The following is a 55,490-nucleotide window of genomic DNA, read 5'->3' on the forward strand; positions in this document are numbered from 1 at the left end:
GCGCCCCCGGTCCCCGGGGCGCGGCCCTCTTGCTTAAACTGCTCAATTTTTCGTGCTCACGGTGCTCATTTCCCAGTGATCACTCGGACCACTTCTTAGTGAACATCAACATTTTCCGAGATTGTCCTTGCATCGGCGGGGGAGTTCCCGTATAGTACTTCTTCACACGGGGGCGTAGCTCAGCTGGGAGAGCGCTTGACTGGCAGTCAAGAGGTCAGGGGTTCGATCCCCCTCGTCTCCACCCGAGCATTGAATGAGGCTCCAACGCAAGTTGGGGCCTTTTTCATATCAATCGTCCTGCAGTTTATCTTTACTTAGTGGCTGTTGAAGTAAATCCATCCTAAATTGCAAATATGAATGAAATTAACGCCCTACGCCATTGCAGGCCAAAATAAGGCGTCAACGCAATGTAAAAAGGCCAGGCGTGTTGCCCGGCCTCGAAATACTCTGGTGGGCCCTCCGGGATTCGAACCCAGAACCCAGGGATTATGAGTCCCCTGCGCTAACCGTTGCGCCAAGAGCCCTTATGTACTGTGATAATAATTTCAACAATGGAAATTCATTTCCCATCGGGTTAAATCACGATTTGAAATACTACCATGCACAAGCATGTCGCACAACGCACGATCAAGCCATGTTTTTAACACCCGGTATTCCCTGACAATCAAGATGCATCACAAGAAATATCACTGGATGGGAATTGTTCAAGCCATTATCCCAAGACTGCAAATAGAGCTAACCATCGGCGAACTGGTGCCATTTCAAAACCATGCCGGATTACGGGGCTGGACCCGGACCGGCCGTCCATACCCTGCATCTCACGAAATTCGCAAGTCGTCTACCTGCGGTTTTGATTTTACCGATTGCGGCATGCCCGAGGGTTCCCGGCCTGGCCCCGTAAACCGGCATGGTTTTGAGATCGCCGGGTGGGCGGGAGCGCGATTGGTCCCGATAATGGGCCTGGTGCCGGCCGGATGGCCGTTGGGCGGACGGCGGCCCGCGCCGCGGAAGCGAAAAAACGGCGGTCGGCGGGACTCGAGATGTCCCAAGGGCGCCGGAGAGGGGGGCGGCGGCAACGCCGCCGCCCGCGGGGCGCGCCCCCGCGGGCCGGATCGGGCATCGCGGGCCCCTCGCTCCCGAGCCCGTCCCGCATCCCCGGCCCCGCCGCCGAAAGTTTTTCCGAGATTGTCCTTGCATCGGCGGGGGAGTTCCCGTATAGTACTTCTTCGCACGGGGGCGTAGCTCAGCTGGGAGAGCGCTTGACTGGCAGTCAAGAGGTCAGGGGTTCGATCCCCCTCGTCTCCACCCGAGCATTGAATGAGGCTCCAACGCAAGTTGGGGCCTTTTTTCATATAGGCACACAAGGTCAAAGGCGGCACCATGATCCTCCAGGTCGACAAGATCGAAAAAAGCTTCGGCGCGCGCGTCCTCTTTAGCGGCGCGTCCTTTCAGATCAACCCCGGCGAACGCTTTGCGCTCGTGGGACCCAACGGCGCCGGCAAAACCACCATGCTCAAAATCATCATGGGTATCGACAGCCCCGACGCCGGCCAGGTCCAGTACTCCAAGGACTGTCAGGTGGGCTACCTCGAGCAGGAAACCAACCTGGAGCACAAGGACACGACCATCCTCGCCGAGGTCATGGCCGCCGCCAAGGAAATCCGCCGCATGGGCGAGCGCGCCAACGAGCTGCAGGCCCAGATCACCGAGCTCTCTGAGCAGGGCAAGGACATCGACGCGCTCCTTAACGAGTACGGCCAGGTCCAGGACCGCTTTGAGCATCTGGGCGGCTACGAGCTCGAAAGCAATGCCCGTAAGATCCTGTCCGGTCTGGGCTTTAAGGTCACCGACTTTGACCGCCCGTGTTCCGAGTTCTCGGGCGGCTGGCAGATGCGCATCGCGCTGGCCAAGCTCTTCCTGCGTCATCCCGACCTGCTGCTTCTGGACGAGCCCACCAACCACCTGGACCTCGAAAGCGTCCAGTGGTTGCGCGGCTTTATCGCCAACTACGACGGCGCCGTGCTCATCGTCAGCCACGACCGCGCCTTTATGGACGCCTGCGTCGACCACGTCGCCGCGCTCGAGAACCGCCGCGTGACCACCTACACCGGCAATTACAGCAGCTACCTCAAGCAGCGCGAGGACAACCTGGAGCAGATGCGCGCCAAGCGTGCCGCCCAGGAGCGCGACATCGCCCACATGCAGGTTTTCGTCGACAAGTTCCGCTACAAGCCCACCAAGGCCGCCCAGGCGCAGGAGCGCATCCGCAAGATCGAGCAGATCAAAAAGGAGCTCGTCATCCTGCCCGAAGGCCACAAGCACATCGACTTTAAGTTCCCCGACCCGCCGCGCTCCGGCGACATGGTCGTGGGCCTGGAGGGCGTGTCCAAGTCCTACGGCAACAAGCACATCTATAGCGATATCGATCTCAAACTCTATCGCGGCGAGCATGTGGCGCTCGTCGGCCCCAACGGCGCCGGCAAGTCCACCCTCATGAAGATCATCGCCGGCCTGGAGCCGCCCACTACCGGCACGCGCGACCTGGGTACCAACGTGGGCGTGGCCTATTACGCCCAGCACGCGCTCGAAGGCATGACCGAGTCCAACACCGTCCTGCAAGAAATCGACACCGTTACGCCCAAGTGGACCGTGCCGCAGCAGCGCAGCCTGCTGGGCGCCTTCCTGTTTAGTGACAACGATTCCATCGAAAAGCAGGTCCGCGTTCTTTCCGGCGGCGAAAAGGCGCGTCTGGCCCTGGCTAAGATGCTCGTGGCCCCCGAGGCACTTCTGTGCCTGGACGAGCCCACCAACCACTTGGACATCGACTCGGTAGACATGCTCGAGAACGCCCTGCAAAACTTCCCCGGCACCATCGTGCTGATCAGCCACGACGAGCACTTGGTGCGAGCCGTAGCCAACCGCGTCATCGACATCCGCGATGGCAAGGTCACGGTCTATGACGGCGACTACGACTACTACCTCTACAAGCGCGAGGACCTCGCGGCCCGCGCCGCCGAGGCGGCAGGGGAGAGCACGCCTTCCGCGACCAAGCCCACCAAAGCCAGCGCCGCCCAGGCCGATACCCCCGCTGCGGCGCCTAAGCCGGCCGAGGGCAAAAAGACCAAGGAGCAAAAGCGCGCCGAGGCCCAGGCCCGCGCCGCGCTCAACAAAAAGCTCAAGGGTGTGCGCAACCAGCTCAAGAAGATCGAGGCAGAGCTGGACAAGAAGCGCGCCCGCTATGACGAGCTTATGGAATTGATGGCGAGCGAAGAGCTTTATGCCGATCAGGATAAGTTCAACGCCGCGCTGGGGGAATATAACGGGCTTAAGCAAGAGCTGCCCAAGCTCGAGGACGAATGGCTCGAGCTTTCCACCCAAATCGAAGAGGAGACCGCGCGTGAACTCTCGTAAGGCCGCTGCCGTGGCGATGAGCATCATCGCCATCGCGTGCCGCATCTGCGGCATCTTTATGAGCGCGATGACTGTGCTGCTGTGCTTTAGCGGCCTTACCGCCAAGCTGCAGATTGTGGGCTTTGTCGTCGAGCTTTCGCGCGCGCTGCCGAGCGCTATCGCGGGCTATGGCGTCATCACATCGCCCTTTGGCGGTGTGTTCCGCCTGGATTACGCCATCGTGGCCGTCATCCTGTTTGTGGCCGACTACCTGCTCACGCGCGCCTCGCGCCGCGTCCGCTAGGGGAGCGCCATGTCCAGTAGCTACCTCATGAACCTGCTCGCGAGCGCCGTCGCCGTCATCGTGGGCATCGTGATCCACGAGAGCGCACACGCCGCCGCGGCCTGGGCACTCGGCGACAAAACGGCCCGTTCGCGCGGCCGCGTCTCGCTCAACCCGCTCAACCATATCGACCCGTTTGGCACTATCATCCTGCCGCTGCTCATGCTCGCCGCCGGTGGCCCGGTGTTCGCCTTCGCCAAGCCCGTTCCCGTCTACCTCAACAACCTCAAGCACCCCAAGCGCGACGAGGTCTTGGTGAGCGCGGCCGGTCCCGCATCGAACATCGCACTGGCGTGCCTTGTGGCCGCCCTCATGCACGCAGCATATGGCAACCTCTACACCAGCATGTCCTTTGCCGTAGCGTCCCAAATCATGAACTTCGGCGCCACCTTTATCGTGGTCAACCTGTCGCTTGCGTTCTTTAACCTCATCCCGATTCCGCCGCTTGACGGCTCGTCTATCATCGTGCCGTTTCTCAAAGGCAAGGCACTCGCCAACTACTACCAACTTCAGCAATACGCCATGCCGATTCTTATCATCGTGCTGTATCTGCTGCCCATGTGGACCGGCATCGATGTAATCGGCCGGTATTTCGACGTTACCGTGTATCCGCTCGCTGGGCAGCTGCTTAACTTCGCAATCGCCGGTATCTAGGGTAAACTTACAGGTCGACCGTGCAAAACGGTCGCAACATGCACCCAAACCGCGCCGCGAAGGCGCCGTCAAAGGAGGTCGAAGATGTCGTATCGCGTGTCGACGCAGGTCTACAGCGGACCGTTCGACCTGCTGCTGCAGCTGGTAACCCGCCAAAAAGTTGATATCGGCGCCATCTCTATCAGCGAGGTGGCCGAGCAGTACCTTGCCGAGGTCGAGCGTATTGAGGCGCTGGACCTGGACGTGGCGAGTGACTTTTTACTGGTCGCGGCAACCCTTTTGGACATCAAGGCCGCCTCGCTGGTGCCCCAGGAGGCTCCGCACAAAGCCGACGACGATGACGAGATTGACGAAGACTTCGAAGAGCTCAGCGCACTCGACGGCGACGCCCTGCGCGAGGTCCTGATCCAGCGCCTGATCGCCTACAAGCAGTTTAAGGGTGCGGCGGCGGCTCTTGGCGCGCGCATGCAGGCCGAAAGCCGCATGCATCCGCGTGTGGCCGGCCCCGACCCCGAGTTTTTGGGCCTTATGCCCGACTACCTGGCCGGCATCACGCTGCGCGGCCTCGCCGTCATCTGCGCCGACCTGGACGGCAAGCGCCAGACCTTCCTGCTGGAGGCCGAGCACGTGGCGCCGCATCGCGTGCCGCTCGACTTGACGGTGGCCTCGGTCGACCGCTTCACCATGGCGCACCAAACTTGCACCTTCCGCGAGCTGTTGGACGGCGACGCCACCACCGAGCAGCTCGTCGTCACCTTCCTGGCCATGCTCGAACTCGCCAAGCGAGGCTCGCTCACCCTGAGCCAGGACGAGATCTTTGGAACCATCCGTATCAACCGCGTCGAGGGCGCCGAGGCCTACGTGCCCGGCGAGGGCCCCGAGCTCACCGAATAGGAGCGGCAACCATGTCAACCCTTTCCACGCTAGAGGCAAACAGCCTCAAAGGCGCCTTGGAGGCGCTCCTGCTGGTTTCGAGCGATCCGGTGAGCGCGCCCGCGCTGGCAGATGCGCTGGATATCGCCCCGGGCGAGTGCGCGTCGCTTTTGGCCGAGCTCAAAGTTGAGTACGAGGAGGCCAACCGCGGCTTTCAGCTGCGTGAGGTCGCCGGCGGCTGGCGCCTGTTTACGCACCCCGCCTACCACGACGTGGTCGAAGCTTATGTGCTGAGCTGGGATACGCAAAAGCTGTCGCAGGCGGCGCTCGAGACCCTGGCCGTCATCGCCTACCACCAGCCCGTCACGCGCGAGGTGGTCAAGGGCATCCGCGGCGTCAACTCCGACGGCGTCATCGCGTCGCTCGTTGACAAGGGTCTGGTGCGCGAGCTCGGTCGCGACCCCCAGCGCGGTCAGGCCATCATTTACGGCACGACCAACGCCTTTTTGGAGAAGTTCGGTCTGCGCTCCACCCGCGACCTGCCCGATCTGGAGCAGTTTGCCCCCGACGAGCAGTCGCGTCAATTTATCCGCGAGCGCCTGAGCGGCCGCAGCATTCAGTCTACGCTCGAGGAGCAGGTCGAGGACCTAGACGAAGAGCGCGAGCTGCTGGATACCGATGTTGAGGATGTCGAGGCAGCCTGCGGCGAGGAAACACTTGCCACCGACGACGCTGCGGAGGATACGCATGACGAGGACTAGCGAAGCAGGGGAGACGCGCGCAGCCGGCGCCACGGGCGCACCCGCGACCGACGCCCAGCCCGTCTACCCGCACACCATGCGCCTGCAGCGCTTTTTGGCGCGCGCGGGCGTGGCGAGCCGCCGCGGCTCGGAGGACCTGATGACCGCCGGCCGCGTGACCGTCAACGGCCAGGTCGCGACCGAACTGGGCACCAAGGTCGATGTGGACCGCGACCATATCGAGCTTGACGGCATGCCCGTCAAGCTCAACCAGGGCGCCGTGTACCTGATGCTCTACAAGCCAACCGGCTATCTCACCACCATGAGCGATCCACAGAAGCGCCCCTGCGTGGCCGACCTGGTCCCGCGCGACCGCTTTCCGGGCCTCTTCCCGGTGGGTCGCCTGGACCGCGACACCACGGGCCTTTTGCTCTTTACCACCGACGGCGACCTGTCGCAGGACCTGCTGCACCCCAGCAAGCACGTCTACAAGACCTACCAGGCGCTCGTGGACGGCCACCTGACCGATCGCGACTTGGAACCGCTGCGCCGCGGCATCGAGCTCGACGACGGCCTGTGCCAGCCGGCGATCTGCCGCGTCATTACCGCGCGCGAGGCCGAGGCCGTGGCTCCGCAGGGTGTGAAGCCCGGCACAACCGCCGTGGAGGTCATCATCCGCGAGGGGCGTAAGAACCAGGTCAAGCGCATGCTGAGCAAGATCCACCATCCGGTGATCCGCCTGCACCGCTGTAACTTTGCCGGCCTGGAGCTCAAGGACGTGGCCAAGGGCTCGTGGCGCGAACTCACCGACCGCGAGGTACAGATCCTCAAGGCCGGCGGCATCCCGCCCAAGCAGGCCGGCGCCAAGCGCGGCGCTGCGCCGGCGACCAACACCGCGGCTCGCACGCGCCATCACGGCAGCCACGGCTCCGCGCCCAAGCGCAACACCTACCGAGAGCGCTACACGGGCTAGCCAGTCCGCCAAGCCGCAGCGCCCGCGTCCCATACCAGCACGTCAACCACCGAAAGGAAGCATTGCATGATCGTCGCCATCGACGGCCCTGCCGGATCCGGCAAGTCCACCATCGCCAAGGAGATCGCTCGCCAGCTGGGCTTTAACAAGCTCGACACGGGCGCCATGTATCGCGCCGTCACCTTCGCCGCGCTCGACCGCGGCATCGACCTGGACGACGAGGCGGCCATCGATGCCCTCGCTGAGCAAATCGAGATCCGCTTTACCAACGGCACCGGCGAGGACACGCGCCTGACCATCGACGGCGCGGACGCCTCGGCTGCCATTCGCACCCCGCAGGTGGACGCCAACGTCTCCAAGGTCTCGGCCTACCCGGGCGTCCGCGCCGCCATGCTCATCCATCAGCGTCGCGCCGCCGAGGACCGCGACATCGTGGCCGAGGGTCGCGACATCGGCACCGTCGTGTTCCCCAACGCGCAGGTCAAGGTCTTTCTGACCGCCGATCCGCGCGAGCGCGCCCGTCGTCGCGTGCTGCAGCGCCACCAAAACGATGCCCAGCCGCCCACCAAAGAGCAGCTCGAGGCCGAGGTCGACGAGACCCTCGACGCCCTCAAGCAGCGCGACAAACTCGACAGCAGCCGCGAGGTCGCGCCGCTCGTGCCCGCCGAGGACGCCGTGCACGTCGACTCCACCGCACATACCATCGACGAGGTCGTCTCGATAATCGAGGACCTCATCAACCAAAGGAGGTAGCTCATGCGCCTGTTTAAGCAGACGCCCGAGGATTACTACAACGCCCCCTACGCCGAGTTCCCGGCGCTCATCCGCGGCACCGTCGCCGTGGTCATGGCAATCCTTTGGGCTTTCTCCAAGCTCATGTGGCGCTGGAAGGTCGAGGACGCCGACCTGCTGTTTGAGCGTCAGGAAGGCCGCGGCAGCGTGGTCATCTGCAACCACACCTCGATGGCCGAGCTCCTGGCTGTAGAGACGGCGCTATTCTTTGGCGGCCGCCGCATTCGCCCCATTTTTAAGTCCGAGTTTGCCAAGAGCAGGATCGTGCGCTGGGCCTTTAGCCGCGTGGGCGGCATTCCCGTCGAGCGCGGCACCGCCGACATGAAGTGCCTGCGTGCCGCCCAGCATGCGCTGCAGCGCGGCGAGGACGTCCTGATCTTCCCCGAGGGCACGCGCATCCGCTCGCGCGAGATTAAGCCCGAGGTCCATGGCGGTTTTGCGCTCATTGCCCAGATGGGCAAGGCACCCGTCAACCCGCTCGCCATCTGCGGCTGGTCCGATATCACGCCTGCGGGCAAAAAGCTCATGCGCCCAAAAAAGTGCTGGATCCGTGCCGGCAAGGCCATCTCGCTATCCGATGCCCCGGCCGAGCTCAAGCGCAAGGAGCGCCTGGCATGGTTTGAGTCCGAGGCCATGAGCCGCGTCTACGCCATGCGCGACGACCTGTGCGCCGAGCACCCCGGCAGGTTCTAGCCATGGGCGAGCACGTCATGAATACCGCCTCGGCCGCCGCTGAGGAGGTCGTCCCCACCATCGAAATCGCAGCGCATGCCGGCACCTGCTACGGCGTGCAGCGCGCGCTCGACATGGCACTGGCCGCCGCGCCGCAGGCAGGGGAGAGCGCTCAGGTCCACACCCTGGGCCCGCTCATCCATAACCCCATCGTGGTGCGCGAGCTCGCCGAGGCAGGCGTTGGTCTGGCAGACACCTTGGACGACGCCGCATCGGGCACCGTGGTCATTCGCGCCCACGGCGTGGTGCCGCAGGTCATCGAGGCTGCTCGCGAACGCGGCCTTACCGTGGTCGATGCCACCTGCCCCTATGTGAAGAAGGTCCACGTGGCGGCCGAGCGCCTGGTGCGCGAGGGCTACCGTGTGATCGTCGTGGGCGAGCCGGGCCACCCCGAGGTCGAGGGCATCCTGGGTCACGCCGGCGATGACGCGCAGGTCGTGAGTTGCGCCGCCGATGCGGACGCGCTGCCGCTCAAGGGCAAGGTGGGCCTGGTTGTGCAGACCACCCAAACCGCGCAGAACTTGGCCGAGGTAGTGGCCTCCATCACCCCGCGCGTGCAGGAGCTGCGCGTGATCAACACCATCTGCGCTGCCACGAGCGAACGCCAGCAGGCGGCCGCTGCACTTGCCAACCGCTGCGACTGCATGGTCGTCGTGGGCGGCAAAAATTCGGGCAATACGCGCCGCCTGGCGCAGATTTGTGCCGATGTCTGCGAGCACACCCATCACATCGAGGAAGCTTCCGAGCTTGAGGCCGCATGGTTTGCCAACGCGCGCCGCATCGGCATCACCGCCGGAGCCTCAACTCCGCAAGAACACATCGAACGCGCCGTTGCGCGCATCAAGGAGCTTTGTCGCTAATCATGGACCAGACCGTACCCGCATACGCCGCCGAGGTGGCCGATTACGGGCGCAGCCGCGACCCCGAGCCGGGTGAGGGCGCGCTCGTAAAGAACGTGCGTCCCGAATCGCCCGCATGGGATGTGGGTATCGAGCCGGGCATGCGCGTGCTCACGGTCAACGGCGAGCGACTCACCGACATGATCGTGTGGCTCTGGGAGGCCGACGAGGACACCGTCGACCTAGAGGTTCTCGACCCGCGCGACGGCACCGTCACCCCCGTCGAGCTCGACCGCTTTCCCGGCGAGGACTGGGGCCTTGAGTTCGACGGCCCCATCTTCGACGGCATGCGCACCTGCGTAAACGCCTGCGTGTTCTGCTTTATGACCATGCTGCCCAAGGGCGGCCGCTCCACGCTGTATATTCGCGATGACGACTACCGCCTGAGCTTTTTGCAGGGCAACTTTGTCACGCTGACCAACCTTTCCGACGAGGACGTGCAAAACGTCATCGACCGCAATATGAGTCCCATGAACGTGTCGGTCCATGCCGTAAGCCCCGACGTCCGCCGCCGCATGATGGGCCGCAACGCCCAGCGCGGCATGGACGTGCTCGAGACCATCATGGCCGCCGGCATCGAGATTCATGCGCAGATTGTGCTGTGTCCCGGCATGAACGACGGCGAGGAGCTGCAAAAGACCCTACGCTTTTGCGAGGAACACGAGCAGATCACGAGCCTGGGCATTGTGCCGCTCGGTTTTACCAAGCACCAGAGGCGCTTTAGCTGGTCATACAGCGACAACCCTGAGCTCGCGCGCGAAACCATTGCCATGATCCGTCCCTTCCAGGATCGTGCCTACAAGCGCTTTGGCCGCCACACCTTCCAGATGAGCGACGAGTTCTATCTGGACGCCGGCATCGAGCCACCCCAGGCCGATTTCTACGACGGCTACCCGCAGTATTACGACGGCATCGGTATGATTCGCTCCTATTTGGACGAGACTGACGATGTGCTTGCCGCCGATGCCGAGCGTCTGCGCCGCGTTCGCGCTGGCATCGCCGGGCGCAACCAGCGCCTCCTGTGCCTCTCCGGCACCAGCGCGCGCGACACCGTGGCGCGCTTTGTGGAGTCGCCACGGGGCCTTGCCGGCACCGTCGCCGCTATCGAAAACCGTTACTTTGGCGGCAACGTGGACGTGACAGGCCTCATCGTCGCCTGCGACATTCTGGAGCAGCTGCCGCAGGACCTCTCGGGGGTTATGCTCTTTGTGCCTAAGCTCATGTTCAACGCTGACGGCATGACGCTTGACGAGTATCATCGTGACGATTTACTCGCAAGCCTTGAAGCTCGCGGCGCCGAGGTTCATGTGGTGTCGACCATGCCGCATGAGCTGCTCGATACCCTGGAGCATATCCTTGGCATTGTGCCCGCAGGCTCTACTAATTCCGCTGACCCTACCCATTAAAGGAGTGCAGATGAAACCTATCGTCGCCGTCGTCGGGCGCCCCAACGTGGGCAAGTCCACGCTCGTTAACCGCCTGGCCCAGACCTCGGACGCCATCGTCCATGAGTCCCGCGGCGTAACGCGCGACCGCTCCTACCACACGGCCGATTGGAACGGCCGCGAGTTCACCATCGTCGACACGGGTGGCATCGAGCCGCTCAAGAGCGATGACGTCTTTGCCACGTCCATCCGTGACCAGGCCCTCGCCGCCGCCGAGGAAGCCGCCGTCATCCTGTTTGTGGTCGACGGTCGCACCGGCGTCACCGAGGAGGACGAGTCGGTCGCCCGCATGCTCAAGCGCTGCGACAAGCCGGTCTTTCTGCTGGTGAACAAGCTTGACAACCCCGATCGCGAAAACGACAGCATCTGGGAGTTTTATTCGCTCGGCATCGGCGAGCCAACGCCGCTCTCGGCCCTGCACGGCCACGGCACGGGCGACCTGCTCGACGACATCGTTGCCCTGTTGCCCGAGGAGGAGGACGAGGTCGCCGACGAGTTCCCCGACGCGCTGAACGTCGCCATCATCGGCCGCCCCAATGCCGGTAAGTCGTCGCTGTTCAACCGTATCCTGGGCGCCGACCGCTCTATCGTGTCAAACATTGCCGGCACCACGCGCGACGCCATCGACACCGTCGTGGAGCGCAACGGCAAGCACTACCGCATGGTCGACACCGCGGGTATTCGCAAGAAGAGCACCGTGTACGAGAACATCGAGTACTACTCCATGGTCCGCGGCCTGCGCGCCATCGACCGTGCTGACGTGGCACTGCTCGTCGTCGACGCCTCCGTGGGCGTTACCGAGCAGGACCAAAAGGTCATGGGCTTGGCCATCGAACGCGGCTGCGCCATCGTCGTTCTGCTCAACAAGTGGGATCTGCTCGACGACGACCGCAAGCGCGAGGCCTGCATGGAGACCGTCGACCGCCGTCTGGGCGTCATGGCTCCCTGGGCCCAGTACCTGCGCATCTCGGCCCTGACCGGCCGTGGCGTCGAGAAGATCTGGGCAATGGTCGACGCCGCCGAGAAGACGCGCTCGCAAAAGATCACCACCTCGCGCCTCAACACCTTCCTCACCGACCTGCGCGAGTTTGGCCACACCGTGGTGGACGGCAAGCGCCGCCTGCGCATGCACTACGTGACCCAGACGGGCGTCAACCCGCCGACGTTTACGTTCTTCGTCAACCACAGCGACCTGGTCAACGACACCTACCAGCGCTACGTGGAGAACCGTATGCGCTCGACCTTCGATTTTTCCGGCACGCCCATTCGACTCTTCTTTAGGAAGAAGGAGCAAAAGGATGCATAATCCGATTCTGCTGACCGCCATCTGCGCCGTGGTCTCGTTCTTTATCGGAGCGATTCCGTTTGGCCTGATCCTGGGCCGCGTGTTCAACCACACGGATATTCGCAAGGCGGGCTCCGGCAACATCGGTACCACCAACGCCCTGCGCGTAGCCGGCCCCAAGGTCGCCGCGCTCACGCTGCTGCTCGACTGCTTGAAGGGCGCCATCTGCGTCCTTATCGCGCGTCCGCTCATCGCGAGCGTGGGCTATGGCTTCCCGGCGAGCATCATGGCTCCCGGTGCCGCCGGCGACTGGATGCTCGGCGTCATTTGTCTGGCAGCGGTGTGGGGCCACATCTTCTCGCCTTACCTCAACTTCCGTGGCGGCAAGGGCATCGCCGTGGGGCTGGGCGTCATACTGGCCTGGTACTGGCCCATCGGACTTTCGCTACTGGGCATGTTTATCGTGGCCGTCGCCATCACCAAGTATGTGTCGGTGGGCTCGCTTGCAGCGGCCATCGGTCTTCCCATCGCCGCCTGCGCGGTCTTTCCGTACAGCAGCCTGGGCCTCAAGTTTTGCATGGCGATGATCGGCATCACCGTGGTGTGGGCCCATCGCGCGAACATCAAAAAGCTCATGACGGGTAAGGAATCCAAGCTCTCGTTTACCAAGCGCGTCACCGAGCCCGACGATAAGTAGGAGAGAGTCATGAATGTTGCGCTGATTGGCTCCGGCTCCTGGGGAACCGCCGTCGCCGGCCTTGCCGCCGCGCGAGCCGAGCGCGTGACCATGTGGGCCCATAGCGAGCAGACGGCCGCCGGTATTAACGGCGAGCACCGCAACCCGCGCTATCTGGTGGACTACGTGCTGCCGGAAAACGTTGTCGCCACGACGGACCTGGCCCAGGCACTCGACGGTGCCGACGCCATCATCTTTGCCGTGCCTTCGGCGCACCTGCGTGGCGTCTGCCACCAGGCGGCGCCGTTCATCGCCGCCGACACCCCCGTCTTGTGCCTCACCAAGGGCATCGAGCCCGAGTCCGGCATGCTCATGAGCGAGGTCATCGCCAGCGAGATCGGCAACGAGGCACGTGTGGCGGCGCTCTCGGGCCCCAACCATGCCGAGGAGATATGCCGCGGCGGACTTTCCGCCGCCGTCATCGCCAGCAAAGACTCGCAGGTAGGGGAGACCTTTAAGGACCTGCTCCTATCCACGGCCTTCCGCATCTATCTGTCGCAGGACATGACCGGCGTTGAGGTTTGCGGAGCCATGAAAAACGTCATCGCCATCGTGTGCGGCATCTCCGCCGGTACCGGCGCGGGCGACAACACGCTCGCCCTTATCATGACGCGCGGCCTGGCAGAAATCAGCCGACTGGTGCACGCCCGCGGCGGCCAGGCCATGACCTGTATGGGTCTTGCCGGCATGGGTGACCTTATTGCCACCTGCACCTCCGAGCATTCGCGCAACCGCACCTTCGGCTACGAGTTTGCCCACGGCGTATCGCTCGACGAGTACCAGGCGCGCACGCATATGGTGGTCGAGGGCGCCGTCGCCGCCCGCAGCGTGAGCGAGCTCGCCCGTTCGCTGGGCGTAGACATTCCGCTCACCTTTGCCGTGGAGCAAACGCTCTACAACGGTGTTACTTTGGATAGGGCGCTCGAGATCCTTACCGACCGCGTCCCCTCTCAAGAGTTCTACGGACTCACCGACTAGCGCAGAAAGGCTACTACCATGGGTTCCATCAAAATCGCTCCGTCCGTCCTTTCGGCTGACATGGCCAACCTCAAGGGCGAGCTCGACAAGATCGCCGGCGCCGACTATGTGCACTTCGACGTCATGGACGGTCACTTTACCGGCAACCTCACCTTTGGCGTCGAAATCCTCAAGGCCGTCAAGCGCTCCACCAAGGTGCCGGTCGACGCGCACCTGATGGTGTCGAACCCCGACGAGACCGTCGATTGGTATGCCGACGCCGGCGCCGATATGATCACCGTTCACTACGAGGCCTCCACGCACCTGCACCGCACGCTCACGCATCTGCAGCAGCGCGGCGTCAAGGCCGGCGTGGTGCTCAACCCCGCCACGCCCGTCTGCGTGCTCGAGAGCATCATCGAGGTCGTCGACATGGTGCTGCTCATGAGCGTGAACCCCGGCTTTGGCGGCCAGAGCTTTATCCCGGGCACGCTGCATAAGCTCCGCGAGCTCAAGGCCATGTGCGAGCGCCACGGTGTGTCTCCCATGATCGAGGTCGACGGCGGCATCTCTTCCAAAAACATCGCCGAGGTCGTCAAAGCCGGTGCCAACGTGCTCGTGGCCGGCTCCGCCGTATTTAAGTCCGAAGATCCCGCCGCCGAGGTTGCGCTGCTGCAGAAGCTGGGCAACGAGGCCGCACAGGAGGCATAAACCCTTATGACCGCAGGTCAAAACCGCATACCCGTGAATCTTGACTATGCCGCCTCGACGCCCATGCGCGCCGAGGCGCTCCTTGCGCAGCGCGAGTACGACGAAAGCGAGCTTGCAGGCGTCAACCCCAACTCGCTGCACTCGCTCGGCCGCAAGGCTGCCGCACGTCTGGAGGTTGCACGCCGCGAGATCGCCCGCAGCTTTGGCGCGCGCGTTCGCCCGTCCGAGATTGTCCTAACCAACGGCGGCACCGAGGCCAACCAGCTGGCGCTCCTCGGACTTGCCGAGGGTGCTCGTCAGCGCGATCGTAAGCGCAGCCGTGTGATCGTGTCTGCGATCGAGCATGATTCGATCCTGGACAACCTGCCGCTGCTGCGAGCCGCGGGCTTTACCGTCGACTTGGTGCAGCCCTGCCGTGCGGGCCACATCGAGCCTGCCGAGCTGAGCGACTTGTTGGGCGACGACGTCGCGCTCGTGAGCATCATGGCCGCCAACAACGAGACCGGTGTGGTACAGCCTATTCGCGAGCTTGCCGCGGCTGCGCACACCGCGGGTGCCCTGTTCCACACCGATGCCATCCAGGGCTATCTGCATATTCCGCTCGATGTGACCGAGCTGGGCGTCGATGCCATGACCGTTGCAGCACACAAGATTGGCGGCCCCGTAGCCTCCGGCGCGTTATACCTAAAAAGCCGCACGCCGCTGCGCCCCCGCATCTTTGGCGGAGGACAGGAAGCCGGACGTCGTGCCGGCACGCAGGACCTGCGCACGCAGCTGGCCTTTGCCGCTGCCGCCTCGTCTCTGGCGCCCCATGTGGCTCAGGAGCGCGAGAAGCTGCAAGCCCTTTCCGACAAGCTCTACGCCACGCTCACGGCCCATCCGCGCATTCACGCCACCATGGGCGACTACACGCAGGCCGACCGTCTGCCCGGCATGGTTTCGATCTATATTGACGGCATGGACTCCGAGGAGCTCATCATCAAGCTCGACGCCTCCGGTTTTGAGGTTTCGGCCGGATCGGCTTGCTCGAGCGGCAGCATGGACCCGAGCCACGTACTCAGCGCCATGGGCATTGGTCGCGAGCAGGCGCTGGGCGCACTGCGCATCTCCTTCGATGACCGCGTGAATCCGGCCGATCTGGACGACTTTGCCCAGACGCTGCTCACGATCGTAGGTGCCGCATGATCGTCGCCGAACTCGAGCGCGCCCTGCTGGCACGCTATCCCAAGACGGACGCCGAGCCCTGGGACCACGTAGGCTTATCCGTTGGCGACCCCGACGACGAGATCCGCGGCGTTGCCTGCGCGCTTGACGCTACCAGGGACAACGTGCAGCGCGCCTTGGAAGCCGGAGCCAACGTGTTACTCACGCATCATCCCGTCTACATCAAGGCGCCCGAGTCGTTTTGCCCGCCCAGCGCAACGCGCCCCCAAAGCAGCGCGGCGCTCTACGAGGCGGCCCGCTGCGGGGTGAGCATTATCTCGCTCCACACCAACCTGGACCGCTCGCACGAGGCGCGTGCCTGTCTATGCAAGCTGCTGAACGCCGTGCCCGATAGCTCGCTGGAGCACGTGGACGACCCCGAGGCCTGCGGCCTGGGCGCGCTTGCAACACTCAACGACCCGTGCACGCTGCGCGATCTTGCCGCCCGTGCTGCCACGGCCTTCGGAAGCGACCCACGCGTATGGGGCGATGCCGAGCGCCCGTGCCGCACCGTCGCCATTCTGGGCGGCTCCCTCGGCGACTTTGGCGAGCTTGCCATCGCCGCCGGTGCGGATGTCATCGTGACGGGCGAGGCGGGCTATCACGTGGCGCAAGATCTTGCCTTGCGCGGGCTGAGCGTGATCTTGCTCGGCCACGACCGCTCCGAGGAGCCGTTCGTGGATATCTTGATGAACTCCGCGCTTGCCGCCGGGGTCGACCCCCGTCATGCGATTAAAATACTGAACCCTTGCCAATGGTGGACTGTGACAAAAGGAGAGAACTTATGAGCGCCGGCGCTACGCTACTCAAGCTGCAACAGATCGATTTGGAGCTCGCCCGCAACAAGAGCGAACTTGCCAATATGCCGGAGCTCAAGGAGCTCGCCTCAAAGCGCAAAACCTATGTAAAGCTTAAGTCCGAAATGACCAAGCTCTATGCTCAGCGCAAGGACCTCGACATTGAGCTGGACGATCTCAACACCACCGAGATCCAGACCAACAACGCCATCGAGGCCGCCAAGAAACGCCACGTCGACGGCTCTGACTACCGCGAGATCCTGGATCTGGAAAACGAGCTCGCCACCCTGGCCAAGCGCCTGGACAAGATTGAGCACACCCGCAAGGATGTCGTTGTCGCCCACAAGGAGGCGCTCGACCGTGAGGCTCGCGCGCAGGCCATCATCGCCAAATTCGAGGAGGGCGTAAAGGCCGACACCAAGGCCGCCCGTGCCAAGGCCGCCGACCTCCAGGCCCAGATTGATGCCTCCACCAAGGAGCGCGCCGCGCTTGCCGCCACGCTGCCGACCGACGTGCTCGCCGACTACGAGCGTCTACTCAAGCAGTTCCGTGGCCTGGCCGTCGAGACCATCAAGGGCAACATCCCCACGGTCTGCCACACCGCGCTGCAGGCGTCGTCCATGAGCGACCTCAACCACGACGGTAGTGAGATTACGCACTGCCCGTACTGCCACCGCCTGCTCGTGCTCCCCAACAAGGAAGCCTAACAATGACGACGGCACCCGACAATTCAATGCAACTTGAGGGAAAAACGATCCTGCTGGGCATTACCGGCGGGATCGCCGCCTATAAGTCGTGCAATATCGTGCGCCTGCTGCAAAAGCGCGGCGCACGCGTCAAGGTCGTTATGAGCGAGCATGCCACGGAGTTTGTGGGCCCGCTCACCTTTCGCGCGCTCACGGGCGAGCCGGTCGCCGTGGGTCTGTTCGACGACCCCTCCGACCCCATCCACCATATCTCGCTGGCGCAGGAGCCCGACTTGGTGGTCGTGGCGCCCGCGACGGCCAATATCATCGCCAAGATGGCCAACGGCATCGCCGATGACCTCATCTCCACCACGCTGCTTGCCACGCCGCGTCCTATCGTGGTCGCGCCGGCCATGAACAATGGCATGTGGAAGGCGCCGGCCACGCAGGCCAACATGACCACGCTGCGCGAGCGCGGTGTCCACGTTGTGGGTCCGGGCAGCGGCTACCTTGCCTGCGGCGATGTGGACACGGGACGCATGAGCGAGCCCGAGGACATCGTCGAGGCCGTCTGCAAGCTGCTCGACCCCGCTCCTCAGGACCTTGTGGGCAAGCGCATCGTGATCACCGCCGGCCCCACGCACGAGCCGATCGACCCCGTGCGCTTCATTGGCAACCGGTCATCGGGCAAGATGGGTATCGCCCTGGCGGGGGAGGCCGCGCGCCGCGGTGCCGCCGTCACGCTCGTGCTAGGACCGACATCGCTCGACGTTCCCCGCGGTGTAGCGTGCGTGCGCGTACAAACCGCAGCGGAAATGCTCCAGGCTGCGCTGAGCGCCTTCCAGACGGCCGACGCGGCCATTTGTGCCGCCGCCGTCGCCGACTACACGCCTGCGGCCCCGGCGGACCATAAACTCAAAAAGGCCAACGAGCGCCTGGATCGAATTGAGCTCGTCGAGACCGTTGACATCCTGGCCGAGCTCTCACGCCAAAAGGGCGATCGCCGTGTGATCGGCTTTGCGGCCGAGACCGATAACGTCGTGGAGTACGCGCAGCGCAAACTCGTGCGCAAGGGTTGCGATGCCATTATCGCCAACGATGTCTCGCGCGCCGATTCGGGCTTTGGGACCGATACCAACAAGGCCTGGATAGTGAGTACAGCGGGCACGCAAGAACTTCCCGTTCTAACAAAACCCCAGCTCGCAGATACAATTTTAGACTTGCTTCAAAATTTGTAAAAAAGTTCTTGCACAAGGACAAAGTTTCGGGTTACTATACTCCCTGTTGCGAGCGAGAGCAGAGCAACAAACAAAAGCTTCGGGACGTGGCGCAGCTTGGTAGCGCACTTGACTGGGGGTCAAGGGGTCGCTGGTTCGAATCCAGTCGTCCCGACCAGAAGTTTGCAGGTCAGGCACCTAGTGCCTGACCTTTTTTGTTTTAAGCAATTGCTTAATTTTGATTAAGCAACAGGGTGCCAAAAATCTACCTGCGCGATAATCGCCTTTTGCGGCTACTTGCGCGTTTTGCATGCGCCTGAGCCGATTTATTAACGCGTTATGATTCTACATACGCGCAGCAGGTACACGCCGAGAACGGGCGGCATTTATCGCGGCGATTTACACAGATATAGCGACTGTAACGAACAAGCGTGTCGCTGTATTTATTCCATTAGTTCACTTGATCGGTGGACAAGTGGGCTGTCGCGACGAAACGCCAACCAGGATGGGCTCTATACGATGACGCCGCAGGGGTAATGGCGGGAGAGTGCGGCAGGAGCTCTGAGAGCCGCTTTATGAGCCCGTTTTTCCTCAACCCGACTACCTTCTGCCATGAACCTCAAATCGTTCGTGGAGTTGCCAAAAAAAGCCCGCACGGGGTTGCGCGGGCTTTGCACTAGACAGCTAGAAACACCAAGCGGGGCAGACGCAAGTCGTGCCCGTCGCGCTGGAGGCGTTCGATGGCTCGCCGTTGTACCCGACATAGAGGAAGTACGCAGAGTAGCTCGGATGAACCGAGCGCTCCCACCAACCGCTACCAATCAGCAAACAAGCGTTGACTGAATCACTATTCGTCACCTTGCCCCTGAATGCCTCGTACTCGGTACCCTCGGAGGAGGTCCAGGGATAGCCGGATGCCCAATGGGAGGTGGGGACGATCTCGGAGTAGCTGAGCAGGAACAGCTTGTCCGAGGTAGCCGTCACGGCGGCGTTCTTGTTCGCGTTGCCGCCCCCGACGTTGTTCGTGAGCTTCTTGACGGGTTTCACCTTGGACTTGAAATCGCCAGGCATGAGGTTCCAGATCTCGCCGGAGTTCATCTTCTGGCGCAGCTCCGACTTTTCCCATCCGCCGGCACTGGTGTCGGTCGCGTTCATACGGGACGAAATAATCGCCGAGGTGGTGAGGAACGTCAGGCCCGCCTTGCCGGAGTCGTCCGCGAGGTCGTCGTGGTTGATGCCGATGATGCGGTACTCGAGCGTCTTACCGTTAGCCAGCTGCATCGAAAACTTGGTGCCGGCATCCATAGCGGCCTTCGCCTTGGCATAGACGACCGAGGACGTGCCGTTCTTCGCGATGTCGGTGGCCGCCGCCTTTTGCTCGTCGAGCCTCCAGTCCTTCGCGTCCTTGCTCGCGACCGTCTTCATCGCCTCGCGGTAGGCCTTCTCCTCCGCGCTCATGAAGTTGTCTCCGTCAGTGCCGGAGTCGACCGTGTTCGTCACCTGGTTGAACTGGTTTCGGATGCCGCCTGCCACGCCGGGTCCCGCGAACACAATCACCAGGCCGACAACCGCGATAATCAGAACGTATTCGATGATAGATTGGCCTCGGAGGCGAGCCGTTTTACGAGCGACCCCTCCCCGAGGCAAAAATGCCGCTGCATGCATATGCGACACTCCCTTCGCTCAGGGCTTGTAGATACATCGCCGAGCGTAGGACTATTCCAAATATTTGCACCGGTCTTGCCGAAGCGGCAACGATGACGGTAGGGGAGAAAACCGAGCGTCTTGAATGCAGTCAATTGCCCTCTCAAAGCCTCGCACGGCTGCACCTTGTCGATATAGAGGCGATTGTGGGCGCCACCCTTGTACCGCCCAATGTTCGACAATCTTGCTCGAGTTTCCCGCGCCGGGTCTGGCAGCTGAACCAAAGGCATAAAGACGCATGGCTATAATTACGCTCGTATGAGAAACAACGCGATTCGAACTGTCTATCCGCCCACGAGAAAGAATCGTCCATGAGCATATTCGACAAAGGCTTCGACCCGCTGCAGGAGATGCAGAGGGCCACTAAGACTGCCGGCGAGGCGGCAATCAAGATTGCCGAGGGGGCATCTGGGATGGCGGTTGCGACAGGCGCTGCGGTCGCGGACGCGGCTACAACGGCGGGCGCGGCGGTCGCAGGGACGGTGAGCGGCGTGAAGGCCGCCCTCGACGAAAAAGAGGCCGAAAGGCTTGATGCGGAGAAGGCAGAGTACGTGCCCAAGGTGCAGGAAGCCCTGAGAGCGATTGAGGGCTCCCGAGCACAAGAGCTACTCGACTCATTCCAGGAGTCTCCGCTTTCGTTGACGGAAGCCAATGCCGCCAAGGTGAAGTCAGCCTTCCCGATACCGAGGGAACAGACCGTTGTCTGGGCCGACGCCGAGTTCGACCTCAGGCCCAGCGGCATCGCCATGACCGAAAAGGGCGTCTACATCAAGGCAGACGCCGACGCGTTCGCCGTCCCGGGGAAGGAAAAGAGACAGTCTCGCCTTTTCTACTTCGAGTGGGCGTACTTCGAACCCGGCCCCTTCGCCTCCGACGGTGAAAGCAACCTTGCGCTCACCGTCGACGAAGCGTGCCGGGGCCAGTTCGTATCCCGCTGCCGAGCGCTCCGCGGCCTCGAGGATGACCGCGCCGCCGTCATCGACAGCGGGCTTGCCACGGTGGACGATACGGCGGTCAAAGCCGCAGCAGTCACGGCGGCGGCAACCATCAACGGCAACGGGGAGGTCTTCGTTGAGCAACGGGCCGCGGTCAACAACCCTGCGGGCCACGGAGAGCTTGCCGAGGAGGCGAACAGCATCATCGACAGGCTCCAGGGCCACCAGGCCGAGATCCTAGGGAGGGACAACGCGAAGAACGGACCCGACCGGAGTGTCGACGGCGTTCTGATCCAGACCAAGTACTACAAGACGGCACGCGGTTCCCTCGAGGCATGCTTCGATCCGAGCAGCCATCAGTATCGCTACCTCACAGAAGACCGCACGCCGATGCAGCTCGAAGTCCCGAAAGATCAGTACCAGCAGGTGCTCCGCGGTTTTGAGAAGAAGATTAGCCAAGGCAAGGTCCCCGGCGTCAGCGACCCCAAGGACGCCGAGAAGATCGTCCGCAAAGGCAAGCTCACATACGACCAGGCGGTGAACCTCACCAAGCCGGGAACGATTGAATCGGTGACCTATGACGCCGCGACCGGCGCGGTCACATGCTCCTGCGCGTTCGGCCTGTCGTTTCTGGCGACGACGTTCATGGCGTACAGGGAGACCAAGGACATCACCGGTGCCGTCCAGGCTGGCATCGCCGCCGGCGTCCAGGTGTTCGGCTTGTCCTTCGCCCAGCATATGGTCGTCTCGCAGCTCTCCAGAGCGGGGCTTTCCAATGCTTTGATGGCGCCCAGCCAGGCGTTGGTCGGCAAGCTCGGATTCAAGGCGTCCGCCACAATCGTCAACGGCCTGCGCGCCCTTACGGGCAAGACCGCCATCAGCGGGGCGGCCGCCTCCAAGCAGCTCGCGAAGATGCTAAGGGGCAATGCCGTCTCGGCAGCGGTGACCCTCGCCGTGTTCTCGGTCCCCGAGACCTACAGGCTCTTCCAGGGCAAGGCGAGTGGAGCCCAGTACGCCCAGAACATGGCATGCCTCGCCACCTCGATCGCCGGGGGAATCGCCGGCGCCACTGCGGCAGGAGTCGCGGCGGCGAAGGTCGGTGCCGCGGCCGGCACGGCGGTGTCGCCCGGCGTGGGGACCGTCGTCGGCCTCGCGGGCGGCATGGTCGGCGGAACGGTCGGCACGGCGGCCGCGGGCGTAGTCGGCGGGATACTGTTCGAGGGCGACAGCGCGTCTTTTGGGCGGTACTTCAACGCCATGGTGTCGTGCATGGCGGTCGAGTACCTGCTCGACGGGCATGAGATGGACGAGCTGCTTGCTGTCCTAGACGGCGTAAAGCCGGAGGAGTTCAGGGCGCTGATGGAGGAAACGCTCCCATCGCAGTTCCAAGAGGCGAAGGTCCGGGCGTTCCTTGTTCCGATGTTCGATGAGATCGCGTCGCGCAGAGAGCGCTTCGCGCTTCCCACCAGCAGGCAGATATCCGACGCCCTTGTCAAGTTCGAGCAGACGATGCGTGTTGACGATCAATCGGCCTCCGCTGCCATGCGCACGACCTCCTCCATCGGGTAGCGGGTACTATCATCCCCTTCCAAGGCCTCGTTGTAGGCCTCGATGGCCGCCATGTCCTAAGCCTTCTCGAGCGCGGCCCTTCTCACGAACTCGGGAAAAGACATGCCCGCGGCGTTCGCATAGCCCTGAATCAAGGCCCTTTCGCCCTCATTGAACTTGATCTCGCACATCGCCATGGTCGCTCCCGTCAACGCCGTCATCGAAGTGAATCCATTATCCACCCACCGCGTACGCCCTGAACTCAAAACAACAAGCAGGATGGACGCTATACGAGGATGCCGCAGAGGTAATGGTAGGGGAGTGCGGCAGACGCTCTAAGAGCCGCTGTATGAGCCCATTTTCAACAACTCGATTGCCTGTGCCAAGAACCTCAAATCGTTCGTGCGGTTACCAAGAGCCACCTGCTGCGTGAAGGTGATCTGGTCCCGGAGCGTGTCCGCGGTCGCGCGAGCTGCGGCGAGTTCGACCTTCGCGGCCGGCAGTTTCTTGACAATCGGGATCAAGATGACAGGGGCAGCCTTATACCCGAGCTCTTAGAGCACCGAAGTCATCGCACCGACGGCGACAGGCTTCCATTCCGGGCATCCACCGGACCCCTATGCGGCGGCCTCCCGGTCGGAGTCGTCGGACTGCTTGCCGTATATGGTCGCCCGGCGCATGGCTGCCGCGCTTTTGGCGCATGCAGCGGACACCCCGAAACCGTCCGATATAGCGCACGTCCATGCCTCCTCGCCATCTGTATACGCCTGCTTCACCTCATCTTCCGCGCCGATAGCTGCCAGTATTTCCAAAATCTGTGCTGGATTCTCTTCATGGACAAGGATATCCCGGAGCGGACGGGAGTCTTCTACGGAATCCAGCACATCGAGAAGATGTTTCTGCTGAGACTTATACTTGCCGAGGTTAAACGCGATGGTGCCATACACACTCTTGCCGAACCTCGTAGAGTAGGTGTTGCCGCCAGCGTCGTCATTGATGAGCGCGCTGAGATCGCCTGCCGTCATATTTATTAAGTCCAACATGTCATTTCCTTTCGATATGGGGGTTGTTTTACCGCTTCGGTTGATGCATTGGCCGTCTTCTTGCGGCTTGAAGCGGCTCATAACTTACTATACCCAAATTTTGTCTAGACATAACAGATATAAAGTAGCCATAATAGGGAAGATATTCATGTATAGTATTAAGCGTATTTCTTGGTTGGTTATGTGGTAGCCGCCGGACGCGAGACAAAAGGAGCGACGATGAGCACACGTGAGGGGCTGGCCCAGGTCAGCATGAACGTACCCGATAAACTCTACTGTGAATATAAAAAAGTCCTGAAATCAAGAATCCCGAAGAGCAATACGACACGAGACTTTACCCATCACATGCTCGACGTCGTAAACGCCGCTCGCGCAAAGAAGGGAGAGGGGCCATACGAAGATTAGAGGCCGGTGCGGCGAAAGCCTCAAGGAAAGGAGATTGCTGACATGGATGTGATCGCCGGCAGGCTGAATGACGACGAGCTGTATACGCAGGGGTTTATCTATGACGAAGACTGGACCTAGCCCCACCACGGACGAGGAAATCGAGCTGTCCTGTGCCGCCGCCATGCTTCGGCTCGACCGTGTGGAGGTGCAGGCGGTGGTCGAGGATGCCGAGCGCGTAGGCATCTCGATTTACGCCCAGGCGCTCACGTTGTGGTTTCTCGGAGGCGCCGCCGCCGCACGCTATCCAGGACCCACCGAGAATGTGCTCCGGTTCTCGGAATGGATCCTCTCGGGCCGCGGGGCGCGGGAACATATCCGCACGCCGCGCGAGAATGAGCCCGTCGACGATTGGGGGACCCATGAAACTTCGCCTCTTCCCAAGGCCAATCAAGAAGATGACCGTCGATGTGAGCCTTGAGGCCCACATCGCCCGCTTCGGTTTCATCCCATGGGGCCTCCCGTCACTTCCCGACGATGCGGTCGTCGGGACGGTCGAGGAGGCCATGGAGACAGGGGTTCCCTGCGAAGACGAGCCACTGCCGCCCGGATGCATCCCGTGACCGCCTGCAGGAAAGGATTATTTTGGCACTGGGTTTTGGCTCTGGGTTTGCATTGTGTCGGGGGTTCACTTTTTGGGTGCCGTACAGCATGGCGACCGGCGTCATCGAGTCAGCTGGCCGGCGACGCCGGCGGTCGAATTGACTTGAGCACCAAAAAGGGATCCAGCCATCTGGCTGGATCCCTTTTTAATCATAGTCGCCATCGTAGACGAAACCCTCATCCAGGATTTCGTTCATGTAGCGGATTGCCTTCTCGACCGGCCAGTCACCCTGGGCGAGGCCCCAGATCGGCACGGACATGGTCCCGAAGTAATTCACACCCGTCTCGAGAAGGAGCTCCCGCGCTTTCTCGATGTCGGCTCGGAGGAACGCAGACGGGATGAACGCCTGATAGTAGATATCCATGTTCTCCGTGTCCACGGCGAACAGGCCCGCCCGTACCCTCACATCGTTCAACGCATTCGAGAACTCGGTGAAAGCCGCGCACGTGTCGGGTGTCACGACTCTGGGCGACGGAAACGTCGTGGCCATCACGCCGCCGTCCAGGACCCTCATCGAGATCTGCAGGGAAATCCGAGGGTCTTTAATGACGAAATGGGCCTCGTCGTCGGCGAGGACCTGAACCGGCTCGCCGTTCGGGCCGGTAGCCCAGCTCCCGTATACCCTGAGGTATCTTCTGTCGAGTCCGGCCTGATCGCGGGCGATTTTCTCCACGATATCTCGGTCCGTGGCCCTGCCTCCGACTAAGACCTCCATGATGGATACCTCCCCTGCGCCCTAGTGCCGGCCCAGCCCCGGACCCGAGTACCTGCCGGTCTCCGAGTCGTAGGTCAGCACCGCGACCTCGCCGTTCTTCATGACGTTCCCGTCGATGTAGTAATGGCTGGTCCCGTCATGCCAGATACCGCGGTAGCCCGCGATGCCCGAGACCGCCTCGGTGTTGACGTGCCCGGCGATAACGTCGAGGTCGAAGTGCTGCCCGACATACATCGGGGGCATCGACGTGAAAAATTCCCCAGGAGTTCCGGGCTTCCACCAATCGACGCCCGCCTCCTCGTAGATGCCGGCATGGACGAACACCTGCCCGAACCCAGATTCCCAGTAGTACGGGAGCCCCCCGATCCACCTGAAGACGGTCCCGTGGGCTTTCCTCATGCGCCCCACCGTGTAGCGGTACGCCTCCTCGAAGCGCTTCAGGACGAGGAGGTGCCGCACATGCTCGAACTCATCCGGCTCGAGGAAGGACCTCGCGGTCGCCAGGTTGCTGTCAGCGAGCTTCCACGCCTGCGCGAAGTCGGGGTCGTCAACATTGGACATGTACTCCAGGAGCTGCTCCTCGTGGTTTCCGCGCAGCGCGATGACGCGCCCGCCGTAGCGCTCCTGGAGCCCCATGACGGTCCTGAACACCCCGAGCGAGTCGGGGCCCCTGTCGCAGTAGTCGCCGAGGAGGACCAGCATGGAATCCTCGGATTCCATGTCGACAGTCTCCAGGGCCTTCAGGAACGGCTCAAGGCATCCATGGATATCCGACATGCAGTAAATGCGCATACATCTACCTCCTCAGGATTAGCGTCTGGTCGCGGGCGCCCGCTCGCCAAAGACAGAGTACCGCTCTGTCAAACGAAGCGCAGCCCCCAGCGTGAGCAATTTCAGTATAGACGCTCATCAGGACAGCCGAGGACACTTAGAACGCAGGAGGGTGCCACGATGTGGCCTCATCATTCGAAGCGGCACCCCGTCCCAAAACGCATGCCGTCCGGCACGACCGACAGCCGAGCCTTGCGCCCCGTTCGAGCAGTGCCAGAACCCCGTGCTGGGACCCACGCAGCCGATAGCTGGGGAATTTAGCCGCGGCCATCGAGGAGCCGACCTAGGGACGGCGCCCTCAGACCTCGAAGGATTTCCGCCGCCCCTTACAGGCCTAGATTGATTTAATGGTTGATTCAATCCGGCTGAATAAGCCGAGCGTGTGCCGGTTGACATAATGTAAGGTAAACGAGCAGATTCGGCCGCACACCGGTGCGGGGTTCGAGTGATGTGATAGAAAGTAATACACGCATTGCATCTAGCAAGGAGGCGCATCATGGCAACCGCCACCGCAGCGCTGAGAATCCCCGAGGACCTCGCGAGCAGGTACGACCGCCTGGCGAAGTCGACGGGCCGCACGAAAACCTTCTACATGACAGAGGCCCTCGCCGCCGAGATAGACAGGCTTGAATACGAGTACGGCCTCATGAAGAAGGCCGAGGACTTCCGATCCGGCAGGCTTGAGACCGTGACGCTCGACGAGCTGGAGGAGAGCCTCGGCCTGGCGGATTGAGATCGACAGGGACGTCCAGCGGTCGATGGGGAAGCCGGACAGGCAGGCTGCGCGGAGGACCGTCGCGAAGCTGCGCGAGATCTCGCAGCTCGAAGACCCGCGGAGCATGGGCTGAGGCCTGACGGAGAACAAATCCGGCCTCAGGCGCTACCGGGTCGGGGACTACCGAATCGTCGCCGACATCGAGGACGACGTCCTCGTCATCCTCGCAGCGGATGTCGACCACCGCAGCAGGGATTACAAGCGGGGATAGGAAAGTAGCCGGCGACGGGGACGGCGGAGTAATCCGTCGTCGGGATTCGCCGATCGAAACTCCATGTCGTTGCCGCAGCGGTAAGACCCCATCCGGATTATCACCCGGATTTGCCTTCTAGTGGATATGTCAGATGACGGACACAGGAGGCAGACCGTGGGCATCAGAAGGAAGTAATTGATATGGGGCGGAGATTTTCTCCGCCCCATATCGTTCTAATGGGATTTATGCCGATTTGAGGATGTTCACGGCCTATTCGATTGCGGCTGAACGCAGGAACTCAGACTTCTTCATGCCGCTCGTGGCGGCCCGTCAGGGTTCCCGCCCAAGAGCCGGATTCATACTCTGCGCACTCGCGCTCAATGTCCTCGTTCGTGATCACGATTCCGTTTGCAAGCCTGAACTCCATCGGTGACCTCTCCCGCTCGCCGCCTCGAGCTCCTTCAGCGTCTTCTTGCTCGGCGGTGACACGCCGTCGCACCTTCCCGATGTAGGGGTTCGGAACGCTGTCGGAGAAGTCGACGTTCTCGGGAATCTTATCGGTGCTTACGTCATTTCCTATCATGGATACGCCCTATTGCTCCTCGACGAACCCGCCGTTGAGATAGTACTTGTGCAAGAGGTCGTCCCTTTCCACGGACAATTCCCTCAACGTGCCGTGGAGTTCGTCCATATAGCAATCAAGCAAACGACTGTCGTTCTCCCAGGCATCCAGGAAATCGCGGATGCACTGAGACGAGTCAGCGGGAACCTCGAAGCCCCAATCCTCGGGCTCCTTGATCTTATATCCCTTGATAGTCCTCATGGCCCTGCTCCTCTCCATGCGCCTGTCTGCGGTTACCCATACGGTACTGGAGAGCGCGGTACTCTAGTATTCTACCGTCGCGGTACGGTGATACCGGCTGAAGCGCCAAAAGAAAAGCCCGCGCGGGGTCATGCGGGCTTACCAGCTAGATGCAGATAGGGCTAGAAGCAGAAATCAGGTCTGACACTATTATTAACAGATGAATATGCGGCTTCCAGCTTTGTTTGACTCGAATGCGTAAGGCCTTTTCCCGCCCAACTATTATCAAGGGATCGCATCATACCAGAATCCCAGATCTTAGCGTACTGTTCGCCCTCGTTCTCAAGCCAGGAATAATCGCTTAGGCTCGATACGGGATCACCATAAAGTTCTCGATAGGAAGGAATAAAAACTCGGTCTTCAGTCTTCGAGACAGAAGCCGTTTTAGACATACCGTTATCGTTGTTTGTCCACTTAATTACTGGAACCAGCTTCTGCTTATAGTCTGTTGGGAACAGCTTGAACAGTTCGCCATTGTTGAGATTGCTCCTCAAAGGTGACTTATCCCATGGGCCACGAGCATCTATACGTCCATCAGCGAGTTCCTGATCGAGCTGTAGCGTCAGACCGGCCTTGCCCGAACCGTCCGCGAGGTCATCGTGGTTGATGCCGATGATTCGATAGGTCACAGTCCTGCCATCAGTGAGCTTCATCGGCCACGAAGTGTTCGCGTCCATGGCGGCCTTGGCTTTAGCGTATACGACCGAAGATGTGCCGTTCTTGGCGATGTCGGTGGCGGCCTTCTGCTCATCGAGGGTCCAGTCCTTGGCCTCCTTCTGGGCTACGGTCTTCATCGCTTCCTTATACGCCTTTTCCTCGGCGCTCATGAAGTTGTCTCCGTCGGTGCCGGCGTCGACCGTGTTCGCCACCTGGTTGAACTGGTTTCGGATGGCACCGACCACGCCGGGTCCCGCGAACACGATCACAAGGCCGATGACCGCGATAATCAGTACGTACTCGATAATCGATTGCCCTCGGAGACGGGTCGTTTCAGGAGCGACCCCCCCCGAGGCGAAAATGCCGCTGCATGCATATGCGGCTCCCTTCGCTTAAGGGTTTGCAATACGAGCCGAGCGTAGGGCTAATTCAGATTTCTGCACAGGTCTTGCCGCAGCGGCAAAGAGTAATTAGCTCAACGTCTGCGCAGCTTAACCTAACGCTCGCACAATCGAATTTGTTGCTCAACAAATTCGCAGGTGAGGACAGTAGAATTGGTGTTATCGGAAGTGACGGAGGACCGCCGGTGTCGAAGCGGGCGGTCGAGAAGAAAGGACGGAAATGAGAATGCTGGAGCTGATAATCCTCATCCTGCCCCTCCTGGCAATCGTCGCCAACATCTGCGGCGTGGCGGAGCTTGTCAAGATCGCCAGGGCCAAGGGGCATTACACCAATGGCGCGGGAATCCTCTGGTTCATCGGCCTTTTCGGCACGGCGCTCATGGTCGGCCTGATCGTCTGCGCACTGCCAGACCGAGCGGCGCCGGCGCCCAGCGCAAAAACGGATGAAGATGCCCTGCCCGAGGTGTAGACATGTCGAAGTACAAGATCGTCTACCGCGACGCCAACCCCTCCTGGCAGGAACTCTGCCCCGTCAGGGTACTGGCCGTCCAGGTCTCCAGGGACACCGAGACGGGAGCCTGCTTCCTCCAGACAAAAATCGTCAACGTATCGACGAAACCCATCGGCCGCATAGAGTTCACGGTCGGACTCGAGGGCGAGGGAGGGGAGACGGAGACCGTCGACTTCTCGCTCCTAGATGCCGACCTGCCCGCCGGCGAGGTACTCAGGCCCAAGGCAGTGAGAATCAAGCTGTCTGTTATCACCGGTTCGCGTGCCGTTGTGACCCGAGCGGACGGCGAGACGTCCTTCGGAGACCCGATCGACATCGATAGCCCCGCGCCACTCGCACTCACCGGGGTCGAGGAGTCGGAACGCGATGTCCTGCTCTCCGAGATGGGGGCCGATACCTTCAAATGCTCAGGCGTCCATTCCGAGCACGATGGATGGTGGCAGTGCGGCTGCGGTGCGGTGAACCTCAAGCGCGATACCTGCTGGAACTGCAGTGCCGTGTGCGAGAAACTGGCGGATCTGGAAGATCCCGCGTTCCTGGATGAATCCAGAAGGGACAGGGTCTACAAGACGAGCGTCGCGATACTCGAGAAGGGCAACAGGAAGGAAGCTGAAGCCGCCAAGGAGAGCCTCGAGAGGCTGGCCGAGCAGGGCTACGGGGATTCGGGCGAGAAGGCAAGAGAGGCCGGCGCGAAGATTGCGAACCTCTCGAAAAGGAGGAAGAAGATAGCCGTCGCGGCTGTCGCTGGCATCGTCCTGCTTGCCGTCATGGTCGCCATCTCGCCCCTGCCGTCCATGCTCGAAGCGCGGGCGGACATGAAGGCGGAGCAGGAGACAATCGACAGCAAGTCGATTGGGCAGACCGTCGAATTCGGGACCTATTCGGAAGACCTTTCGACCTATAAGGGTACCTCAGTCGCCGGCAGACCGATCAGATGGATCGTAGTCGACAAGGAGGACGGACGGGCCCTTCTCGTAACCCAGAAGTGCATCGACGAGATGGCGTTCGATACGCAAGGCGACGCAATCGATTTCAAGTCCAGCTCGCTATACGACTATCTGAACGGCAGCTTCAGGGATTTCGCCTTCAGTGATGTCGAACGGGGCCTCATCGATGGAGACGTCACGATTCTCAACACCTCTCTCCTTTGCGAACCCGCGCTATCGGACGATTTTCGGTACGCAAAGTCAGTGAAGGACGACAAAGTTAAGGACTGGTGGACCTCTACCGTCGAGAAGTACGGCGGCAGCTCTGACTATAGAGATTTCTACTATGTCGGGCAGCCCCTAGCCAATTACGTGTGCAAGTGGGGCGATATCAAATTTGGCGATGACGGGAGCGAGCAGGATGAAGTGCTCGGAGTCCGCCCCGCTATCTGGGTCAAATTGAATTAGCAGTCGGTTTTCCCATAGGTTGAATAGCGAAGGCGGCTCCCGAATCATCGGGAGCCGCCTTCATGCGTTCACTTGAACTTGTATATTGCCATGCCTTGGGAAGGATTACGGCGGGTGCGTACTTGTTGAAGTCGCTATGCAGTGTATTCGGGCCGATGTTCCAGTCGGAACAATCCAGATGGAGACTCCGGTACCGCTCGAACATTCCCGTTAAGTCATATGCAGCACCGAAATCGCACGTGGCACAGAGACCAGTTACGTCAACATCCGCGTCCGGAACGAATCGAAGCTGTATCCCGTTCAAAAACTTATGCCGTCCGGCACCCCAAAAGCACTCTCTCAATGCCGTGCAAATCGAGTGCCCAAACCCAGTGCTATAACCTACCGTCATCGCATGTTTGAAATTCAAATATGAGGCGAGACGATCAAGATGACGAGCCAATACAGTTTCCATAATCACAATCGCCAAAAGAAAAGCCCGCGCGGATTGCACGGGCTTAGGAGTTGGAATTAGAAGGAGAAAGCGGGGAACACGTAGTCGGTGTACGCCGCGCTGCCGTCGCCCCAGTTACCGTTGCTATAGACAATGCGGAAGAGCGCGGAGTAGCTCGGATCCACGGAGCGAGTCCAGTGACCGAGACTCGACGAAGCTCCGGAGCAGTTCGACGTCGTCACGCCCTTGGAAGCGTAATACTCGTACTGGGTGCCGTCGGACTGGAGGTCGCCGTAGACCTCGGTCGTAGAGAGCAGGAAGACCTTGTCCGTCGTGGCCGAGGGGGCGCCGGGGCCCTTGCCGCCGCCCTGGTTGTCGGTCATCTTCGTGACGGCCTCCATCTTGGACTGGAGCTCGACCGGCAGGAGCGACCAGAGGTCACCGGTGTTGAGGCGTCCGCGCAGCTCGGAGGCCTCCCAGCCGCCGGCGTTGGTGTCTGTGGCATTCATTCTCTGAGAAGGTAGGGTAGGGCTGGTCGTCTCGAACGTCAGGCCCGCTTTGCCGGAACCATCGGCCAAGTCATCGTGGTTGATGCCGACGATGCGGTACTCAAGTGTCTCGCCGTTCGTCAGTTTGGTAGAGAATTTCGTCCCCGCGTCCATGGCATCCCTGGCCTTGGGGAACGCGACCGAGGCGGTTCCCTTCTCGGCGATGTCCTCGGCGGCCTTCTTCTGGTCCTCGAGCGTCCAGTCCCTCGGGTCCTTGTCCGTCACCGACTTCATGTCTTCGAGATAGTCCTTCTGCTCCTGGTCGGGCGTATTGCCGCCGGACCCGCCGCCCGAGGTGCCGCCGAGGCCCGAGCCGCCGCCATGGATGCCGCCGGCCAGGGTATTCGCCACGCCGGCGAACTGGTTATGCACGGCCTGCGATACCTGCGGTCCGGCGAAGACGACGACGAGCGAGATGACGGCGATGATCAGGACGTACTCGATGGTAGACTGGCCCCGGAGGCGAGCCGCCCTACGAGCGACCCCCCCCCGAGGCGAAAATGCCGCTGCATGCATATGCGGCTCCCTTCGCTTAAGGGTTTGCAATACGAGCCGAGCATAGGGCTAATTCAGATTTCTGCACCGGTCATGCCGCAGCGGCAACCGCATCGACGGTCAACCATCAAGATTGCGCTACTATAGAACACGCGTTCGTTATTGATTCCAAAGGAGTGCTGCATGGAGCATGGCGAGAAGTCGATACGTTTAGTCACAGCCCTCGTCGAATGCCGCCCCGATGGTGAGTACGTCCCCTGGGGAATCAAATGGTACGACGGCACCGTCTACCCGTTCGACCGTATCGAGTCCTACAGCCCCCGCTCGTGGGCGCTCGGCAGGAACAGGCAGTCCGAGTCCTGGCGATTGGTCGTCGGGGACGGGACCTGCCGTGACATCCGCCATTACGGGAACAGCTGGTACGTGGTCCACGACCCCGACGACGATACCCCCGCGGCGCTTCCGAAACGGGGACCATGTAAATAGCACCAACGGACATCAATCCTGCCGGCTGCCGACGATTGCCACTGCAAGCATATCCGAAAGTCTTGAAATCTGCCCAGACGCGTACTCGACTATAAGCTCCGGCTCGGCCATTTCCCCGTGGGCGGCCGCCTCGAGCGCCGAGGCGAGTCCGCGCATCTCGTGGCAGACGTCGTAGACCCTGCCCTTGGCCCGCTCGTCCATATTCTCACCTCCCTTCGGTTGGAAACGCGATAGACCATACTTCATCTGGCGCACCCCGGGCACGCCCGGAACGCGACCGTTCGCCAGATAGAATTTGTTGCTCAATAAATCGAGGGGCGCAATAAGTAAACTTATGGCGTATGGCAACGAATGCGGGGCTTGCGGCGCGACTGCGCCCGCCGGCCCCCGACGATTATTTCCGGAGGTCCCCATGGGGAGTCGCACGGTGAAGAACTACCCCTCGCCGCGCCTGATGGCGAACATCGGCGCGACCAACCAGTCGGTTCCCGAGTCCATCGGCGAGCTGGTCGCGAACTGCTTCGACGCTAGGGTGGGAAATGAGAAAGTCGAGGTCGCCGTCGTGCTCGGCGACGACAAGATCAGCGTCATCGACAACTGCAGGGGCATGACGGGCGACATCCTCGAGAAGGCGGTCTGCATCGCCGAGGACATGTCGCGCCATCTCGAGCGCGGCGAGGACGCCAAGGGCCACTTCGGCATGGGCTTCAAGGCCGCGTGCTCGGCCCTCGGCGCGTACTACGAGATCTTCACGCGTCCGGTCGGCGAGGACACCGAGTACCACGTCGCGTTCGACATCAACGACTACAGTCGCAGGGACTCGGGCGCGGACGCCTGGGACGTCGTCATCGAGGACAGTCCGGTCGACGGCACGGGCGTGCTCGCCAGGGTCCCCCACGGCAGCGCATTCATCATCAGCCGCCTGAGGAACCCCGACCCGATGCCGGGCGCCATCGTCAGGTACCTGGGCGCCGCCTTCAAGGGACACCTCGAGACGGGCGACCGCATCGTGCTCGTGCAGGGGCGCGACAGGACGGAGATCGAGCCCGTCAGCTACAAATACCTGCCCGGTACCAAGGTCGATATCGACACCGCCTGCGGGCCGAACGGCAAGTACCGCATCACGGGCTGGATGGCGCTCAGCGACCAGACGCACAACGACGGCATGTACGGCTTCAACATCTACCGCCACGGGCAGCTCGTCATGCCCTGGGACAAGTCCTGGTTCAAGGCGCACCTCATGACGAGCCGTATCATCGGCGACGTCGAGCTCGGCTTCATCGACTCGACCTTCTACAAGCAGGGGCTTCAGGAGACGCCCGAGTGGAAGCTGGTCTCCAGCTACATGAAGGAGTACCTGAAGACCCTCGTCGCGGGCTCGCGCCACCTGTCTCGCTCCGGCAATGTACACGACGCGCAGGAGGTCCGAAGGGTCGCGGAGAGCCTCGCCGAGCAGTACGGCGGCGAGTCGATCCTGCCCGATGACGAGCTGACCGCTCCCGTTGAGGAGAGCACCGCGGCGGACACGGCGGGCATCAACACGACGGTGCGAAACGTCGTGACCGAGAGGTCCCTCGAGCTCGAGTCGGGCCTCACCGTCAACATCACGATCGTCAACAGGGGCAGGGGCAGCGACGTCAACGCGCCCTTCGACTACATCTACGAGGAGGGCGACGACGACGGCGACCCCTCGGCGCTCCAGGTGATCGTCTACGAGGACCACCCGCTGTGGAAGAAGAAGGTCAGCGACGAGGTGAGGCAGGTTTTAGCGGCATCCGACGCCATCTACCGCGTGCTCGTGGAGAAGCTGTCCGTCGCCCCGGCGGAGGCGACCAGGATGCGCAACGACTGGGTCGCGGTACGCTGCGGCATGAAGGGAGAGGAGTAGCATGAACAGGCTTGATGCGCTCGAGTCGATCAAGAGGGCATGGGACGACCCCGGAATGCCGCTGGACGAGAGGGCTTCGTCCGTCTCGTCCGACTTCTACTCGGCGGGACTCGACCTCGGCACCGCCGCGGCCTATATCAACGCGACGCCGTCCGAGCTGGAGGCGCTCCTCGAGCTGGGCGGCCTAGACGAGGACCTCCTCTCCGAGATCGCCGCCGCGAACCCGCCGAGGACCGCGTGGACGTTCCTCAACTGCGCGAGCGAGGACGAGGCGAGGCGCTCGCTGGAGGCGCTGACCGCCCAGCGCGGGCGGGATTCCCGCGACCGTATGGATGCCGCCGAGGCAATGTACCGCTCCATGGTCGCCATCGCGGAGCCGACCGCCGACCAGAGGGTCGCGGCGCTGTCCGGCGCCGACATCAGGCACGCCCTCGAGAAGGCCAGGCAGTACAAGGCCGACGACAAGTTCATGGTCAAGTTCATGACGAGCGTGGCGGGGCAGAGGGGCAGGGGCAAGGTCCTGTCCGACAAGCAGTCGAGCAAGCTCCGCGAGCTCCTCGAGAAGATCGCGGACGCGGGCGCGATATGCCGCGACAGCATCGACGGCGACGCCGACGCCTGCGACCGCATCCTCGACGCGCTGGGAAGGTAGCGCATGCCCCGCGACCAAAGGCGGGAGGGCTTCCCCTCCCTCGGCATCGGATACGTCTACACCGGGCACGGCAGCAGGCTGCTCTCCGAGTTCCTCCTGCCGCTGCTCGGCGCGGCGAGCGAATACGACCGGGTGACGAGCTACTACACGCTCGACTCCCTCATCGCCATCTCGGCGGGGGTGGAGAGGCTGTACGCCCGCGGCGGCCGCATGCGCCTCATCGTCGGCATCCACAGCGTCCCCGCTGAGCTCACCGCGGCGGCGGACCCCGCCGAGCCGCTACGCGCCGAGGCGGAGCGCATCGGCCGCGAGATCGGGGAGGGGATCCTCGGCCTATCCGACGCAATCCAGCGCGAGCGGCTGGCGACGCTCGCGTGGATGATCGCCGACGGGCTTCTCGAGGTGAGGGCCGCCGCCACGAACGATGGCGGGCTCTTCCACACGAAGCTGTTCCTGCTGCGGGACGCACAGGGCAACTCCGTCATCGCCTCGGGGAGCGCCAACGAGACGCGCTCAGGGCTCGGCGGAAACTACGAGACAATCATGGTGCAGAAGTCCTGGGAGACGCCCGGCGTCGAGAAGGTCTGGCGCGGGGTCTTCGAGGGCCTGTGGGAGGGTTCCGCCGAGGGCGTGACGTCCTGCGAGATAACCCAATCGGTCGCATCCGCCATCGAGCGCGGATTCGGCGGGAACGTTCCCCGACCCTGCGCGTCGCATTCCGCGGACTCGGAGGGCGCCATCGCGGCGGCGCGTAGGATGCCCTCGTACTTCTTCGTCTCCGGTGACATCCCCGGACTCTTCCAGCACCAGGAGCGGGCGGTCGTGGACGCCCTGTCCCGCTGGCCCGTCAGGGTCCTGCTCTCCGACGAGGTGGGGTTGGGGAAGACGTTCGAGGCCGCGGCGGCCATGGCCTTCATGGTCAGGTTCTGCGGGGTGCAAAGCGTGGTCATCCTCACGCCCAAATCCGTCCTCTCCCAGTGGCAGTCCGAGCTGCGCGACCGCTTCGGCATAGAAGCGTGGCTCTACGACTCCACAAGGGGCCTATACGTTAGCGCGGACGGGACCGAGCGCCCGCAGGCGGGAAACCCCCTAGGGGCCGGCCGCCCGGACATAGCCTTGGTCTCCGCCCAGTACGCCCGCGGGAGCCGCCGCAGGCCCGGCTGCCTCGAGCGCGACGACGCGGTCCTTCCGGACCTGCTCGTCGTGGACGAGGCCCACGCCGCCCGCGTCAGCAGGCAGGCGGGCGGACGCAAGAAGACGACGAGGCTCTACGACATGCTGGAGTCCGTCTGCGCCCAGATACCGCACGTGATCCTCGCCACCGCCACGCCGATGCAGAAGGAGGCGTCCGAGTACCACGCGCTCCTGCGGCTTCTCGGGCTGCCGAGGAGATGGAGGAAGGAAAGCCGCTTCCTGGGCTCCCTCGAGACGATCGCGTCGAACGCGGCGCCCGACCTCACATCCGCAGCAGAGTCGGCAAAGCTGCTCCTGTCGACCCTCGACGAGATGCGCCCCGACCTCTCCGAGCTCGGCCCCGCGTCAAGGGCATCGGTGGCGGCGCTCGCCGGCATCGACCGCGCCGACTCCATCGCGCTCGCCGACTACGTCCAGAGGAACTGGCGCGCGGTGCGCGAGGCACTCACCATGCTCCACCCCGCGCACCTGCTCACCGTCAGGAACACCAGGCGCTCCTTGGAGGGGGTCGGCTACCGCTTCCCGAGGCGCAACCTGCATGCCGTGTCGCTCGACGGCCAGCGCGAGGTCATGTCGTTCTACAGCAGGGTTGACGCATACATCTCGAACGAGTACTTCTCGATCGAGGAGGCGATGCACCCCGGCAGGAGGAACTCCACCGGATTCACGAGGGTGGGCTACCAGCAAAGGATCTCGTCCTCGCTCTGCTCGTGCTACAGGAGCCTGAAGCGCAGGCTCGCCAAGCTGAATTCAGTCAGGGCCGACCTTTCCGGAACGGCGGACCCCGATTGGGGGATCCTCGCCGACCTCGGGCTCGACCTCGACCCGGATGACGACTCCGACCTGTTCGAGGACGGGGATGCCGCCTCGGCGGACATCCCCGGCGACCTCGACGGCCTGAGCGCGGCGAACGTCGCCGCCACCGCGTCCATCGAGGCTGCGGCCATCAGGCCGCTGATCGAGGAGGCCGAGGGCCTCATCGAGCGCGGGCTCGACATGAAGGTCAAGAAATCGGTGGACATCGCCCTCGAGAGCCTGGCGGCCGGGGACAGGGTGCTCCTTTTCTCGCGCTACACCGACACCGTGGACGCGCTGGCGGGGGAGTTCCGCGGCCGCGAGGACTCGGACGCCTACACGTACGGCATCTACAGCGGCTCGGTATCCGAGATCCACCGCGGGGACGACGTCCGCGCATGCGCGAAGACCGAGATAACCGACGCCCTCAGGCGCGGCGACCTCAGGCTGCTCATCTGCTCCGACGCGGCATCCGAGGGCCTCAACCTCCAGGCGGCACGCGTGCTCGTCAACGTCGACGTCCCGTGGACGCCCTCGGTCCTCGAGCAGAGGATCGGACGCGTCGCGCGACTCGGCCAGAGGGCGGCCGAGGTGGATATCTACAACGTGTGGTACCCCCGCAGCGTCGAGCAGCGGATGTACACGAGGATCCAGGAGAGGTTCCATACCGCCAACCTCGCGGTGGGCGAATTCCCCGACGTCGTGGCCACGGAGATCCGCGACGCCATCCTCTCCGGCTCGCCCTCCATCGATGAAGGGATGGAGTCGCTGCTCGAGCTCAGGAACTCCGCGCAGACGAGGGCGCTCGAGAGGCTCTTCGCCGGCGGCGGGGAACCGGGCGAGACGGCATCGGACTCCATCCGCTCCGCCCTCATGGACGCGGCGGAATCGTCCTTCGCCCACACCGACCTCGGCGCGGGCCGCATGAGCTTCTCGCTCGCGGGCGGCGGCGAGGTCGAGCTCACCGCGGAGGTGGGATGCGACCAGACGGTCTCGCTCTCGTCCGCCCTATGGAAGGAGAGGGACTTCGGAACCGACGGCCTAGCGGTCATCAAGGACCCTGACGGCCGCCCCGCCGCCTTCTCTTCGGCCGGCGACCCGTCGCGCCCGCTGGACAACGCGGTCCTTACCGACATCCTTGTGGGCAGGGATTTGGTGGCGCGGGCCGGTGACGGCAAAAGGCCCGAGACCCTGCCGGACCCCTCCGCGCTGTCGATGGCGTTCGCGTGCGGCGAATGCCCGCCGAGGCCCGAATTCTGGAATCACGAAGCAAGGGAAGGAGAGATATGAGACTTCGCTACACCGCCGCGCCCTGGGCCGCGCCCGAGTTGACCCCCGAGGCGGCAGAGCTCGCCGACATCCTCGCGGACGACGTCTGGTCCGAGTCGTCCGTCGAGTTCTACGCCGAGCGCGACGCCAAGATACGCCTCGGAAAGAGGGCCCCCAAGGGGATGCAGAAGACCCTCAACGCCGTCATCGACCGCAAGCTCACCGAGGCGGGCTGGCTTGGCGACTCGGGATACTACGTGAAGGGCTCCACATGGGCCCGAATAACCTTCAGGCACCAGATGAGCATCGGCTCCGATTTCCTCGATGCCCTGAAGGTCTGCAAGAAGCAGGGGATGGAGCTCGCCGTCATCATCGCGGCGAACCGCGAGACGCTTGACGTGATAACGCCCAACGACGCCGCGGCGCTCGTCTCGTTCGAGAAGCTGCGCTCGCTGGCGCTCGACCTGGACGGCGCCATGGACATCCCCCTGCTGATAGGCGAGCTGACCCCGATGACCTTCGCGCCCTCGGACATCGATGCCGAGATACGGAAATACCGCCCGCGCGACACGACGGTGTCCTCGGAGTCGCTTCCCTCGTAGACGCCCCGATAGGCGAAAGATCGCTATCCTTGGGCGAAAGGGATACGGAGGGGGAGAGCATGGCCAAGGGCAACCACAGCTTCAGCGAGCGGGACATTCACAGCCGCTTCAACGCGATCGTCGGCCGCACCGTGGCCGAGGTCGATACCGCCGGTATCCTCGCCGCGTCGGGGGCATCCCGCAACAAGGGCAGGATCGGTGCCATCATCGAGCAGTCTGTGCTGGGCTACCCCGCCGACTCCGACCGCCGCCCCGATATCCTCATCGACGGGCAGCCGTGGGAGGTCAAGGCGACGGGGCTCGTCGAGGGCGCCCGCGGCGGGTGGCGGGCGAAGGAACCCATGTCCATCACCGCCGTGGCGCCCGAGGGCATCGTCGCGGAGAGCTTCTCCACCTCGGCCTTCTGGCACAAGGCCGAGCGCTTGCTCGTCGTCTACTATCTCTACGTGCGTCCCGGCAGGGGAGTGGCGGTCGAGTACGCCGGCTTCGAGTTCAAGGGCTACGACCTCCACACGTGGCGCGAGGTCGACCGATGTCGCCTGGAGGCGGATTGGACGGTAGTGCGCGAATTCGTCCGCACCGCCCTCGAGGGCGATGTCGATACCGAGATGCCGAACCTCTCCACGCTCATCAATCCCCAACTGCTCTACCTCGATACCTCGCCGAAGTGGCCGAACAGACCGAGGTTCCGCCTGAAGGCATCCCTCGTCACCCAGATGGCACGCGAGCGGCTGGATGACGGCATGAGGATGATTCCCGACCAGGGCGGGCTGTCCTCGATGGGGGCGCTCAGGGCACATCTTCACGGCATCTCAAACACCTATGCTGGCCAAACACTCGAAGAACTCGCCGGGCCGCTCAACTTACCGCTCAAGGCGAAATCCGGCAAGGAGAACAAGTCCCTCGCCGAGCAGGTCGTGGTCAGGCTCTTCACGGGGCATGCCGGCAAGATCTCGCAGGTGCCGCTCTTCGCCAAGGCCGGACTCGTCTTCAAGACGATGACGCTGACGCCCACGGGCGGCAGGACCGAGGACATGAAGCTGAACCCCTCAATCGACTTCGACGAGCTGTGCGACCCCTCGGTCGAGTTCGAGGACTCCGCTTTCGCGGCTCCCTTCATCGACTCCACCATGGTCGTCGCCGTGCTCGAGGAACAGTACCGCGACTGTCCGCTGCGCCAGTGCCGCCTCATGGGCTTCAAGACCCTTTGGCTCGGAATCTACCTCGATGCCGCCAGGGCGCTCTGGGACGGCATGCGCGACCTCATCTTCAGCGATTCACTTATAGATGCTCCCATCCTGAAGAGGGACGGCACACCTCGCGTGACGCCCAAGACGGGGATACCCATGACGGCACCCAACTGGCCGAAGAGCCGTGACGGCGTCCTGTTCGTCCGCGGCACTGGTACCGATGCGAACGACAAGCCTGTAGAGGTCAACGGTGTGAGGATGTACCGCCAGAACGTATGGGTCAAGGGTAAGGAATTGGCCGAACGACTCGACGTGACGCCTTGTATCTGAGTTCTATCGCTCCAGATAGAAACTTTCATTTAACTCATTTGATTCGCCATGGGGGTCGCTGATTTTTACCGTGATCGGAGACATATCGTTAATCCTGTAGATTGACGACCCAAAGGCCTGCCCGCCCGGCGCAAGCTCCGTTTTTTCGGATAAAAAGATCCTATTGCCCGCGGCACCTGGATGGAGTACCTGCTTGTTTTGGTAAACCTTGAGGTGAGGGACGGCGTAAATGTCTTCAACGCTGTTGTTGATGGCATGCCATCGAATGACGGCGACTTTGCCGAAACCAGGACCAGGAACAGCATCAAGTACCTCGATACCGGTGATTGAGTAGTTCATCTTGCCGGCGGTCGAATCTGAACCGCTGTCGGTCCCATTCATAGCATGATTGCGTCCTAAAGCTCCGACCACGGCCACCGCGAACAGGCTAGCAAGTCCGAGCGCCCGAGCGGCAGTACACATCTTTGGCATAAAGCATTCCTTTCAGAAGTGTTTACCAGCTCATTCAACTTATCGAACGTCGATTGCGCTCCAACTGTTTTGCCGCTGCGGCAATCGCCCTCTAGCCGCTCCCCTTGATCTTGTCCGCGAGATCGGTTATCATCGATCTCACAAGAACGGACACAGCAGCGATTGGAGAAACGTGTCTGAAATCAAGATCGCCGAGCTCTTCGCGGGCGTCGGCGGGTTCCGCCTTGGCCTAGAGGGCTATGCAGACCCCAACCATCCCGAGTTCTATATGAAGCCGGCAGGCCCCTTCACCACCGTCTGGGCGAACCAGTGGGAGCCGCCAGGAACCGAGTCTAGGCAGTTCGCCGCCCGATGCTACGCCGAGCGCTTCGGCGAGAGCTCCGTGGTGAATGAGGACATCAACAGGGTACTGGACAAGGCTGAGGCGGGGGAGACCCAGATCCCCGACGTCGACATGGTCGTCGGCGGCTTTCCATGCCAAGACTACTCCGTTGCGCGTCCCCTCAACCAGGCACACGGCATCGAGGGCAAGAAGGGCGTCCTTTGGTGGGACATCTACCGCTTCCTCGAGATGAAGAAACCCCGATTCGGCCTGTTCGAGAACGTCGACCGCTTGCTCAAGTCCCCCGCGTCCCAGCGCGGGCGCGACTTCGCCATCATCCTGAGCTGCCTCGCCGACCTCGGCTACACAGTCGAGTGGCGCGTGGTCAACTCCGCCGAATACGGCTTCCCGCAGCGCCGCAAGCGCGTCTACATCTTCTGCGAGAAGGACGCGGGCGATACCGACCTGGCCGACCGCATGCGCCGCGGCGTCATGGCCAAGGCGTTCCCCGCCGTCTACCCTGACGAGATGGCAGAACTCGATGTCCTGCCCGACCCCTACGAGAACTCGACCCGCTTCGGCGTCGGCCAGAAGGTCTCGCAGTTCAAGAACGCCGGCGTGATGCAGGGCTGCCATGTCCTCACCTGCGACTTCGCCGAGGACTACCGCGGCGAGCGCCGCGTGCTGCGAGACGTGCTGATAGACGAATCGGACGTCCCCGAGCAGTTCTACATCGCCGACGAGAAGCTGCCCGACTGGCGATACCTCAAGGGCGCCAAACGCGAGGAACGCACCAACAAGAAGACGGGCTTCACCTACACTTACTCCGAGGGCGCCATGAGCTTCCCCGATTCCATCGAGAAGCCGAGCCGCACGATCCTCACCGGCGAGGGCGGCACCGGCGCGAGCCGCTTCAAGCACGTCATAGAGTGCCCCGACGGACGCTTCCGCCGCCTGGTGCCCGACGAGCTCGACCAGTTGCAGGGATTCCCCAAGGGCTGGACCGACACGGGCATGACCGACGGTCACCGGGCCTTCTGCATGGGCAACGCCCTCGTCACGGGCGTCCCGCACCGCATCGGCGAGGCGATGGTCGAGGTCTACGACCTATAGCTAAAGATAGGGGAGGGCTTGGACCCTCCCCCTTACTTTCCACAGACGGGACAGCTGCCGCCGCCCGCCTTCCTCCTGTATACGATGGCCTGCCACTCATGACCCTCGGGGCATCGCCACCAGACCCTTTTGGAGGAGCCCGCCACGACGTCGGTGGGCCTCAGCTCCCCGTTGCGTTCGCAATCCCACTCCGCCGCGATTTTCGGATGCGTGGTCGCGAGGTCGTTGATTCCCTTCACTGCGACGCGGTTGGAGCAGCAGGGACAGGAACAAGAGCGCAGGATCGTGGCCGGAAATGCATCCCAAGAGTATCCGCAGGTACGGCAGCGGACGGTCAGTCTCGTGTTGGCGCCCATATATTTACCGACGATTTCGATATCCGGGCAGGCATCGGCCGCACGGCCGACGAACGCCTCATGCGTCAACGTCCTCGATTTCCCCGAGGATTTGCCAGCCGCCACCCGGGCGCATTTGGGGCATCGCGAGTTCCGGCGCAGCATCGAGTCGGGGTTGCCGACCCAGACGTTACCGCATACCAGGCAGCGACACCGAAGGGGAGCACTGATGCCGGCGTATTCGCCGAGCACGTCGAACTCGCCGTCGGCGTAGTGCGAGTTGTGATAGCGCAGCCGCGCAAGGAACTCATCATGGCTCAGTTTTCCCATCTTTCCCTCCCCGAGATCTAGACGACCGGTTCGGACAGCGATAGACTCTTAACCGACGAAACTATCGAGAAAAGGGTAATCTAAATGAAGCAAAACGAGAATACCGACGAATCCGCCATCGTCATCTGGGTGACAGCCGCCGAGGGCGCGTCTTTCGAGACCTACCGAAACGACCCGAGCGTCGGCGCCGAGATCCACCTGCCTCTGGAACCCGCCGCGCTGGCGGACGCGCTCGCAAGCGAGGCCGGGCGCGAGGGAGTCGAGACGGAGTCCCTCCGACTCCGCGCATGGGAGTACATCGGCCGATTCGTGCCGTTCGAGTGGCTCCCCCTCGGCGAGGCCTACACCATCGAGGAAGCCAATCTGCTCGCCGCGGCGGTCATGAACAATCCCGAAATCGACTGCGACGTCCTCTTCCAGTACTGCGACCTCCGCGAGGTCTATGACCCGATCGAGGTCTTAAACGTCATTCTCCAGTACGGGTCGATCCCGTACCGCAAGTGGTCGTCCCCGCTCGACCTCGGGGAGATCGGGATGGATGACCTCAGCCTGCACGAGAAGTGCGCCCTGCAGCTCGGCTGGGAGCTCGCGGGCAAGGATGCTAAGCGCGACCGTGCCGACATGTCCGTCGAAGAGCTGATTGAGCTCGGCGAGAGCAAAGCCGAGGACCGCGAGCTGGAAATCTGGCTCCACGGCTACATGGACCCCTATGAGGGCGAGATCGACACCGGGAAGTATTCCAAAGAGCAAATCATCAAGATGCTCTTCTCCTGATTCAGACATAATCTTATCTACAAAAAGAAAGGGGTCCTCTCGATAAGCGGGGACCCCTTTACCATGTGTCTGTTGTTGGGTCCAGAGGCAGAACTATAATTGCCTGACCTCGGATGTTAGTCGCATTAGGAGCAACGATACTCGTTTTTCTAAACGCAACTTTTCGTGTGCTCGTAAAAAATCGAAACGATAAAAACTAGTACAACCCTTCTGAATGGGTGGGCGGCTGTTTTGCTTGTAAGCAAACATGAAATCGGCCGCAGCAGCACCGCCTGGGAGGGCGGGCGAGGGGCTTGGCCGCAACTTAATTCCCGGATGCGGCCACCACGCTAAATAATTGAGAATCGTCGACCGCCCAGTATCTGCCATCCAAAAGTTTAAACACGATATAGCTGCCGTCTTTGCTTATTTCGGCGGCGTTTACGCATTTCTGAAGATCGGCGTGGCGCGCGTAGCGGCCGACGAGCTCATCTCCATTTACAAGCACGACTTTAAGGTCGAGGCCCATCTTCTCGTACATGACAATGCGATCTAAAACGGACACCTCGCTTGAGTCGAAGTCGGGCCTTTGCCCACCGCGGCGAACCCCTCGCTCATCCAACGCTTTGTCGATTCCGCCCTTGGCGTAGTCGCTCAGCTGGTAATAGATTCTGCGCGCGAGATCATCTGCCACGACGCGCTCTGGGTCCCCGCCTGACCGTTCCGCTCGAAACTCGCCTAATGCCGACAGCATCAGGTACACCTCATGCAATCGCAGCGGCAGAAAGATCGGGTGGGCCGTCGACTTCAGGCCGCCGCGGCTTGTCGGCTCGGCCTTGATGTAGGAGTCGCCAAAACGCACGCCGTCTGCCAGGGCGCTCAGGCGCTTTTGCACCGCCGTGCGCGAGCAGCCCAGGTACGCGGCGATCGCTTGCTGGGTCATTCCCTTATGCGCCGCTTTGAGCAGCATGAGATTTGCCTCGTCCGTGCCTATGAACGACTTGTCCAGGTTGTAGTGGCGCTTTTTTGGGGCGCCGCCGATCTCGTTGCCCTTTTCGAACAGCTCGTGCACGCTCAGGAACAATTCATGGCGGCCGTTGCTTTGGGGGCCTTCCTCTGAGTTGGCATAATCTGCCAGCGCCTTGCAAAACAAGCGATAGTTTTCGTCAGTGACGAAAGTGGGCCACTGCATGTTGTGAAAGCGTGTGCCTTCACGTGTGTCGGCGAATTTCGAATACGCAGACTCAGGATCGCAACCGACCCTTTCCGCAATTTCCGCAACTCTCATGCCAATCCCTTCCGCAACCCAATCACACGCACGAAAAACCTATCAAGCCAGAAGATTGATGTGGCAAAAAAGAAGAAGAGGCATTACACCCCTCCTTCTGGACAGCCTGCACCCCGGTTCCCTGCCTGCCAGTTCGCCCCCCGAAACCCTCGGGGCGCTGTGGGGTCGAACCCCTCCGCATGGAAAATTCTATCGCGGCCATGCCCGCTATGCGTGTCACGCACACCACGCCAAACGTCAGGTTTACCAGCCGGGACTGAGCCCTCTTTCGAGAGCAGGGTTATATTAGCATCTACAAACTCGAAAAACCCTGCCGCATTTGAGGAGTACCAAGAAAACGGTCTACACCTTGAATATCAACCTCATCCGAACACCTCCCGCATTCACACGAACATGTACGGATGAATGCGGGAATCCGATACCCTGAGGGCCGGATCGGCCGGCCCACTAGGCACGAGCGGGACACGGTCCAGAGGATGCCGGAGCGCAGGGTCCCGTGCAGGGAGATCGCGGGGGAGCCGGGCAGGTCGCCCTAGACGGTGAGCGCCGAGGTGCCGTCGCGCCCACCCATGAAAAGAGGGTTTCTTTGCGGGCGCCGCATCCGCACGCCCCCGCAAAGAAACCCTCGCACTCGCATCTCTACCTGCGAACCCGCACGCGCCCTCGCGCACGCGCCGCGGCAGCTGCTAGTCGCGGTAGAACGAGCCCATGTAGCGGATGTACTCGTCCTCGGTGTGGTTGGCCTTCCAGTCGTGGACGGAGTCCTTGTTGCGCTGGCCGGCGATGACGGAGAGCTCCTTACCCAGCTTCTCAAAGGCCTCGTCGACGCACTCCTCGGGGGTGAGGGCGATCTTCATGACGGCCTCGCCCTGCGGGCCGCCGGGGAGGTTGGACAGCAGGCTGGGGGTTAGGGTGGTGCCGAGGGTGATGACCTCGACGTCGACACCGGTGCCCTCGCACTCGCAGGCCACGGCCTCGGTCATCTTGAGGATGAAGGCCTTGCCCGCGCCGTACTGGCCGTTCCAGGGGCTGGAGCTGATGCCGGTCATCGACGAGACGTTGATCACGGCGCCGCGGTCCTGGGCGGCAAAGATCCGCATGTAGTGGTGGAAGCACTTGAGGAAGGTCACGACGTTGACGTTGATCATGGCCTCGTGCTTCTCCCAGGGAGTGTCCTGGATCTTGCCGAAGCTGTGCAGGCAGGCCACGTAGCTCATGAAGCCCATGTCCAGGCCCTCGGTCGCGGCGAAGACGGTCTCGGCAGCGTCGGGCTGGCTAAAGTCGGCGCGCACGACCTTGGTCTCCACGCCGTAGGTCTCACGGATCTCGCCGGCGAGCACGTTCAGCTTCTCCTCGCGACGGCCGACCATGACGACATTCATGCCGCCGGCGGCGATCTTCTCGCAGAACGCCTTGCCGACGCCCTCGGTCGCGCCCAGGATCAGGCCCCACTCACCGTACTTTTCCCTCAGGTTCATACTGCATCCTCTCTCTCGATGCCCATGCGGGCACCTCTCCTTTAGCGTGCGGCCGCTCAGCCGCATACGGTGCGCCATTATGCGCTGAACAAGAGGGGAGTGCGTTCACGACTTTGCGAACGAGCCCGAAACAACGATGAACGGTGTCGGTCTATCACCACAATGAAACCCTTGCAGTATCAAGAGGGGAGGTGCTGGCGGGTGGAACCAAAAGGCGAACGCCGCCCTGGCGTGAGCGGCGTTCGATGTGGTTTTACCCACCTTGGTAGCTATTCACCAGGAGGGCATTGCGACCTCCGGTCGCCTTTGCTGTATCCCCTTGTGTGCCCATGTACAAAGGGATGCATCGCTATTCTGCGCCGGTGCTCGACGAGCGCGTGCGCTGGGCGCTCATCAGCGGCTACCTCTACGGCGTGCGCGACGCGCTGCTCACCCTCAACAATAACTGTAGCTGCAACTACCAACATAGCCCTCGCGGCTACTTCCTGTGAGAGTTTTTTGTTAAAGCAACGGCGCGAGAGTCCTCGTTGCACCCAGCAGCGTCCTCCACATGTCTGGACTCTCTATGCTCGCGCTGGATAGACATCGCCAGAACGGGTATAGTATCGAGAGTTTTGTCGTTTACCAGCGGGGGAGTCCTGTGGGCATCAAAAAGAAGATCAAAAAGGAGCTTATCGGCACCTCCGATTACCCGTCGAATAAGATTTTCACGATCTCCAATTTCATTACCTTCACGCGCCTGGTCCTCACGCTGGTCTTCCTGTACCTGTTTGTGACGGACAACAACCGTGTCGTCGCCATTGTCATCTATGCCATCGCGGCCTCCACCGACTGGATGGACGGTCAGATTGCCCGTATGACTAAAACGGTCTCGTGGCTCGGCAAGGTTATGGATCCCATCTGCGACCGTGCGCTGCTATTTACAGGCGTTTTAGGTCTCGTGGTTCGCGGCGAGCTTCCCATCTGGGTCTGCGTGCTCATCATCGGTCGCGATATCTACCTGGGCATCGGCACGCTCATCGTGCGCCACTACCACCGCCGCCCCATCGACGTAGTGTTTCCCGGCAAGATTGCCACGGCGCTGCTCATGACCGGCTTCTCGCTCATGCTGCTGGGCTTTCCCACCGTGGATGGCTGGCATCTGCTGCCCGCCACGTTCACGGCCTTCCCGGGCCTCAACGGCAGCTCGGTACCGCTCGGCATCTTCTTTGTGTATGGCGGCGTCATCTTCTCCATGCTCACCGCTGTCATCTATTCCATTAAGGGTGGAGCGGCCATTAAACAGGCTGTTGCGCATCCAGAGGACGAAGACGTCGACTTTCTTAACCCCGAAATCGAAGACTAAGCCATTGGGGTATTATTACGTACAGTTCATTCTTTGCGGCATGTCCGCGTTAAGTTAGGGGTTGTCATGGACAACATGGTTAACAATATGCCTCAAAACGATAAGACTGCCGACGCAACCTGCGTCTTCCGTGTGCCTTCGAGCGACGTTACCGTTCCCGATCTTATGGCGAACGTTCGCATCACTGCCCCCGTTCTGTCTATTGTCAAGGGGCCGCAGACCGGTGCTGCCTTTGAACTCGAGGACGATGTGACCACCATTGGCCGCGATCCGGCAAACGGCATTTTCCTCAATGACATGACCGTATCGCGTAGCCACGCACGCATTATTCGCGAGGGACTGGCCGCTCGCATCGAGGACTTAGGCTCGCTCAACGGCACGTGGGTTGACGGCGCTATCGTCAATGCCGCCCCGCTGCACGACGGATCTTCCGTCCAGATCGGTACGTTCACGCTCATCTACCACGAGAGCACGCCGGAGCGCATCGAAACCGGTGAGTAGGGCATGGCCGAACGCAACTATCTGAGTATCGGCCAAGTCGTCAATTTACTTCGAGGCGCATACCCCGATCTTTCGAACTCAAAAATTAGATTTCTAGAAGATGAGGGGCTCATCACCCCTCATCGTACGCCTAAGGGGTATCGCCAATACTCCAAGGAGGACGTTGACCGTCTAGAGGTCATTCTGCACCTGCAGAAGACTCGCTACATGCCGCTCAACGTGATCAAGCAACGCCTGGAAAACGCTACAGATCTCTCCACGCTTGCCTACGAGGTGGGCCTGCTGTCCGATGTTCCGCTCAAGACGGAACCAAAGGAAACCAAGCAGAAACTGCACCCCATCGAGACCATTCCGGATATGTTGGGCGTCGAGATCTCGTTTATTCGCTCCTTGGCCGAAAACGACCTTATTCGCATTATCAAGAGTCCGCAGAACCGTGAGCTCGTCGACGGGCGCGATTTTCCGATTATCCGCTACTGTTCTGAGCTGTCACGCTTTCATATCGAGCCGCGAAACCTTCGTCAGTACGTATCATCCGCCAACCGCGAGTCTTCGATGTTCGAGCAAGTGCTCGTGAGTATGCTTGGCATGGACACCTCCGATGACGAACGCGATGCCAAGCTCGAACGCGCGTTTAAGAAGTTGCATGACCTCACCGAGGGCGTGCATACTGCGCTGCTCAAGAACCGCGTATTTGAGTCACTCAACGCCGTAGTCGAGGACGCCGATATCGATGCCCTCGATGAGGAGATCGCACGCTCCGAATCAACCAAGGCCAAAAGCGAAGAGGCATCTGCCTCCGCGGTCCCCGTGCGCGAGGAATCCCTCGTGCACCCGCTTAAGGTTGTCGCCCCCTCGCACACCGGCACCGCCAGCGCGGACAAATAAACGCTTCTACAAACCAGCCTCCCATGAAAGGTCACACCATGTACGACTTCGAATCTCACATCGTCGACATCCCCGACTATCCCGAGCCCGGAGTCGTCTTTAAGGACATCACGCCGCTCTTTAGCAATCCCGAAGCACTTAAAGCCATGGTCGACGCGCTAGCGGAGCATTTCTCCGGCATGGGCATCACTAAGGTTGTAGGACCCGAGGCTCGCGGTTTTATGGTAGGCGTGCCTGTTGCCGTGGCACTCGGCGCCGGCTTTGTTCCTGCACGTAAACCGGGAAAACTGCCACGTAAGACCGTTAGCCAGGAATACGAGCTCGAATATGGAACCGATTCGATTGAGATTCACGTCGATGCCATCAGCTCTAAAGATACCGTGTTGATTCTGGACGACTTGGTCGCGACAGGCGGAACCGTTGAGGCAACAGGTAAACTAGTGCGAGATATGGGCGCAAAGCTCGTAGGTTATGGTTGTATCCTTGAGCTTGCGTTTCTTAAACCGCGCAAGAAGCTCACGCCTTCTAACGAGGGCGTTGAGCTCTTTAGCCTGGTAACGGTGGACTAGCCGCTACCCTTAGATACTGGAAAGGAAGCTCCATGCGCACAGCAAACACGCACAAAAACATGGCACGCTGCGCAGCTACGGCAACCCTCGCTTGTGTTTTGGGCTTGGGCCTCGCGGCTCCTGCCTATGCCGATACCGCGTCCGATCTTGCCGCCGCTCGTACCAAACTCGAGCAGATCGGTACGCAAACCCAGCAAATTCATGAAGAACTCTCCGCTCAGACGCAGGAGCTTGATCAGACTGCAGGCGAGATCACGCAAAAGCAGCAAGAGATTGCCGAGGGTCAGGCAAAGCTTTCGTCCTACGTTGCCGGTGAGTACAAGACCGGCGGTCTGAGTCTCCTTCAGGTTCTGACGGGCGTCGACGATCTGGGCGATATGCTCAACCGTTTGTTCTACTACGGCAAGGTCTCCGACAAGCAGGCCCAGACCATTCAGGAGGTCAAGGACCTTAAGCAGCAGCTCACTGATAAGCAGGCCGAGCAGGAGAAGAACGTCGCCGCGACGCAGAAGAAGGTCGACGAGCTCAATGCCCAGCAGGCTGAGGCCCAGAGTGTCGTGAACTCCCTGGATTCACAGCTGCAGGCCGAGCTTGCCGCCGAGGCCGAGGCCAACGCCGCGCTGCAGGCTGGCATAAATGCCAGCACTGCCGAAAAGGCTACGGTGAGCAACGACACCGCCGGTACGACCGAGAACACCAACAATGGTGGCGGTACGACCAACAACGGCGGCGGCAACACGCCTGCGCCCGCGCCCGCTCCTGCTCCCACGCCGCAGCCCTCGACGCCCGCCCCGGCACCGGCCCCTTCCGCGCCGAGCCAGTCCGTTGACGGCGGCAGCGTTGTCTCTCGCGCCTATAGCAAGCTTGGTTGCGCTTATTCCTGGGGCGGTATTGGCCCGAACAGCTTTGACTGCTCCGGCTTTGTAAGCTACTGCCTCACCGGTCGCTACTGCCGCCTGGGCACTACCGGCACCTTCATGGGTTGGCCCCGTGTTTCTGATCCTCAGCCGGGCGACGTCGTTGTTAACTCTTACCACACCGGCATCTACATTGGTAACGGCCAGATGATCCATGCTTCCGACTACAGCACGGGCGTTATCATCAGCTCCGTTGCCGCTGGCATGAACAACAATTATATTTTCGTTCGCTATTAAGTGTTTTAACTCAGCTAACGAAAGTGGACCTCGTATCCTTTGGGAGCGAGGTCCATTGTTTTATCTCGACCGCTCATTTTGTGTGTAAACTACAATCTAGTTTTGAATACTAGATATGCGCAGCATCTGTCCAAAAGATAGCTATAATTGTTGAGGAACAACTAGAAAGGACCCTCAATGAGCTGGGCACTCATCTCAGATTCGAGCTGCAATCTTCGCGATTGGCGACCAACCGCACCTCATACCACCTTTGCATTTGCACCCCTTAAGATCCGAGTGGGGGAGCGTGAATTTGTCGACGATCTCTCGCTCGATGTTCACGAGCTTAATGTTGCCATTCAATCGGCATCCAGCGCATCATCGAGCTCCTGCCCAAGCGTAGGGGAGTGGGCTGAGCTCTTTAAGCTCGCCGACAAGACGATCTGCATGCCCATCTCCGAGGGCGTCTCGGGTAGCTACAATGCCGCGACCACTGCGCGTGACATGGTGCTTGCCGAAGAGCCCAATCGTAAGATTCACCTGGTTAATTCGCGCGCAGCAGGCGGCAAGATGGACCTGATCTTCTTACTGTTTGATCGTTATCTTGCAAGTAAACCGGATGCCTCCTTTGAGGAAGCCTGCGCCTACTTCGATAGCTTGGAGCAGAACAGCAAGATCCTCTTTAGTTTATGCAATTACGAAAACCTTGCGAAGGCCGGACGTATCCCCAAGGCGGCCGGTGTTATTGCCAACAAGCTCAACATCCGCATTTTGGGCACGGCGAGCGAAGCGGGCGAAATTGAACTCGTTGGGCATACGCGTGGCGAAAAGAAGATGCTCACCAAGATTGTCGACACCATGGAGGCCGAGGGTTTCACGGGCGGCGAGGTCATCATCGATCACGTTGAGAACGAAGCTGGAGCCCAGGCGCTTGCCGACCGCATTGTGGAGCACTGGCCGGGCTCCAAGACTATCATCATGCCCTGCAACGGCCTAGATTCCTATTACGCCGAGATGCATGGTCTCATCATCGGCTACGGCATGGGCATGGCTTCGGGCCGATAAAGCTCAACCAAGCAAAAACGCGGGCGGGACAAAGTGACTGATGGCTCTTTATCCCGCCCGCGTTATACGTCGCCTAGCTATTAAACCCATTGAACTTGAGGTAGCTCATCAGGTACGCCTTCGATACAAAAGACGATACCGCACTGCGTACGAGCAGCGATTCGCGCGTAACCTGATGTGCGGTATCGGGCACGGGAGTCTGCTCAAGAGAAAAAGCCGCACGAATCGATGCCTCAAGTTGATCGACTACATAATCGAAAGCCGTCGGAGCGTCGTAGCTCAAGCGCTGAATATTAAAGAGCGCCTGAACCGCAGCGATGGGCAGCACCTGCTTAAAGATACAAATGGCGATGAGACGCGCAATCTGCTCACGGCCATACTGCTTTTTAACCGGAGCAGGAACGAGGCCGACTTTCACGTAGTTATTAATCATCGAAGGCGTGATAACGGGCTGCTCTACGCAAATTGAAAGCGGCTCCATCCACAGTGCAACATATTCAATAACCTGATCGCGATAGAGCGTTACGTTGGGCAGCTGGTCATAGCGTGGCAGGCTCAGCGCATTGAGTTTACCCACCATATCGGACTGAATAAATGCATCCGGCAGCACCGTCGGCTGAATATCCTCCGGCTTAATGCTGACCGATGTATCGGACATCGGGATAACATGTTTGACGTGGTTCATAAGAGACCTCCGTTCGTTTTCTATATTGTATTCTAGATTATCTAGTTTTGCATACCACATAGCCGCTAAGTAAAAGTGGTTGGACAGCACATTGACGCACCGTCCAACCACTTTGTATAAAGATAGCAACCTTACATAAGATATATTATCGTACTTATCCTCGTAAGAAGGCGTATGCGCTGGTAGCCGCTATGGCTCCGTCCGAAACGGCAGTCACAACCTGGCGTAAACGCTTGGAACGGATATCGCCGGCAGCAAACAAGCCCGGCGTGCGCGTGGCCATCGAGTCGTCGGTAACGATACCGCCGTCAGGCGCCAGATCCACCAGATGCTGTACAAGCTCAGTATGGGGCTGTGTTCCGGCAAAGACAAAGATGCCAAACGAGCCAGGATCGAAGGACTCGGAATAGGTATCACCAGTGGCGTTGTCCTTAAACGTGATAGTTGTAGGCATGGCCTCGCCCGATAGCTCCACAATACTAGTTTGGTACCTAACAGAAATATTATCTTTAGAGAGCACCTTTTGAACCACGCCATCGGGAGCACGGAACTGATCGCGGCGCAAGACGATGGTCACGCTGCTGGCAATTTCTGATAAGAACAGGGCTTCCTCGCAGGCAGCATTACCGCCGCCAATGACAAAGACCTGTTTGCCACGAAAGAACATGCCGTCGCACGTGGCGCAATACGAAACGCCGCGACCGCGATACGTATCCTCGCCAACAAAACCAGCAGATCGCGGCGTGGCACCCATGCAAGCAATAACGCTTGAGGCCACCGTGTCGCCCGTATCGTGATGCACCGTAAACAGCGCCGCATCCGCATCGTAATCGATACCAGTCACCATGCTCCATACGACCTGCGCACCCAGGCCCTCTGCATGCTGCTGAAAACGCTCGCCGAGTTCGGCACCGCTCAAGAGCGGAATGCCCGGATAGTTTTCGACCTCATTGGTTGTGGCGATCTGTCCTCCCGACATGCCTTGCTCAATCACGGTCGTCGTTAGGTTGGAGCGCGACGCATAAATGGCTGCAGCATAGCCCGCTGGGCCGCCGCCGATAATCGCAACATCGATCGGCTGATTGGTAGTCATGGAGTGTCCTCTCATCGAAACATTGGCGTTCTTTGCGCTCATACCCAAATTTAGGAGAACATGACAGTCATGCACTACAATGATTCTTTGCGAAACAACGATGAAGGGGAGTTATCGATGGATCAAACGCAGATGGGCAATGACGCTCCCCTGCCCACGCAAAGCGCCCCTCAATCGGAACAATTGAAGCTGTCACCCGGACAAAAGCCCTTAGTGACCATTGTCCACGCATCGGTTGGTTCGGGACACAAAGCGGCAGCAAACGCTATCGCACAAGCATTCGAGCTTATACGCGGCACCAAGGGCATACCGCAGGATGTCGAGATTGAGGTCTTGGATATCCTCGATTTTGGACGCATAAAATTCGACGGCAACAAAACGGCCGCATCGTTTACCGGCGCCACACGCCCAATTTATGACTTGACCTGGCGATATACCCTTACCGGACACCTGCTTTGGGGCGGCGGCACGGCATGGTCGCGCATTATGTTTCCCGCATTTAACGAATACGTTCGCACTCGTAGGCCTATTGCCGTGGTCGCCACACATATCACGGCAGCCAACGTTGCGGTTGGTGCGCGCGTCATTACGGGCATCGACTATCCCGTCATTTGCGTGCCGACCGATTACGAGGTCGAGGGCTGGTGGCCCCATAAGGACACTGACTTATTCTGCGTGGCAAACGAGTTTATGGCCGAGACGCTCCGCCCACGCAAGGTTCCCGAGGCAAAGATACGCATTACGGGCATCCCTATTCGCACTGGATTTGACACGGATTACAATCGTGAGGAAGAACTCGAGAAGTTCAATCTCCCTATCGACAAGACCATTGTGCTGGTAATGGCCGGCGCCAGTTTGCCTCAACCGTACGTTCGCTTTCGCGCGGCGATGGACCACACCCTCCCCTTCCTCCGTAGCTTCGAGGACATGCACTTTGTCTTTTTGCCGGGCAAGGACACGGAATACGCCACGCGCCTGAAAACGCTCTTCGAAGCCATGAAACTCGAAAACGTCACGGTCCTTGACTATGTCGATGACATGGCAGCGCTTATGCACGGCTGCGATCTGGCAATTCTCAAATCGGGCGGACTCACTGTTACCGAATGCCTGTGTGCACACCTGCCGATGATTCTGCTGGGCAAGTCCTATGGCCAGGAAAAGGCCAACACCACCATGCTCACCGACTTGG

57 protein-coding genes and 4 tRNA genes (1 of these 61 running past the window's edge) are annotated in these 55,490 nt (G+C 61.2%); 44 read left to right on the plus strand and 17 right to left on the minus strand.

Annotated features, from left to right (window positions below; translation table 11 throughout):
- The first annotated feature begins 168 nt into the window (after positions 1 to 168).
- Positions 169 to 241 (plus strand) — tRNA-Ala (locus ACTQ1E_RS04135).
- A gap of 207 nt (positions 242 to 448) precedes the next feature.
- Here the strand turns inward: ACTQ1E_RS04135 and ACTQ1E_RS04140 are convergent.
- Positions 449 to 524, minus strand: a tRNA-Ile gene (locus ACTQ1E_RS04140).
- A gap of 708 nt (positions 525 to 1,232) precedes the next feature.
- Between ACTQ1E_RS04140 and ACTQ1E_RS04145 the strand changes: the two genes are divergently transcribed.
- The 20 genes from ACTQ1E_RS04145 (at position 1,233) to ACTQ1E_RS04240 (ending at position 18,611) form a co-directional block, all read left to right on the plus strand.
- Positions 1,233 to 1,305: transfer RNA gene (locus tag ACTQ1E_RS04145), tRNA-Ala, on the plus strand.
- 75 nt (positions 1,306 to 1,380) lie between these two features.
- On the plus strand, positions 1,381 to 3,411 hold the full coding sequence (locus ACTQ1E_RS04150) for an ABC-F family ATP-binding cassette domain-containing protein (protein ID WP_441564912.1): 2,031 nt from the start codon (positions 1,381 to 1,383) through the stop codon (positions 3,409 to 3,411).
- On the plus strand, positions 3,398 to 3,694 hold the full coding sequence (locus ACTQ1E_RS04155) for a hypothetical protein (RefSeq protein WP_164473297.1): 297 nt from the start codon (positions 3,398 to 3,400) through the stop codon (positions 3,692 to 3,694). The genes ACTQ1E_RS04150 and ACTQ1E_RS04155 overlap by 14 nt, the downstream gene beginning before the upstream one ends.
- Before the next feature lie 9 nt (positions 3,695 to 3,703).
- The gene (locus tag ACTQ1E_RS04160; protein WP_441564914.1) at positions 3,704 to 4,387 is read left to right on the plus strand and encodes a site-2 protease family protein; all 684 of its coding nucleotides are present in this window, start codon (positions 3,704 to 3,706) and stop codon (positions 4,385 to 4,387) included.
- Positions 4,388 to 4,471: 84 nt separating this feature from the next.
- Entirely contained in the window at positions 4,472 to 5,281 is an 810-nt protein-coding gene (locus ACTQ1E_RS04165) for a segregation and condensation protein A (protein WP_441564916.1), read from the plus strand.
- Between the two features lie 11 nt (positions 5,282 to 5,292).
- Complete coding sequence (gene scpB, locus ACTQ1E_RS04170) at positions 5,293 to 6,021, plus strand: SMC-Scp complex subunit ScpB (protein ID WP_441564918.1); 729 nt, start codon at positions 5,293 to 5,295, stop codon at positions 6,019 to 6,021.
- Entirely contained in the window at positions 6,008 to 6,973 is a 966-nt protein-coding gene (locus ACTQ1E_RS04175; protein WP_441564920.1) for a pseudouridine synthase, read from the plus strand. Before scpB ends, ACTQ1E_RS04175 begins: the two co-directional genes overlap by 14 nt.
- A 66-nt stretch (positions 6,974 to 7,039) precedes the next feature.
- Positions 7,040 to 7,726, plus strand: coding sequence for a (d)CMP kinase (gene cmk / locus ACTQ1E_RS04180; RefSeq protein WP_441564922.1), 687 nt, complete (start codon positions 7,040 to 7,042; stop codon positions 7,724 to 7,726).
- Between the two features lie 3 nt (positions 7,727 to 7,729).
- Positions 7,730 to 8,458 (plus strand): lysophospholipid acyltransferase family protein, encoded by a 729-nt coding sequence (locus tag ACTQ1E_RS04185; protein ID WP_441564924.1) that lies wholly within the window; start codon positions 7,730 to 7,732, stop codon positions 8,456 to 8,458.
- 2 nt (positions 8,459 to 8,460) lie between these two features.
- Positions 8,461 to 9,357, plus strand: a complete 897-nt coding sequence (locus ACTQ1E_RS04190) for a 4-hydroxy-3-methylbut-2-enyl diphosphate reductase (protein ID WP_441564926.1) — start codon at positions 8,461 to 8,463, stop codon at positions 9,355 to 9,357.
- A 2-nt stretch (positions 9,358 to 9,359) separates the two neighbouring features.
- A complete protein-coding gene (locus ACTQ1E_RS04195; RefSeq protein ID WP_441564928.1) occupies positions 9,360 to 10,802 on the plus strand; it encodes a DUF512 domain-containing protein in 1,443 nt (480 codons plus the stop codon).
- A 10-nt stretch (positions 10,803 to 10,812) separates the two neighbouring features.
- Positions 10,813 to 12,147: a ribosome biogenesis GTPase Der gene (gene der, locus ACTQ1E_RS04200; RefSeq protein WP_154516463.1), complete on the plus strand. Its 1,335-nt coding sequence runs from the start codon at positions 10,813 to 10,815 to the stop codon at positions 12,145 to 12,147.
- Positions 12,140 to 12,823 carry a glycerol-3-phosphate 1-O-acyltransferase PlsY gene (plsY, locus tag ACTQ1E_RS04205; RefSeq protein WP_441564930.1) on the plus strand — a complete coding sequence of 228 codons (684 nt, stop codon included), beginning with the start codon at positions 12,140 to 12,142 and terminating at the stop codon, positions 12,821 to 12,823. Before der ends, plsY begins: the two co-directional genes overlap by 8 nt.
- A 9-nt stretch (positions 12,824 to 12,832) precedes the next feature.
- Positions 12,833 to 13,840, plus strand: coding sequence for an NAD(P)H-dependent glycerol-3-phosphate dehydrogenase (locus ACTQ1E_RS04210; protein WP_441564932.1), 1,008 nt, complete (start codon positions 12,833 to 12,835; stop codon positions 13,838 to 13,840).
- An 18-nt stretch (positions 13,841 to 13,858) separates the two neighbouring features.
- The gene (rpe, locus tag ACTQ1E_RS04215; protein ID WP_441564934.1) at positions 13,859 to 14,530 is read left to right on the plus strand and encodes a ribulose-phosphate 3-epimerase; all 672 of its coding nucleotides are present in this window, start codon (positions 13,859 to 13,861) and stop codon (positions 14,528 to 14,530) included.
- 6 nt (positions 14,531 to 14,536) lie between these two features.
- Positions 14,537 to 15,715, plus strand: a complete 1,179-nt coding sequence (locus ACTQ1E_RS04220; protein WP_441564936.1) for a cysteine desulfurase family protein — start codon at positions 14,537 to 14,539, stop codon at positions 15,713 to 15,715.
- Positions 15,712 to 16,521: a Nif3-like dinuclear metal center hexameric protein gene (locus tag ACTQ1E_RS04225; RefSeq protein ID WP_441564938.1), complete on the plus strand. Its 810-nt coding sequence runs from the start codon at positions 15,712 to 15,714 to the stop codon at positions 16,519 to 16,521. Before ACTQ1E_RS04220 ends, ACTQ1E_RS04225 begins: the two co-directional genes overlap by 4 nt.
- Positions 16,518 to 17,237 (plus strand): zinc ribbon domain-containing protein, encoded by a 720-nt coding sequence (locus ACTQ1E_RS04230; RefSeq protein WP_441564940.1) that lies wholly within the window; start codon positions 16,518 to 16,520, stop codon positions 17,235 to 17,237. The genes ACTQ1E_RS04225 and ACTQ1E_RS04230 overlap by 4 nt, the downstream gene beginning before the upstream one ends.
- A gap of 2 nt (positions 17,238 to 17,239) precedes the next feature.
- Positions 17,240 to 18,454: a bifunctional phosphopantothenoylcysteine decarboxylase/phosphopantothenate--cysteine ligase CoaBC gene (coaBC, locus tag ACTQ1E_RS04235; RefSeq protein ID WP_441048414.1), complete on the plus strand. Its 1,215-nt coding sequence runs from the start codon at positions 17,240 to 17,242 to the stop codon at positions 18,452 to 18,454.
- An 80-nt stretch (positions 18,455 to 18,534) separates the two neighbouring features.
- Positions 18,535 to 18,611: transfer RNA gene (locus ACTQ1E_RS04240), tRNA-Pro, on the plus strand.
- Positions 18,612 to 19,117: 506 nt separating this feature from the next.
- On the opposite strand, the gene ACTQ1E_RS04245 is transcribed toward ACTQ1E_RS04240, so the two are convergent.
- A complete protein-coding gene (locus ACTQ1E_RS04245) occupies positions 19,118 to 20,098 on the minus strand; it encodes a DUF6273 domain-containing protein (RefSeq protein WP_441564943.1) in 981 nt (326 codons plus the stop codon).
- 350 nt (positions 20,099 to 20,448) lie between these two features.
- On the opposite strand from ACTQ1E_RS04245, the gene ACTQ1E_RS04250 reads away from it, so the two are divergent.
- Positions 20,449 to 22,641 carry a hypothetical protein gene (locus ACTQ1E_RS04250; RefSeq protein ID WP_441564945.1) on the plus strand — a complete coding sequence of 731 codons (2,193 nt, stop codon included), beginning with the start codon at positions 20,449 to 20,451 and terminating at the stop codon, positions 22,639 to 22,641.
- A 56-nt stretch (positions 22,642 to 22,697) separates the two neighbouring features.
- On the opposite strand, the gene ACTQ1E_RS04255 is transcribed toward ACTQ1E_RS04250, so the two are convergent.
- On the minus strand, positions 22,698 to 22,841 hold the full coding sequence (locus ACTQ1E_RS04255; protein ID WP_441564947.1) for a DUF6290 family protein: 144 nt from the start codon (positions 22,839 to 22,841) through the stop codon (positions 22,698 to 22,700).
- 396 nt (positions 22,842 to 23,237) lie between these two features.
- The gene (locus tag ACTQ1E_RS04260; RefSeq protein ID WP_427726763.1) at positions 23,238 to 23,744 is read right to left on the minus strand and encodes a hypothetical protein; all 507 of its coding nucleotides are present in this window, start codon (positions 23,742 to 23,744) and stop codon (positions 23,238 to 23,240) included.
- A 138-nt stretch (positions 23,745 to 23,882) separates the two neighbouring features.
- Between ACTQ1E_RS04260 and ACTQ1E_RS04265 the strand changes: the two genes are divergently transcribed.
- A complete protein-coding gene (locus ACTQ1E_RS04265; protein ID WP_427726765.1) occupies positions 23,883 to 24,068 on the plus strand; it encodes a hypothetical protein in 186 nt (61 codons plus the stop codon).
- A gap of 100 nt (positions 24,069 to 24,168) precedes the next feature.
- Positions 24,169 to 24,528, plus strand: coding sequence for a hypothetical protein (locus ACTQ1E_RS04270; RefSeq protein ID WP_441564949.1), 360 nt, complete (start codon positions 24,169 to 24,171; stop codon positions 24,526 to 24,528).
- A gap of 328 nt (positions 24,529 to 24,856) precedes the next feature.
- Here the strand turns inward: ACTQ1E_RS04270 and ACTQ1E_RS04275 are convergent, their stop codons facing one another.
- Together ACTQ1E_RS04275 and ACTQ1E_RS04280 are read right to left on the minus strand one after the other, a co-directional pair.
- The gene (locus ACTQ1E_RS04275; protein ID WP_427726769.1) at positions 24,857 to 25,426 is read right to left on the minus strand and encodes a hypothetical protein; all 570 of its coding nucleotides are present in this window, start codon (positions 25,424 to 25,426) and stop codon (positions 24,857 to 24,859) included.
- A gap of 21 nt (positions 25,427 to 25,447) precedes the next feature.
- A complete protein-coding gene (locus ACTQ1E_RS04280) occupies positions 25,448 to 26,218 on the minus strand; it encodes a metallophosphoesterase (RefSeq protein WP_441564951.1) in 771 nt (256 codons plus the stop codon).
- A gap of 535 nt (positions 26,219 to 26,753) precedes the next feature.
- Here ACTQ1E_RS04280 and relB point away from each other — a divergent pair.
- Entirely contained in the window at positions 26,754 to 26,990 is a 237-nt protein-coding gene (gene relB / locus ACTQ1E_RS04285) for a type II toxin-antitoxin system RelB family antitoxin (RefSeq protein WP_441564953.1), read from the plus strand.
- Between the two features lie 118 nt (positions 26,991 to 27,108).
- On the plus strand, positions 27,109 to 27,243 hold the full coding sequence (locus tag ACTQ1E_RS04290) for a type II toxin-antitoxin system RelE family toxin (protein ID WP_441565010.1): 135 nt from the start codon (positions 27,109 to 27,111) through the stop codon (positions 27,241 to 27,243).
- A gap of 280 nt (positions 27,244 to 27,523) precedes the next feature.
- Here ACTQ1E_RS04290 and ACTQ1E_RS04295 read toward each other — a convergent pair whose 3' ends face one another.
- The 3 genes from ACTQ1E_RS04295 to ACTQ1E_RS04305 all read right to left on the minus strand — a co-directional run bounded on the left by ACTQ1E_RS04295 (position 27,524) and on the right by ACTQ1E_RS04305 (position 28,989).
- Complete coding sequence (locus ACTQ1E_RS04295; RefSeq protein WP_441564955.1) at positions 27,524 to 27,808, minus strand: hypothetical protein; 285 nt, start codon at positions 27,806 to 27,808, stop codon at positions 27,524 to 27,526.
- A gap of 9 nt (positions 27,809 to 27,817) precedes the next feature.
- A complete protein-coding gene (locus ACTQ1E_RS04300) occupies positions 27,818 to 28,048 on the minus strand; it encodes a hypothetical protein (protein ID WP_441564957.1) in 231 nt (76 codons plus the stop codon).
- Between the two features lie 161 nt (positions 28,049 to 28,209).
- The gene (locus ACTQ1E_RS04305) at positions 28,210 to 28,989 is read right to left on the minus strand and encodes a DUF6273 domain-containing protein (RefSeq protein ID WP_441564959.1); all 780 of its coding nucleotides are present in this window, start codon (positions 28,987 to 28,989) and stop codon (positions 28,210 to 28,212) included.
- 376 nt (positions 28,990 to 29,365) lie between these two features.
- Here ACTQ1E_RS04305 and ACTQ1E_RS04310 point away from each other — a divergent pair, with 376 nt between their 5' ends.
- Both ACTQ1E_RS04310 and ACTQ1E_RS04315 read left to right on the plus strand, forming a co-directional pair.
- Positions 29,366 to 29,614, plus strand: a complete 249-nt coding sequence (locus ACTQ1E_RS04310) for a hypothetical protein (protein WP_441564961.1) — start codon at positions 29,366 to 29,368, stop codon at positions 29,612 to 29,614.
- Between the two features lie 2 nt (positions 29,615 to 29,616).
- Positions 29,617 to 31,050 (plus strand): hypothetical protein, encoded by a 1,434-nt coding sequence (locus ACTQ1E_RS04315; RefSeq protein ID WP_441564963.1) that lies wholly within the window; start codon positions 29,617 to 29,619, stop codon positions 31,048 to 31,050.
- A 510-nt stretch (positions 31,051 to 31,560) separates the two neighbouring features.
- Here ACTQ1E_RS04315 and ACTQ1E_RS04320 read toward each other — a convergent pair.
- A complete protein-coding gene (locus tag ACTQ1E_RS04320; protein WP_441564965.1) occupies positions 31,561 to 32,547 on the minus strand; it encodes a DUF6273 domain-containing protein in 987 nt (328 codons plus the stop codon).
- A gap of 162 nt (positions 32,548 to 32,709) precedes the next feature.
- On the opposite strand from ACTQ1E_RS04320, the gene ACTQ1E_RS04325 reads away from it, so the two are divergent.
- A complete protein-coding gene (locus ACTQ1E_RS04325) occupies positions 32,710 to 33,012 on the plus strand; it encodes a hypothetical protein (protein ID WP_441564967.1) in 303 nt (100 codons plus the stop codon).
- Positions 33,013 to 33,024: 12 nt separating this feature from the next.
- On the opposite strand, the gene ACTQ1E_RS04330 is transcribed toward ACTQ1E_RS04325, so the two are convergent.
- Entirely contained in the window at positions 33,025 to 33,213 is a 189-nt protein-coding gene (locus ACTQ1E_RS04330) for a hypothetical protein (RefSeq protein ID WP_441564969.1), read from the minus strand.
- Between the two features lie 226 nt (positions 33,214 to 33,439).
- Between ACTQ1E_RS04330 and ACTQ1E_RS04335 the strand changes: the two genes are divergently transcribed.
- Genes ACTQ1E_RS04335 through ACTQ1E_RS04355 form a run of 5 tightly spaced genes read left to right on the plus strand, consistent with a single transcriptional unit; the run spans position 33,440 to position 40,932 of the window.
- A complete protein-coding gene (locus ACTQ1E_RS04335; RefSeq protein WP_427795894.1) occupies positions 33,440 to 34,900 on the plus strand; it encodes an ATP-binding protein in 1,461 nt (486 codons plus the stop codon).
- 1 nt (position 34,901) lies between these two features.
- Positions 34,902 to 35,552, plus strand: coding sequence for a hypothetical protein (locus ACTQ1E_RS04340; protein ID WP_441564971.1), 651 nt, complete (start codon positions 34,902 to 34,904; stop codon positions 35,550 to 35,552).
- A gap of 3 nt (positions 35,553 to 35,555) precedes the next feature.
- A complete protein-coding gene (locus tag ACTQ1E_RS04345) occupies positions 35,556 to 38,831 on the plus strand; it encodes a helicase-related protein (protein WP_441564973.1) in 3,276 nt (1,091 codons plus the stop codon).
- Positions 38,828 to 39,412 carry a hypothetical protein gene (locus tag ACTQ1E_RS04350; protein WP_154516409.1) on the plus strand — a complete coding sequence of 195 codons (585 nt, stop codon included), beginning with the start codon at positions 38,828 to 38,830 and terminating at the stop codon, positions 39,410 to 39,412. Before ACTQ1E_RS04345 ends, ACTQ1E_RS04350 begins: the two co-directional genes overlap by 4 nt.
- 29 nt (positions 39,413 to 39,441) lie before the next feature.
- A complete protein-coding gene (locus ACTQ1E_RS04355) occupies positions 39,442 to 40,932 on the plus strand; it encodes a MutH/Sau3AI family endonuclease (RefSeq protein ID WP_441564975.1) in 1,491 nt (496 codons plus the stop codon).
- Between the two features lie 3 nt (positions 40,933 to 40,935).
- On the opposite strand, the gene ACTQ1E_RS04360 is transcribed toward ACTQ1E_RS04355, so the two are convergent.
- Positions 40,936 to 41,403 carry a DUF5067 domain-containing protein gene (locus ACTQ1E_RS04360; protein WP_154516403.1) on the minus strand — a complete coding sequence of 156 codons (468 nt, stop codon included), beginning with the start codon at positions 41,401 to 41,403 and terminating at the stop codon, positions 40,936 to 40,938.
- A 172-nt stretch (positions 41,404 to 41,575) separates the two neighbouring features.
- Here ACTQ1E_RS04360 and dcm point away from each other — a divergent pair, with 172 nt between their 5' ends.
- Complete coding sequence (dcm, locus tag ACTQ1E_RS04365; RefSeq protein ID WP_441564978.1) at positions 41,576 to 42,838, plus strand: DNA (cytosine-5-)-methyltransferase; 1,263 nt, start codon at positions 41,576 to 41,578, stop codon at positions 42,836 to 42,838.
- 32 nt (positions 42,839 to 42,870) lie between these two features.
- Here dcm and ACTQ1E_RS04370 read toward each other — a convergent pair whose 3' ends face one another.
- Entirely contained in the window at positions 42,871 to 43,503 is a 633-nt protein-coding gene (locus ACTQ1E_RS04370; protein ID WP_154516400.1) for a zinc-ribbon domain-containing protein, read from the minus strand.
- Positions 43,504 to 43,587: 84 nt separating this feature from the next.
- Here ACTQ1E_RS04370 and ACTQ1E_RS04375 point away from each other — a divergent pair, with 84 nt between their 5' ends.
- A complete protein-coding gene (locus tag ACTQ1E_RS04375; protein ID WP_441564980.1) occupies positions 43,588 to 44,277 on the plus strand; it encodes a hypothetical protein in 690 nt (229 codons plus the stop codon).
- A gap of 304 nt (positions 44,278 to 44,581) precedes the next feature.
- Here the strand turns inward: ACTQ1E_RS04375 and ACTQ1E_RS04380 are convergent, their stop codons facing one another.
- Together ACTQ1E_RS04380 and ACTQ1E_RS04385 are read right to left on the minus strand one after the other, a co-directional pair.
- Positions 44,582 to 45,544: a helix-turn-helix domain-containing protein gene (locus tag ACTQ1E_RS04380; protein WP_441564982.1), complete on the minus strand. Its 963-nt coding sequence runs from the start codon at positions 45,542 to 45,544 to the stop codon at positions 44,582 to 44,584.
- Positions 45,545 to 46,230: 686 nt separating this feature from the next.
- Complete coding sequence (locus ACTQ1E_RS04385; RefSeq protein WP_154516391.1) at positions 46,231 to 47,022, minus strand: 7beta-hydroxysteroid dehydrogenase; 792 nt, start codon at positions 47,020 to 47,022, stop codon at positions 46,231 to 46,233.
- Between the two features lie 341 nt (positions 47,023 to 47,363).
- Here ACTQ1E_RS04385 and ACTQ1E_RS04390 point away from each other — a divergent pair, with 341 nt between their 5' ends.
- The 7 genes from ACTQ1E_RS04390 to ACTQ1E_RS04420 all read left to right on the plus strand — a co-directional run bounded on the left by ACTQ1E_RS04390 (position 47,364) and on the right by ACTQ1E_RS04420 (position 52,523).
- Positions 47,364 to 47,513 carry a hypothetical protein gene (locus tag ACTQ1E_RS04390; protein ID WP_441015440.1) on the plus strand — a complete coding sequence of 50 codons (150 nt, stop codon included), beginning with the start codon at positions 47,364 to 47,366 and terminating at the stop codon, positions 47,511 to 47,513.
- Positions 47,514 to 47,662: 149 nt separating this feature from the next.
- The gene (locus tag ACTQ1E_RS04395) at positions 47,663 to 48,367 is read left to right on the plus strand and encodes a CDP-alcohol phosphatidyltransferase family protein (RefSeq protein WP_441031238.1); all 705 of its coding nucleotides are present in this window, start codon (positions 47,663 to 47,665) and stop codon (positions 48,365 to 48,367) included.
- A gap of 66 nt (positions 48,368 to 48,433) precedes the next feature.
- Positions 48,434 to 48,868, plus strand: a complete 435-nt coding sequence (locus ACTQ1E_RS04400) for an FHA domain-containing protein (RefSeq protein ID WP_195838557.1) — start codon at positions 48,434 to 48,436, stop codon at positions 48,866 to 48,868.
- A gap of 3 nt (positions 48,869 to 48,871) precedes the next feature.
- A complete protein-coding gene (gene ftsR, locus ACTQ1E_RS04405) occupies positions 48,872 to 49,756 on the plus strand; it encodes a transcriptional regulator FtsR (RefSeq protein ID WP_441564984.1) in 885 nt (294 codons plus the stop codon).
- Between the two features lie 38 nt (positions 49,757 to 49,794).
- Complete coding sequence (locus ACTQ1E_RS04410; protein ID WP_441564986.1) at positions 49,795 to 50,325, plus strand: adenine phosphoribosyltransferase; 531 nt, start codon at positions 49,795 to 49,797, stop codon at positions 50,323 to 50,325.
- 32 nt (positions 50,326 to 50,357) lie between these two features.
- Positions 50,358 to 51,479, plus strand: coding sequence for a coiled-coil domain-containing protein (locus tag ACTQ1E_RS04415; RefSeq protein WP_154516376.1), 1,122 nt, complete (start codon positions 50,358 to 50,360; stop codon positions 51,477 to 51,479).
- 177 nt (positions 51,480 to 51,656) lie between these two features.
- Positions 51,657 to 52,523, plus strand: a complete 867-nt coding sequence (locus ACTQ1E_RS04420; RefSeq protein ID WP_441564988.1) for a DegV family protein — start codon at positions 51,657 to 51,659, stop codon at positions 52,521 to 52,523.
- Positions 52,524 to 52,596: 73 nt separating this feature from the next.
- On the opposite strand, the gene ACTQ1E_RS04425 is transcribed toward ACTQ1E_RS04420, so the two are convergent.
- Both ACTQ1E_RS04425 and ACTQ1E_RS04430 read right to left on the minus strand, forming a co-directional pair.
- Positions 52,597 to 53,208: a DUF1836 domain-containing protein gene (locus tag ACTQ1E_RS04425; RefSeq protein ID WP_427726793.1), complete on the minus strand. Its 612-nt coding sequence runs from the start codon at positions 53,206 to 53,208 to the stop codon at positions 52,597 to 52,599.
- Positions 53,209 to 53,362: 154 nt separating this feature from the next.
- On the minus strand, positions 53,363 to 54,301 hold the full coding sequence (locus ACTQ1E_RS04430; protein WP_441063551.1) for an NAD(P)/FAD-dependent oxidoreductase: 939 nt from the start codon (positions 54,299 to 54,301) through the stop codon (positions 53,363 to 53,365).
- A gap of 117 nt (positions 54,302 to 54,418) precedes the next feature.
- Here ACTQ1E_RS04430 and ACTQ1E_RS04435 point away from each other — a divergent pair, with 117 nt between their 5' ends.
- Positions 54,419 to 55,490: the 5' portion of an MGDG synthase family glycosyltransferase gene (locus ACTQ1E_RS04435; protein ID WP_441564990.1), read on the plus strand. 230 nt of this gene lie beyond the right edge of the window; only the first 1,072 of its 1,302 coding nucleotides appear in the window; the start codon lies at positions 54,419 to 54,421; the stop codon falls past the right edge of the window.

The sequence above is a fragment of the Collinsella sp. LCP21S3_C7 genome, from assembly GCF_052118485.1.
Taxonomy (GTDB): Bacteria; Actinomycetota; Coriobacteriia; order Coriobacteriales; family Coriobacteriaceae; genus Collinsella.

Coding starts and splice junctions, on each gene's coding strand:
- ACTQ1E_RS04150 (WP_441564912.1), top strand. CDS start 1,381: ATGATCCTCCAGGTCGACAAGATCGAAAAAAGCTTCGGCGCGCGCGTC.
- ACTQ1E_RS04160 (WP_441564914.1), top strand. CDS start 3,704: ATGTCCAGTAGCTACCTCATGAACCTGCTCGCGAGCGCCGTCGCCGTC.
- ACTQ1E_RS04165 (WP_441564916.1), top strand. CDS start 4,472: ATGTCGTATCGCGTGTCGACGCAGGTCTACAGCGGACCGTTCGACCTG.
- scpB (WP_441564918.1), top strand. CDS start 5,293: ATGTCAACCCTTTCCACGCTAGAGGCAAACAGCCTCAAAGGCGCCTTG.
- ACTQ1E_RS04175 (WP_441564920.1), top strand. CDS start 6,008: ATGACGAGGACTAGCGAAGCAGGGGAGACGCGCGCAGCCGGCGCCACG.
- cmk (WP_441564922.1), top strand. CDS start 7,040: ATGATCGTCGCCATCGACGGCCCTGCCGGATCCGGCAAGTCCACCATC.
- ACTQ1E_RS04185 (WP_441564924.1), top strand. CDS start 7,730: ATGCGCCTGTTTAAGCAGACGCCCGAGGATTACTACAACGCCCCCTAC.
- ACTQ1E_RS04190 (WP_441564926.1), top strand. CDS start 8,461: ATGGGCGAGCACGTCATGAATACCGCCTCGGCCGCCGCTGAGGAGGTC.
- ACTQ1E_RS04195 (WP_441564928.1), top strand. CDS start 9,360: ATGGACCAGACCGTACCCGCATACGCCGCCGAGGTGGCCGATTACGGG.
- der (WP_154516463.1), top strand. CDS start 10,813: ATGAAACCTATCGTCGCCGTCGTCGGGCGCCCCAACGTGGGCAAGTCC.
- plsY (WP_441564930.1), top strand. CDS start 12,140: ATGCATAATCCGATTCTGCTGACCGCCATCTGCGCCGTGGTCTCGTTC.
- ACTQ1E_RS04210 (WP_441564932.1), top strand. CDS start 12,833: ATGAATGTTGCGCTGATTGGCTCCGGCTCCTGGGGAACCGCCGTCGCC.
- rpe (WP_441564934.1), top strand. CDS start 13,859: ATGGGTTCCATCAAAATCGCTCCGTCCGTCCTTTCGGCTGACATGGCC.
- ACTQ1E_RS04220 (WP_441564936.1), top strand. CDS start 14,537: ATGACCGCAGGTCAAAACCGCATACCCGTGAATCTTGACTATGCCGCC.
- ACTQ1E_RS04225 (WP_441564938.1), top strand. CDS start 15,712: ATGATCGTCGCCGAACTCGAGCGCGCCCTGCTGGCACGCTATCCCAAG.
- ACTQ1E_RS04230 (WP_441564940.1), top strand. CDS start 16,518: ATGAGCGCCGGCGCTACGCTACTCAAGCTGCAACAGATCGATTTGGAG.
- coaBC (WP_441048414.1), top strand. CDS start 17,240: ATGACGACGGCACCCGACAATTCAATGCAACTTGAGGGAAAAACGATC.
- ACTQ1E_RS04245 (WP_441564943.1), bottom strand. CDS start 20,098: ATGCATGCAGCGGCATTTTTGCCTCGGGGAGGGGTCGCTCGTAAAACG.
- ACTQ1E_RS04250 (WP_441564945.1), top strand. CDS start 20,449: ATGAGCATATTCGACAAAGGCTTCGACCCGCTGCAGGAGATGCAGAGG.
- ACTQ1E_RS04255 (WP_441564947.1), bottom strand. CDS start 22,841: ATGACGGCGTTGACGGGAGCGACCATGGCGATGTGCGAGATCAAGTTC.
- ACTQ1E_RS04260 (WP_427726763.1), bottom strand. CDS start 23,744: ATGAGCCGCTTCAAGCCGCAAGAAGACGGCCAATGCATCAACCGAAGC.
- ACTQ1E_RS04265 (WP_427726765.1), top strand. CDS start 23,883: ATGAGCACACGTGAGGGGCTGGCCCAGGTCAGCATGAACGTACCCGAT.
- ACTQ1E_RS04270 (WP_441564949.1), top strand. CDS start 24,169: ATGACGAAGACTGGACCTAGCCCCACCACGGACGAGGAAATCGAGCTG.
- ACTQ1E_RS04275 (WP_427726769.1), bottom strand. CDS start 25,426: ATGGAGGTCTTAGTCGGAGGCAGGGCCACGGACCGAGATATCGTGGAG.
- ACTQ1E_RS04280 (WP_441564951.1), bottom strand. CDS start 26,218: ATGCGCATTTACTGCATGTCGGATATCCATGGATGCCTTGAGCCGTTC.
- relB (WP_441564953.1), top strand. CDS start 26,754: ATGGCAACCGCCACCGCAGCGCTGAGAATCCCCGAGGACCTCGCGAGC.
- ACTQ1E_RS04295 (WP_441564955.1), bottom strand. CDS start 27,808: ATGATAGGAAATGACGTAAGCACCGATAAGATTCCCGAGAACGTCGAC.
- ACTQ1E_RS04300 (WP_441564957.1), bottom strand. CDS start 28,048: ATGAGGACTATCAAGGGATATAAGATCAAGGAGCCCGAGGATTGGGGC.
- ACTQ1E_RS04310 (WP_441564961.1), top strand. CDS start 29,366: ATGAGAATGCTGGAGCTGATAATCCTCATCCTGCCCCTCCTGGCAATC.
- ACTQ1E_RS04315 (WP_441564963.1), top strand. CDS start 29,617: ATGTCGAAGTACAAGATCGTCTACCGCGACGCCAACCCCTCCTGGCAG.
- ACTQ1E_RS04320 (WP_441564965.1), bottom strand. CDS start 32,547: ATGCATGCAGCGGCATTTTCGCCTCGGGGGGGGGTCGCTCGTAGGGCG.
- ACTQ1E_RS04325 (WP_441564967.1), top strand. CDS start 32,710: ATGGAGCATGGCGAGAAGTCGATACGTTTAGTCACAGCCCTCGTCGAA.
- ACTQ1E_RS04330 (WP_441564969.1), bottom strand. CDS start 33,213: ATGGACGAGCGGGCCAAGGGCAGGGTCTACGACGTCTGCCACGAGATG.
- ACTQ1E_RS04340 (WP_441564971.1), top strand. CDS start 34,902: ATGAACAGGCTTGATGCGCTCGAGTCGATCAAGAGGGCATGGGACGAC.
- ACTQ1E_RS04345 (WP_441564973.1), top strand. CDS start 35,556: ATGCCCCGCGACCAAAGGCGGGAGGGCTTCCCCTCCCTCGGCATCGGA.
- ACTQ1E_RS04350 (WP_154516409.1), top strand. CDS start 38,828: ATGAGACTTCGCTACACCGCCGCGCCCTGGGCCGCGCCCGAGTTGACC.
- ACTQ1E_RS04360 (WP_154516403.1), bottom strand. CDS start 41,403: ATGCCAAAGATGTGTACTGCCGCTCGGGCGCTCGGACTTGCTAGCCTG.
- ACTQ1E_RS04370 (WP_154516400.1), bottom strand. CDS start 43,503: ATGGGAAAACTGAGCCATGATGAGTTCCTTGCGCGGCTGCGCTATCAC.
- ACTQ1E_RS04375 (WP_441564980.1), top strand. CDS start 43,588: ATGAAGCAAAACGAGAATACCGACGAATCCGCCATCGTCATCTGGGTG.
- ACTQ1E_RS04380 (WP_441564982.1), bottom strand. CDS start 45,544: ATGAGAGTTGCGGAAATTGCGGAAAGGGTCGGTTGCGATCCTGAGTCT.
- ACTQ1E_RS04385 (WP_154516391.1), bottom strand. CDS start 47,022: ATGAACCTGAGGGAAAAGTACGGTGAGTGGGGCCTGATCCTGGGCGCG.
- ACTQ1E_RS04390 (WP_441015440.1), top strand. CDS start 47,364: ATGCATCGCTATTCTGCGCCGGTGCTCGACGAGCGCGTGCGCTGGGCG.
- ACTQ1E_RS04400 (WP_195838557.1), top strand. CDS start 48,434: ATGGACAACATGGTTAACAATATGCCTCAAAACGATAAGACTGCCGAC.
- ftsR (WP_441564984.1), top strand. CDS start 48,872: ATGGCCGAACGCAACTATCTGAGTATCGGCCAAGTCGTCAATTTACTT.
- ACTQ1E_RS04410 (WP_441564986.1), top strand. CDS start 49,795: ATGTACGACTTCGAATCTCACATCGTCGACATCCCCGACTATCCCGAG.
- ACTQ1E_RS04415 (WP_154516376.1), top strand. CDS start 50,358: ATGCGCACAGCAAACACGCACAAAAACATGGCACGCTGCGCAGCTACG.
- ACTQ1E_RS04420 (WP_441564988.1), top strand. CDS start 51,657: ATGAGCTGGGCACTCATCTCAGATTCGAGCTGCAATCTTCGCGATTGG.
- ACTQ1E_RS04425 (WP_427726793.1), bottom strand. CDS start 53,208: ATGAACCACGTCAAACATGTTATCCCGATGTCCGATACATCGGTCAGC.
- ACTQ1E_RS04430 (WP_441063551.1), bottom strand. CDS start 54,301: ATGACTACCAATCAGCCGATCGATGTTGCGATTATCGGCGGCGGCCCA.